This window comes from Algoriphagus sp., from assembly GCF_046296635.1.
Taxonomy (GTDB): domain Bacteria; phylum Bacteroidota; class Bacteroidia; order Cytophagales; family Cyclobacteriaceae; genus Algoriphagus.
The window spans coordinates 1-57,671 of the sequence record NZ_JBKBKZ010000001.1 but is presented as its reverse complement, the minus strand read 5'-3'; the positions used below and the strand labels follow the sequence as shown (position 1 = coordinate 57,671).

The 57,671-nt window shown below is 40.8% G+C and carries 48 protein-coding genes and 1 riboswitch (1 of these 49 running past the window's edge); of the genes, 12 read left to right on the top strand and 36 right to left on the bottom strand.

Translation table 11 applies throughout. The features are described 5' to 3' along the window. The 3 genes in view from ACK4HU_RS00240 to ACK4HU_RS00230 are tightly spaced (at most 38 nt apart) and all read left to right on the top strand, a layout consistent with a single transcriptional unit that may run on beyond the window. Nucleotides 1-78 carry the end of an aspartate aminotransferase family protein gene (locus tag ACK4HU_RS00240; RefSeq protein WP_409802726.1) on the top strand. 1,104 nt of this gene lie to the left of the window's left edge, so 78 of the gene's 1,182 nt are visible here — the last part of the coding sequence; the start codon falls outside the window, past its left edge; it ends in the stop codon at nt 76-78. 38 nt (nt 79-116) lie between these two features. Continuing rightward, on the top strand, nt 117-401 hold the full coding sequence (locus ACK4HU_RS00235; RefSeq protein ID WP_409802725.1) for a hypothetical protein: 285 nt from the start codon (nt 117-119) through the stop codon (nt 399-401). Between the two features lie 4 nt (nt 402-405). Then, nucleotides 406-777 (top strand): magnesium citrate secondary transporter, encoded by a 372-nt coding sequence (locus ACK4HU_RS00230; RefSeq protein WP_409802724.1) that lies wholly within the window; start codon nt 406-408, stop codon nt 775-777. A 72-nt stretch (nt 778-849) separates the two neighbouring features. Here the strand turns inward: ACK4HU_RS00230 and ACK4HU_RS00225 are convergent, their stop codons facing one another. Continuing rightward, nucleotides 850-1,059: a type II toxin-antitoxin system HicB family antitoxin gene (locus ACK4HU_RS00225; protein WP_409802722.1), complete on the bottom strand. Its 210-nt coding sequence runs from the start codon at nt 1,057-1,059 to the stop codon at nt 850-852. A gap of 112 nt (nt 1,060-1,171) precedes the next feature. On the opposite strand from ACK4HU_RS00225, the gene ACK4HU_RS00220 reads away from it, so the two are divergent. From ACK4HU_RS00220 to ACK4HU_RS00210, 3 genes are all read left to right on the top strand, one after another. After that, complete coding sequence (locus ACK4HU_RS00220) at nt 1,172-3,568, top strand: penicillin acylase family protein (protein WP_409802720.1); 2,397 nt, start codon at nt 1,172-1,174, stop codon at nt 3,566-3,568. Nucleotides 3,569-3,995: 427 nt separating this feature from the next. Then, a complete protein-coding gene (rlmH, locus tag ACK4HU_RS00215; protein WP_409802719.1) occupies nt 3,996-4,469 on the top strand; it encodes a 23S rRNA (pseudouridine(1915)-N(3))-methyltransferase RlmH in 474 nt (157 codons plus the stop codon). 100 nt (nt 4,470-4,569) lie between these two features. Then, complete coding sequence (locus ACK4HU_RS00210; RefSeq protein WP_409802717.1) at nt 4,570-5,400, top strand: hypothetical protein; 831 nt, start codon at nt 4,570-4,572, stop codon at nt 5,398-5,400. A 122-nt stretch (nt 5,401-5,522) separates the two neighbouring features. On the opposite strand, the gene ACK4HU_RS00205 is transcribed toward ACK4HU_RS00210, so the two are convergent. The 4 genes from ACK4HU_RS00205 to ACK4HU_RS00190 all read right to left on the bottom strand — a co-directional run bounded on the left by ACK4HU_RS00205 (nt 5,523) and on the right by ACK4HU_RS00190 (nt 9,011). Then, a complete protein-coding gene (locus tag ACK4HU_RS00205) occupies nt 5,523-6,029 on the bottom strand; it encodes a DUF6252 family protein (RefSeq protein WP_409802716.1) in 507 nt (168 codons plus the stop codon). A 126-nt stretch (nt 6,030-6,155) separates the two neighbouring features. Next, nucleotides 6,156-6,671, bottom strand: coding sequence for a peptidylprolyl isomerase (locus ACK4HU_RS00200; RefSeq protein WP_409802715.1), 516 nt, complete (start codon nt 6,669-6,671; stop codon nt 6,156-6,158). A gap of 21 nt (nt 6,672-6,692) precedes the next feature. Then, complete coding sequence (locus ACK4HU_RS00195; RefSeq protein ID WP_409802713.1) at nt 6,693-8,396, bottom strand: capsule assembly Wzi family protein; 1,704 nt, start codon at nt 8,394-8,396, stop codon at nt 6,693-6,695. Between the two features lie 3 nt (nt 8,397-8,399). After that, a complete protein-coding gene (locus tag ACK4HU_RS00190) occupies nt 8,400-9,011 on the bottom strand; it encodes a hypothetical protein (protein ID WP_409802712.1) in 612 nt (203 codons plus the stop codon). A gap of 183 nt (nt 9,012-9,194) precedes the next feature. Here ACK4HU_RS00190 and wecB point away from each other — a divergent pair, with 183 nt between their 5' ends. Continuing rightward, nucleotides 9,195-10,289 carry a non-hydrolyzing UDP-N-acetylglucosamine 2-epimerase gene (wecB, locus tag ACK4HU_RS00185; protein ID WP_409802710.1) on the top strand — a complete coding sequence of 365 codons (1,095 nt, stop codon included), beginning with the start codon at nt 9,195-9,197 and terminating at the stop codon, nt 10,287-10,289. Then, nucleotides 10,286-10,774, top strand: coding sequence for a cupin domain-containing protein (locus ACK4HU_RS00180; RefSeq protein WP_409802709.1), 489 nt, complete (start codon nt 10,286-10,288; stop codon nt 10,772-10,774). Before wecB ends, ACK4HU_RS00180 begins: the two co-directional genes overlap by 4 nt. A gap of 39 nt (nt 10,775-10,813) precedes the next feature. Here the strand turns inward: ACK4HU_RS00180 and ACK4HU_RS00175 are convergent, their stop codons facing one another. From ACK4HU_RS00175 to ACK4HU_RS00080, 20 genes are all read right to left on the bottom strand, one after another. Continuing rightward, nucleotides 10,814-11,251 carry a DinB family protein gene (locus ACK4HU_RS00175; RefSeq protein WP_409802708.1) on the bottom strand — a complete coding sequence of 146 codons (438 nt, stop codon included), beginning with the start codon at nt 11,249-11,251 and terminating at the stop codon, nt 10,814-10,816. Nucleotides 11,252-11,569: 318 nt separating this feature from the next. Continuing rightward, nucleotides 11,570-12,466: a cation diffusion facilitator family transporter gene (locus ACK4HU_RS00170; protein ID WP_409802706.1), complete on the bottom strand. Its 897-nt coding sequence runs from the start codon at nt 12,464-12,466 to the stop codon at nt 11,570-11,572. Nucleotides 12,467-12,499: 33 nt separating this feature from the next. Beyond that, nucleotides 12,500-13,066 (bottom strand): hypothetical protein, encoded by a 567-nt coding sequence (locus ACK4HU_RS00165; RefSeq protein WP_409802705.1) that lies wholly within the window; start codon nt 13,064-13,066, stop codon nt 12,500-12,502. Nucleotides 13,067-13,110: 44 nt separating this feature from the next. Continuing rightward, complete coding sequence (locus tag ACK4HU_RS00160; RefSeq protein ID WP_409802703.1) at nt 13,111-14,421, bottom strand: FmdE family protein; 1,311 nt, start codon at nt 14,419-14,421, stop codon at nt 13,111-13,113. Nucleotides 14,422-14,552: 131 nt separating this feature from the next. Beyond that, entirely contained in the window at nt 14,553-15,119 is a 567-nt protein-coding gene (locus ACK4HU_RS00155) for a hypothetical protein (protein ID WP_409802702.1), read from the bottom strand. 84 nt (nt 15,120-15,203) lie between these two features. Then, a complete protein-coding gene (locus ACK4HU_RS00150) occupies nt 15,204-17,048 on the bottom strand; it encodes an Ig-like domain repeat protein (protein WP_409802700.1) in 1,845 nt (614 codons plus the stop codon). Nucleotides 17,049-17,068: 20 nt separating this feature from the next. Then, nucleotides 17,069-19,900, bottom strand: coding sequence for a TonB-dependent receptor domain-containing protein (locus ACK4HU_RS00145; protein ID WP_409802699.1), 2,832 nt, complete (start codon nt 19,898-19,900; stop codon nt 17,069-17,071). Nucleotides 19,901-20,089: 189 nt separating this feature from the next. Further along, nucleotides 20,090-21,061, bottom strand: coding sequence for an AAA family ATPase (locus tag ACK4HU_RS00140; RefSeq protein ID WP_409802698.1), 972 nt, complete (start codon nt 21,059-21,061; stop codon nt 20,090-20,092). 288 nt (nt 21,062-21,349) lie between these two features. Then, complete coding sequence (locus ACK4HU_RS00135) at nt 21,350-21,985, bottom strand: pseudouridine synthase (protein ID WP_409802696.1); 636 nt, start codon at nt 21,983-21,985, stop codon at nt 21,350-21,352. Between the two features lie 9 nt (nt 21,986-21,994). After that, complete coding sequence (locus ACK4HU_RS00130) at nt 21,995-22,171, bottom strand: hypothetical protein (protein ID WP_304901748.1); 177 nt, start codon at nt 22,169-22,171, stop codon at nt 21,995-21,997. Between the two features lie 607 nt (nt 22,172-22,778). Then, the gene (locus ACK4HU_RS00125; RefSeq protein WP_409803192.1) at nt 22,779-22,994 is read right to left on the bottom strand and encodes a GDCCVxC domain-containing (seleno)protein; all 216 of its coding nucleotides are present in this window, start codon (nt 22,992-22,994) and stop codon (nt 22,779-22,781) included. Between the two features lie 4 nt (nt 22,995-22,998). Then, nucleotides 22,999-23,598, bottom strand: a complete 600-nt coding sequence (gene merTP, locus ACK4HU_RS00120; protein ID WP_409802695.1) for a mercuric transport protein MerTP — start codon at nt 23,596-23,598, stop codon at nt 22,999-23,001. A 201-nt stretch (nt 23,599-23,799) separates the two neighbouring features. Next, the gene (locus ACK4HU_RS00115) at nt 23,800-24,165 is read right to left on the bottom strand and encodes an ArsR/SmtB family transcription factor (protein WP_409802693.1); all 366 of its coding nucleotides are present in this window, start codon (nt 24,163-24,165) and stop codon (nt 23,800-23,802) included. Nucleotides 24,166-24,467: 302 nt separating this feature from the next. Continuing rightward, nucleotides 24,468-25,331, bottom strand: coding sequence for a PepSY domain-containing protein (locus ACK4HU_RS00110; RefSeq protein ID WP_409802692.1), 864 nt, complete (start codon nt 25,329-25,331; stop codon nt 24,468-24,470). 1 nt (nt 25,332) lies between these two features. After that, entirely contained in the window at nt 25,333-27,705 is a 2,373-nt protein-coding gene (locus tag ACK4HU_RS00105; RefSeq protein WP_409802690.1) for a TonB-dependent receptor domain-containing protein, read from the bottom strand. 242 nt (nt 27,706-27,947) lie between these two features. Continuing rightward, the gene (locus ACK4HU_RS00100; protein WP_409802689.1) at nt 27,948-29,078 is read right to left on the bottom strand and encodes a DUF4221 family protein; all 1,131 of its coding nucleotides are present in this window, start codon (nt 29,076-29,078) and stop codon (nt 27,948-27,950) included. Between the two features lie 153 nt (nt 29,079-29,231). Then, nucleotides 29,232-29,642 (bottom strand): hypothetical protein, encoded by a 411-nt coding sequence (locus tag ACK4HU_RS00095; protein WP_409802687.1) that lies wholly within the window; start codon nt 29,640-29,642, stop codon nt 29,232-29,234. Between the two features lie 923 nt (nt 29,643-30,565). Further along, complete coding sequence (locus tag ACK4HU_RS00090; RefSeq protein ID WP_409802686.1) at nt 30,566-31,123, bottom strand: hypothetical protein; 558 nt, start codon at nt 31,121-31,123, stop codon at nt 30,566-30,568. Between the two features lie 126 nt (nt 31,124-31,249). Further along, nucleotides 31,250-32,113 (bottom strand): hypothetical protein, encoded by an 864-nt coding sequence (locus ACK4HU_RS00085; RefSeq protein ID WP_409802685.1) that lies wholly within the window; start codon nt 32,111-32,113, stop codon nt 31,250-31,252. 286 nt (nt 32,114-32,399) lie between these two features. Further along, a complete protein-coding gene (locus ACK4HU_RS00080; RefSeq protein ID WP_409802683.1) occupies nt 32,400-35,249 on the bottom strand; it encodes a class I SAM-dependent DNA methyltransferase in 2,850 nt (949 codons plus the stop codon). A gap of 198 nt (nt 35,250-35,447) precedes the next feature. Between ACK4HU_RS00080 and ACK4HU_RS00075 the strand changes: the two genes are divergently transcribed. Further along, entirely contained in the window at nt 35,448-37,589 is a 2,142-nt protein-coding gene (locus tag ACK4HU_RS00075) for a cation:proton antiporter (RefSeq protein WP_409803191.1), read from the top strand. Between the two features lie 100 nt (nt 37,590-37,689). Here ACK4HU_RS00075 and ACK4HU_RS00070 read toward each other — a convergent pair whose 3' ends face one another. From ACK4HU_RS00070 to ACK4HU_RS00040, 7 genes are all read right to left on the bottom strand, one after another. Continuing rightward, nucleotides 37,690-38,226, bottom strand: a complete 537-nt coding sequence (locus ACK4HU_RS00070) for a DUF6428 family protein (RefSeq protein ID WP_409802682.1) — start codon at nt 38,224-38,226, stop codon at nt 37,690-37,692. Nucleotides 38,227-38,281: 55 nt separating this feature from the next. Continuing rightward, entirely contained in the window at nt 38,282-39,160 is an 879-nt protein-coding gene (locus tag ACK4HU_RS00065; protein WP_409802680.1) for a universal stress protein, read from the bottom strand. 18 nt (nt 39,161-39,178) lie between these two features. Next, nucleotides 39,179-40,210: an ACR3 family arsenite efflux transporter gene (arsB, locus tag ACK4HU_RS00060; RefSeq protein ID WP_409802679.1), complete on the bottom strand. Its 1,032-nt coding sequence runs from the start codon at nt 40,208-40,210 to the stop codon at nt 39,179-39,181. Next, nucleotides 40,207-40,833: a protein-tyrosine-phosphatase gene (locus ACK4HU_RS00055; RefSeq protein WP_409802677.1), complete on the bottom strand. Its 627-nt coding sequence runs from the start codon at nt 40,831-40,833 to the stop codon at nt 40,207-40,209. The genes arsB and ACK4HU_RS00055 overlap by 4 nt, the downstream gene beginning before the upstream one ends. Nucleotides 40,834-40,842: 9 nt before the next feature. Further along, nucleotides 40,843-41,175, bottom strand: coding sequence for an ArsR/SmtB family transcription factor (locus ACK4HU_RS00050; RefSeq protein WP_409802676.1), 333 nt, complete (start codon nt 41,173-41,175; stop codon nt 40,843-40,845). 1 nt (nt 41,176) lies between these two features. Then, nucleotides 41,177-42,967, bottom strand: coding sequence for an arsenical pump-driving ATPase (gene arsA, locus ACK4HU_RS00045; protein WP_409802675.1), 1,791 nt, complete (start codon nt 42,965-42,967; stop codon nt 41,177-41,179). Between the two features lie 1,068 nt (nt 42,968-44,035). Then, nucleotides 44,036-45,478, bottom strand: coding sequence for a DASH family cryptochrome (locus tag ACK4HU_RS00040; protein WP_409802673.1), 1,443 nt, complete (start codon nt 45,476-45,478; stop codon nt 44,036-44,038). 191 nt (nt 45,479-45,669) lie between these two features. Here ACK4HU_RS00040 and ACK4HU_RS00035 point away from each other — a divergent pair, with 191 nt between their 5' ends. Then, nucleotides 45,670-48,075 (top strand): glycogen debranching protein, encoded by a 2,406-nt coding sequence (locus ACK4HU_RS00035; protein WP_409802672.1) that lies wholly within the window; start codon nt 45,670-45,672, stop codon nt 48,073-48,075. A 151-nt stretch (nt 48,076-48,226) separates the two neighbouring features. Here the strand turns inward: ACK4HU_RS00035 and ACK4HU_RS00030 are convergent, their stop codons facing one another. Both ACK4HU_RS00030 and ACK4HU_RS00025 read right to left on the bottom strand, forming a co-directional pair. Next, nucleotides 48,227-50,440, bottom strand: a complete 2,214-nt coding sequence (locus ACK4HU_RS00030; RefSeq protein WP_409802670.1) for a DUF5916 domain-containing protein — start codon at nt 50,438-50,440, stop codon at nt 48,227-48,229. An 86-nt stretch (nt 50,441-50,526) separates the two neighbouring features. Next, nucleotides 50,527-50,952 carry a secondary thiamine-phosphate synthase enzyme YjbQ gene (locus ACK4HU_RS00025; protein WP_409802669.1) on the bottom strand — a complete coding sequence of 142 codons (426 nt, stop codon included), beginning with the start codon at nt 50,950-50,952 and terminating at the stop codon, nt 50,527-50,529. A 187-nt stretch (nt 50,953-51,139) separates the two neighbouring features. On the opposite strand from ACK4HU_RS00025, the gene ACK4HU_RS00020 reads away from it, so the two are divergent. After that, nucleotides 51,140-53,323 carry a DUF5916 domain-containing protein gene (locus tag ACK4HU_RS00020; protein WP_409802667.1) on the top strand — a complete coding sequence of 728 codons (2,184 nt, stop codon included), beginning with the start codon at nt 51,140-51,142 and terminating at the stop codon, nt 53,321-53,323. A gap of 13 nt (nt 53,324-53,336) precedes the next feature. Here ACK4HU_RS00020 and ACK4HU_RS00015 read toward each other — a convergent pair whose 3' ends face one another. After that, entirely contained in the window at nt 53,337-54,182 is an 846-nt protein-coding gene (locus ACK4HU_RS00015) for a fumarylacetoacetate hydrolase family protein (protein ID WP_409802666.1), read from the bottom strand. An 88-nt stretch (nt 54,183-54,270) separates the two neighbouring features. Beyond that, a riboswitch (TPP riboswitch) is annotated at nt 54,271-54,368 on the top strand. Between the two features lie 140 nt (nt 54,369-54,508). Here ACK4HU_RS00015 and ACK4HU_RS00010 point away from each other — a divergent pair. Then, a complete protein-coding gene (locus ACK4HU_RS00010; protein WP_409802664.1) occupies nt 54,509-56,899 on the top strand; it encodes a TonB-dependent receptor in 2,391 nt (796 codons plus the stop codon). 187 nt (nt 56,900-57,086) lie between these two features. Here the strand turns inward: ACK4HU_RS00010 and ACK4HU_RS00005 are convergent. Next, nucleotides 57,087-57,671, bottom strand: a 585-nt coding sequence (locus tag ACK4HU_RS00005) for a group II intron maturase-specific domain-containing protein (RefSeq protein WP_409802663.1), incomplete at its 5' end; no start/stop codon positions are given.

The following is a 57,671-nucleotide window of genomic DNA, read 5'->3' as shown; positions in this document are numbered from 1 at the left end:
GCACCACCTTTGATTATTTATGAACAACAAATCAAAGAAGCCTGCAAGATCATACTCAAGGCAATTGATGAAGTGTAATCCTTCAACTTTTCACTAAAACTAAAAACAGCTAAGCTATGGATCAGAAAAAATGCCCTCACTGTGGAAACTGGTCTTCATGGAACTTAAACCTAACTGATGTTTGTGAGCATTGCGGGAAAACACTCGGAGGCAGAGACTTGGAAAATCAGGAAAAGCTCCAAGCTGATAAAAAGACTAATGAAGATAACTGGATGTTTAATATCAAAGACTCCGATTCAGACTTCAAAAAAGGCCTGAAAAAAGTTGGAAATTTTTTCTACACCATCTTCATGGCCATTATCAGTTTTATTCTTTGGCTGATAGCAGCTTTGCCTGGATAATGCTATGACCGTTTTCAAAAATCCATTTTTTTACATTCCTGTTCTGATTTTTGTGGTCAACCAAGTTCTAGAGCGATATTTTAAACTCTTTATCCCTCTTGCCCACTCCTATTTAGATGATCTTTTGGCAATCCCAGTGATCCTTGGAATCACGCTTCAGATTTACAGGAAAATTCACCCAAAAAAGGACACTTTTTCATTCACCAAGATTCAAATCCTGGTTGCTATAATCTATGTTTCTGTGGTTTTTGAGTGGTTTTTACCAAGATTTTCTACGACTTACACCTCGGATATCCTTGATGTCATCTGCTATTTTGTGGGAGGGTTTTACTTTTACTTTTTGATAAATATTCCTTTAAAAACCGGAGCGAAATAAGAAAATATGATTGGCTCCTATCTCGCCTTTAAAGCACTTTTTTTCAACTTTCCATGACTCTGGCATTCTAGATCAACCAAGAATTAATTTCCCCTTTGCTTCGGGAATTTGGATCCCTTCTTTTTGTACAACCTCAATCCAAAGTGCTATGGCTTGTTGAGCATTTTCATGTGCCTCATTTTGGGTGTCTCCATGGGCTTTAAGCAAAAGAAGCTCAGGAACTTCAGCCACAAAACAATCATCTTCTATGCTCCAATAAATAACTATTTCATACTTATTCATCTGAATTCAATTTATGTATAAAAAGTGAAAAGTTGAACTCACTAAAACCTAATTGCCAAGTCCTATTTTAAACAAGTTACCTTTCTCTTATCTTTTCTTCAAATTTCACCCTATGAACAAGTTAACCGCCATTTTTGGCTCCTTGCTATTACTGCTTTTTCTCGGACTATTGATTTTTATCTTTTGGCAAAGTCCAAAATACGATGGAGAAGTGAAAATCTCCGGAATGAATGAAGAAGTCGAAGTGCACTTTGACAAGTTTGGAATCCCACATATCTATGCTCAAAATGAGGCCGATGCTTATCGGGCTTTGGGTTATGTCCATGCACAGGATCGGCTTTTCCAACTGGAAATGATGCGCCGAGTGGGTTCGGGCACACTCGCTGAGTTTTTGGGAAAAGACCTGCTGGAAGTTGATCAATTTTTCCATACGCTTGGCATTCCGAAGCATGCAAAAGAAAGTTCTGAAGCTTTCCTTGCTCAAGGAGAAACACAATGGAAAAAGGCCGCTGAAGCTTATATCGCAGGAGTCAATGAATTTATTGAAAACGGCACTCTCCCTGTCGAATACCTACTATTGGGCGAAAAGCCCAGGCCCTACACGGTTGAAGACATGCATTCCATCATTGGATACATGTCATTTACATTTGCCATGGGCTTGAAAACCGATCCTTTGATTACTAAAATAGCTCGTGAACTTGGGCCGGAGTATCTAAACTCACTTTCGGTTCAAACGCTACCAGAGCATCATGTCATTCCTGTGAATTATCCCGATTCACTAAAAAACAACTCCAACCCCACTAGCTCAACATTTTCTGCTTTGTTGGAAAAGCTGCCGGTACCCTTGTTGGAAGGAAGCAATGGATGGGTGATTTCTGGCAGTCGGACCAAATCGGGAAAAGTACTTTTCAACAATGACACGCACATTGGCTTCGCTTCCCCATCAGTTTGGTACGAGGCACACCTAGAATATCCTGGTTTTAGCTTTTATGGCAATCATTTAGCGGGTATCCCATTCGGTTTGGTTGGACATACTCGCCATCACAGTATTGGCTTGACGATGTTTGAAAATGACGATCATGACTTTTTCGAAGAAAAGCTAAATCCATCCAATTCAAATGAGATTTTGGTTGGTGATTCCGTTTTTCCCATCAGCTCAAGAAAAGAAATCATCAAGGTAAAAGGTCAAGAATCAGTAGAATTTGAAATTCGGGAAACCGTCCACGGGCCGATCATGAATTCCATGGTCAAAGAGATTTCAGACCTGACAACTAATCCCGTTTCTTCTTGGTGGGTTTATGTTTTGGAGCCAACGAGAGCCATAGAAGCCATTTTCAAATTAAACCATGCAGGATCGATTCAGGAAGTGGCTGACGGAGCGAGTTTAATCCATGCGCCGGGTCTTAACATCATGTATGGTGACAGTATGGGAAATATCGCTTGGTGGGCCGCTGCCAAACTTCCCATACGAAGTGAAGAAGTCCATTCCAAAATCTTTGCAGATGGATCAGATCCCGAATCCATGCCAACAGGATGGTATCCCTTCACAGACAATCCCCAAAGCATCAATCCTGAAAGTGGCTTTGTCGCAACTTCCAACAATCAACCGGACACACTAAGAAACGGAGTTTTCTTCCCTGGATATTACCTACCCGGTGATCGATGGAATCGAATCGCAAAAACTATTAGCTCAAGAAACGATTGGGATTTGGAATCCATTAAGGCACTTCAAAACGAAACGATCAATGAAAGCCATGCCGAAAATGCTCAATTCATACTTTCTCAGCTAAACCAGACTGATTTCACTGAGGATTCCAACCTTCTTGATGCCCTTCAAACTTGGGATGGTAATCATGATATTGAATCAGAAATCCCTACGGTTTACTACAAATGGCTTTACCATACCTTAAGGCTTGCAATGGCTGATGAGCTTGGCGAGGATGGATTCATTGCCTATTTGGAAACTTTTGTGATCATCCGAAGCACGAGACATTTCTTAACTCACAACGAAAATCGATGGTGGGACAATAAATCAACTGATGTAATTGAAACTCGGGAACAGATTATTAATGAAGCACTTAAGATCACTTTTGATGAGCTTTCGACACAGTTTGGAAAAGATTCTGAGGGTTGGAAATGGAAAAATGCGGTTATAGCCGAGCATCCGCATCCTCTTGGAGCTCAAAAACCCTTGGATAAAATCTTCAATGTCAGAACCGAACCAGTCCCGGCCAACGAGGAAGCGATTAACAAATTAGCCTTCAAATTGAATCGTGAAGGAATCTATCGTGTGACTTCAGGTCCGGCAATGCGGATTATTCTGGACTTTGAGAATGTCGAGAAGTCCGTTTCAGTCTTACCGACTAGCAACTCTGGTAATCGATTCAGCAAACACTATGCTGACCAAAAAGACCTCTATGCAAAAGGTAGATATCGACCACAGTTGATGAATGAGTCCGAAATAAAAGAAAAGGCCAAAGGAAAGCTTCTGTTAGTTCCTTCCAATTAAATATGATACTAAGGCAGGGCATAAATGATGCTCCACATTGGGTTTCTGATTATCCGCTTCTTTGCCAGTAGATCAAAATGGCCTCGACTTTGCTCGGCCACCGGATTTCGGTTTATTAAAGGGAGGGGAGGTATATGCGGCTGCGCCGCATATACCTCCCCTCCCTTAAAAGCAAAACTAACGGACACCGAGCGAAGTCGAGGTGAAACTTAATAAAATTCGGCTACTGGCAGAATTCCGTATATTCATAAAATAGAAAATTCTTCGAAACACTTGATTTTGGGCTTCATCGGACATCGGACACCCGACCTGCCTTTGCCTGAAGGCAGGCATCCAAGCCAAATGAGTTATTAAATTTGCTTGCTGGCAGAATTGCGTAAATTCATTAAACCCGGATTTTATCTCCCTTTTTTTAGATCTTTAACCTATGCAAATCAAACTGATCGCTATCGGAAAGACCGATCATCCGGCTATTCAAAAGCTGATTGAAGAATACGCTACCCGCTTGGGTTTTTATATCCGGTTTGAATTGGAAATCATTCCTGATCTAAAAAACACCAAATCTATCTCTGAATTAATACAAAAAGAAAAAGAAGGAGAGTTGATTTTAAAGAAAATTCAGACCTCAGATGAGCTCATTCTTTTGGATGAGCGGGGTAAAACTTTTTCATCTATCGAATTCTCTGAGTACTTGCAGAAAAAAATGAACTCTGGACTTAAACAGCTTGTCCTAGTAATTGGTGGGCCCTATGGATTTTCAGATGCGGTATATTCGAAAGCAAACGGTAAAATTTCTCTTTCCAAAATGACTTTTTCCCATCAAATGATCCGACCTTTTTTGGTAGAACAGCTATATAGAGCATTTACCATTCTTCGCAACGAACCTTACCACCACGAATGAGTACCTGAAGTACTCATTGTTAAGTTTTTAGCAAATTCCTTTTCTAATGTTATCAAATTGTTAACTTTAACGTTAATGATTAACATTAGCTTCATCTGGGATGAAAAAGGTATTTCTCACACTCGTAATTCTGATAGGACTGGTCCCGGTGACCTTGTCCCAAGAATTCCTTTCTACAAGTGAAACCCTCAAATTTCAATCGGAAACAGAGAAAACTTTTTGGCAATCGGGAGGTAATGATGCATTTTTTCTGTTCCGTGCTGTTCATGCAGAACAGACACAACCGGAGGAAGTTTGGATCAATTTACTAGAGGATTTGGATAACAAGGCATCCAAAAAAAAGAGTGATATACTTTTTTTGAGACAAATATTTGAAAGAACACACCATAAGCTGCTGAAAAAGTACGAAATCCACTCCTCCTTCAATAGTATGCTTACAGAAGGAAAGTTTGATTGTGTGAGTGGAACTGCGGCATTGGGCTTACTGCTCGAGCGCTATGGCTATGATTTTGAAATCATCGAAACCGATCATCATGTCTTTATATTAGTCAGTCTAGGTGATCAGAAAGTGATTTTGGAAAGTACTTTTCCAATTGGAGGAATGATTTTTTCTCCGGCTGAGGTAAGAAAATACCTCGATTCCTATAAACCTGCTGAATTTGCACAGCTCAAGTCCTATAATCAAAGCTTAGCTGGAACCGAAATCGAATTCAATGACAACTCTATTTTTAAAAAAGTAACGCTAAGACAATTAGCTGGATTGCAATATTACAATGACGCTATAGTTCATTTCAATTCAGCGAGTTTCATCGAGGCCGTCAATCAACTTTCCAAAGCGTATTTGCTTTATCCATCGGATCGGATTTTAGGATTACGGGAACTAAGCATTGATATGGCCTACAAAACTTACGGTTACGAATTGAAAAAGTAAAAAAGGCCAACCAGTAAACTGGGAGGCCATTTACAATTTCAGCTTAATCACCCTATTCAAGTGAAATTGCGCTTATAAAAAAGTTGACAAGTAAAGCAATACAAGTCTCCTCTGAAATTGAATTACTGTAAGTTAACCTTGAATTTACCGTTGGTTACAGTCATGGCTGCAGAAGTGTTGTTGACTTTACCAACAAACTCAAAAGTTCCCTCCATTCGCTTTCCATCATCTACTGTTACGACAATCTTACCGGAGGTCCCTTGATAGCCAGTTGAGAATTGCTGCCCCGCTGCAACTCCATTGATAAAAGTCGCCGAGTTTGCAATGTTTGTAAAGCCAAGATCATAGGTTCCCGGACCGTTGTAGGCAGTGAATCTGAGCATAAATCCCTTACCGGAATTATCTGTACCCTGAAGGGAAATCACCGTAATGGTGCCGGTAGAAATCTTAGTTCCTGAAATGGTGTCAAAATCTTTGGAAGCACTGATGCTTCCAACTCCTGCGACATCACCGGAAAATTCTTCAGCAGCTCCTTTGGGATCCTGTCCATCATCACTCGAACAGGAAATGAAGGCAATGAAAAAAAACAGCAAAAAGGCCGATCTCAAAATTTCTAATAGATTTTTCATAGTAACATTGGTTTGATTTTTTAGAACTGAACAAATCAAAATTACCAGACCAAATTCCAACCTACTATACGACAAACGCCCTATTCTTGGGGAATAGGGCGTTATAAAGTAAACTCACATTTACAATTAATGATGATGATGTCCATCCGGTCCATGCACATGACCATGTTCAATTTCCACTTGTTCGGCATCCCGAATGGAAACTATTTTCCCTTCAAAATATAAATCATAACCGGCTAAGGGAGGATTGAAATCCATGTGAACTCCGAGGTAATCTACCTTGGTGATTTCTCCACGCATCTGATTTCCTTTATCATCTTTCATCGGAATCACGCTCCCTATCCGAAGCAGATCTTTGTTTTTTTTGCCTTCCTCTTTAAAATTCGCTTTGGGAATAATCACTTTTTTGGAGTCGTCATAGTCACCGTAGCCATTTTCAAAATCGATGAAGACCGAAAACCTATCCCCAGCCTCTTTGCCTAATAAAGCCTCTTCGAGTTTTGGAAAAATATTGGAGTGACCAACCAAGAAGTAAAAAGGCTCAGCTTCTGTCACAGTTTCAAAAAGTTCCTGACCACTTTCTCCATCGTCAACCTTCAGGGTATAAGCTACTGCTACGACTTTATCTTTTTCTGCTTTCATGGTTCAAATTTAGAACTCGAATTATCTAAAAAAATACGCTAAGCCGATTTGGCCCACAAAATTCTTACGATCATATCCCGGTACGAAATACTGATCAGGTTGATTTTCGAGAAACCATTTGTAATTCAGGGTATTGACATGTTGGAATTTGCCAGAAAGTAAAAAATCTCCAACCTTCCACTCCGGAGCTAGGGTAAATACTAAATCCACGTATTTATTTCTCAAGTCCTTTGATGCTTCATATCGGTAATAATAAAAGTCATTATTGTACTCGATTCGCTCAAATTGCAGCCCTATTTTTTTCAAACCTTCCACCCAGGCAAAACCAACAAAAAGCTGATTGGAGGCGGGACCATTTCCAATCCCAAGCACTTGCCCTTGATGCGTGTATCCATGGCGTACATGGTCATGGATATACCATGTTCGCAACTGACGAATTTCCTCTCGGATCGTCTGACCTGATAGTGTCATTTCAGAACTGATTTCAAGGAACCTTCCTGGTTTTTTCAAATTCATCAAATGAGCAAATCCAAAGGTAAATGCCCTTCCCTGCTCAGGGGTAATGATAAATTCTTCAAGTTTTCGGCTATTTCCTCGAGTTCCAAACTCACCGTAAAACTCAAACCTTCCCTCGGGACTCAGCCATCTGAAGAATCCCGAGCTGAACTGCTGCCGCTTATCCCGAATCGGATCAAATGCATTTGCTGGGCCTTTTCTTCCATTGAAAACAGGGAGAATATCAGCCAGTCCAGATACGTCACTCCGATACAAGTGGTTTACCGAACCATAGCCTAAAAACAGACCGGGTACCCATTTTGGCTGATAGGTTAAGACCAAACCAGACATGTAGCGATTTCCATTTTCTCGCTTTGCAAAAAATACAGGATTTTCCTGTATCGAATAATCCGGCCAAGGAGGTAAATAGTCAGTTGACTTCAAAAATCCCGAAATGACTTGACTCTCAAAAGATCCGATTGGAGTTCTAACAGGCTTGCGTGTATTGAGCGTGAAATGCAAAAATCCCGGAGCATTATTGCCCAAAAGAAGTGAATTTCTTCGGCCTGGACCCCACCATAGATTTTCTGTGGAAATCCCCAAAGAATATTCTTTCAAGTTGAATCGTAAGCTGGATTGTCCACCATATACACGATTGAAAGCACCATCGCCAAAGCGCTCCGGCATATCGATGCGGTTCATATATTCATAATAGAACAAAATAGTCGCTTGATGCTCGATTGGGAAACCGAGGTAATCTTTGTTTTGAGCAAAGAGGATTTCCGGTTGAAGTTGTAGACTGAGTTTTCCATACTCAGCATAAACCCCCGGACTAAAAATCTGCTGAATTCCCCGATTTGGAATAAATGCCCCATCATTGACACCAAAAGCATAGGTGGAATTGTATTGAGTTTTATACACTCCCGGAAGGGTCAGAAATTTGCCTTTTCCCTCCCTGCCGAATTTTCGGTGGAAAAATGAATTGTCCAGATCGACTATAGAACTATCGAGATCAAAGCCGTTTTTAATACCGAAAGCTTCAGTAGGAAAAAGCGGCCGGATCATCCATGAAGAGGCAGAATCCAACTCTCCCAGTAGCTGTAATCTTCTTAGATAATCATCCAAGGCAGGAGTTCCCACAGGGATAGTTTGAGAAAAACCAGTACTGCTTAATCCCAATAAAATGAGACAAAAAATTGAAAACCTCAGAAGTAATAAATGCTGTCTCATTTCTTAATTGGTCTGAATGGCTACTATTTCAATATTGGCAATTGACCAAGACTCATCGCATATAGGTATCGGAGCATTGACTGCAAGCAATTCAGCACCCATATAAATTCTCACGGTTGAGTTGGAATGCGGAATAAGTTTCGACACCCTGTATCGAGTCGTGTAATTTTCAAATGCACCAAAAAGGCATAGCCCGGGCAAGTTGGTTTGTATCGCACCTGATTTTGGAACATTATTCCTGAAGTAATCATTGGGGTAAGACTGATAGAGACAATATGTGGGTGCACAGGGTGAATTGGAAAAGGTAGTTCGGATGACTTCTTTATTATCATATCCCATGTACCAAAAATCCGGACCGGCAATGCTGTCATTAGGATTGCCATCCCAACTGTCATGAATGAGCACATCCACCGTCACCTTCAGGTAATTATGTGCAGGCAAATTCGGGACAGAAACAGCCACCTCTTCATTGTGGTAAAAACCTGCCACGGTATCATTTTGAAAAACAAAAAGTCTCCCATTTTCAAAACCAGCGAGATTCAAATCCGAAAAATCATTAGAATATACCACCTGTTCCATTTCTACGGTGGGAAGACAAGCAAATGAGGAAATCATCAATCCAAAAAATAACCAGCCCCTCAGATTTATCAGCCTATTAATTCGTATCATTTATCCTGTCAAATAAAAAAACATTTTAACAAAGAAACAAAAAACCTGACAAAAGCAGGAAGGAATCCCATTAAAGAGGCAACTCCTAAGAAATGATTATTTATTTTTGACCAATCATTGAATATAGATATGTCCATTTTTACGATAGTAGCCGGAGCGAGACCAAATTTTATGAAAATTGCTCCAATCATTCACGCTTTTCAAAAAGCCCAAAACTCTGGAGTCGATCTTAGCTTTAGACTGGTTCATACCGGACAGCACTATGACAGAAAAATGTCGGGAGACTTTTTTGAGCAATTAAACATTCCCGAGCCCAATGCCAATCTCGGAGGAGGAGGAGGCACACAGGCTGAGCAAACCGCTGCTATTATGGTGGCTTTTGAAAAGGAGTTGATGGATAACCGCCCGGATCTTGTCATTGTAGTAGGGGATGTAACGAGCACACTAGCTTGCTCAATAGCTGCCAAAAAACTTCAAATCGATGTGGCACACGTTGAAGGGGGAATTCGCTCGGGCGATCTATCCATGCCTGAGGAAATTAACCGGATGGTCACAGACTCTATTACCGATCAGTTCTTTACCACATCAGAAATCGCCAATTCCAACTTGAGAAAAGCAGGAGTGCCTGAAGAAAAAATCCATTTCGTGGGCAACACGATGATCGATACACTTAAGGCTCAGATGCCAAACTTCAAAAAGCCTCAAGGAGAAATTTTTGAGAATTTAATACCCGGCAATTACTTCGTGATGACCATGCATCGACCTGCCAATGTTGATCAGGAGCATTCACTCAAAGCCATGATCGATGCGATTCTGGAAGGAACGGCCGGTTTACCGATTATTTTCCCAGTCCATCCACGCACTGCAAAAAACCTGCAAGCCATCGGTATATCAGCACCAAACCTCCACATGTGTGAACCATTGGGATATTTGGAGTTCAACTTTTTGGTGAAAAATGCAAAAGGAGTCATCACTGATTCTGGCGGAATCACCGAAGAGACTTCCGTGATGAATGTGCCCTGCGTGACTCTTCGAGATAATACAGAGCGAGCAGAAACTATTCACATGGGCACCAATGAATTGGTAGGTACGGATCCACAAAAACTAAAACCCTATCTGGATAAAATCATAAAGGGCGAATGGAAGCAATACCAAGGCATACCGCTTTGGGACGGGAAAACAGCAGAGCGAATTGTGGACATTTTAATTCAAGCGTATTCATGAATTTGACTGAAGGACGAGTGGCGGAATTAGTCCGAATTTTGGATATGAAAGCCCATCCTGAGGGAGGATTTTATTCGGAAACCTATCGTGCTGAACCAGAAATCGAAACCGAAAACGGAAATAGGCAGCTCATGACTTCCATTTATTTTCTTCTCAGATCACAGGACGTATCTCATTTCCACCGTATCAAAAGCGATGAACTTTGGTTTTGGCACGAAGGAAGCCCACTTTCAGTTCACCTTTTGGGAGATAATGGTCATGAAATATTAAAGTTGGGACCTGTCAGTGAATCAGAAACTTTCCCTCAACACCTGGTCCGTGCCAATACAATTTTTGGTAGTTCTGTAGATCAACCCGATTCCTATTCGCTTGTTTCCTGCGTGGTAGGGCCGGGTTTTGATTTTAGGGATTTTGAGCTTTTCCAAGCCAAAGACTTGCTCCCTCTATTTCCGAAGGCAAAAGAAATCATCCGAAAACTTACCTAGCATTCATCCCTCTGTTTGACGTACTCGTCATGCTCGATTTCAACTCCCGTATTTAAGAATCAAGGCAAGCTGACCGGCATGGTAAGCGGTGTGAGTGGTGATCCTTCCAAAAGCTTCCGCTTTGGTCTTCCTCCCAAACTCCTTGGTTTCGATTTCTTCATTCCAGTTTTCTTTCCCTAAAATCGCCTTTTCGAGCATATCGGCAGCATAATTAGCTATTTCTTTCAGTTCCGCCAAATTAGTCCACTCTCCGGTATCTGTTCCTGCGATAAGGGTTTTTGCGACGATTTTTACCTCTGCCAAACCAAAGACATTTTTAGCAAAGAGTAACTCGACCTCTGAAATATGACGAATCATAAATCCGGCAGAATTGGGGCTTCCACCATTTTTTTTTGGTAAATCGGCTTCTTGGGCCACGTCCAACAGCTTAGTAAAACGAGTCCTGCCTTCTCTCCATAAATCAATAAATTCCTGCATATTCTTTTTATTTTAGCTACTTATTTGATTAAATGATTCTTTACCCAATATAAAAACGACTAAAAATAAAAAAACCAAAATCTAATTTCAGGCCCTCTTCGCCTGCGCGCCGTGGCGTGGTCTCCTGTCTTCGGTCACTCGTGCTGAGTCTGAATAATCTTAGATTAACAAAATGGAGATGACATATCGAATGATTATTTGGTTTTTGAACAATTTACCAAATAATACATACCCTGTCATTGGTAGCGAAGTCGAAGCATCCATCCGATATTAAAAGATTATTCATTAAGTGGCAGAAACCTTTTATCCCGCTAAAGACTAATGGTGCTCCCCACTATCCTCCTCAAGCCCACATCTCTCCGCGTCAATCTCAGTCTCAATGGTGTAATGCTCAAAAGGATATTTTTTCATTATTCCCTTCACCTGATTCTTGATCGATAGCATTTCATTCAAGTCCTGAATTGGTCCAAGTTTTAGGTGCGTAGTGAACACATGATGTTCCCCGTCAAGCGACCAAATATGGGTATGATGGATAGATTCGACATTTTTTATTTTCAATAACTCACCTTCTATGACCGCCCTATCCACATCCGTCGGCTCTCCTTGCAGAAAAATGACCAGTGTTTCTTTCAGTCGCGATACTACATTCCAAAGAATATAGACCGTAATCAATAGTGATAAGGCCGGATCCAAATACTGGATATCCTTGAAATGGAGAACGATGGAGACGATCAAAATGGCAACCCAACCCAGGACATCTTCCAAAAGGTGCCAAGAAATTACGCGCTCATTCAGGGTCTTGCCCTTGCTCAGTTTCCATGCTGCATATCCGTTGACTACCACTCCAATGATTGCAAAAATCAGCATTCCCGTCGCATCGGATGATTCAGGATTAAGAATTCTGCCTATGGCTTCTTTTATAACATAGATAGATCCCGCAATCAAGACGATGCTATTAATCAGAGCTCCCAAGAGGGAAAATCTCCGATAGCCGAAGGAAAAAACTTTGGTCGGAGATTGCTTGGATTTTACATCCAAATACCAAGAAGTACCCAATGATAGGCTGTCTCCAAGGTCATGAATCGCATCCGAGATGATTGCCACACTATTTACATAATAGCCACCGATCAGCTCAAAAATGGTAAACCCAAGATTCAGAAAGAATGCCGTTTTTAGGTTTTTGCTGGAATGATCATGACTATGATTATGTGCCATATCAGCTAGATTAAGCGATTCTTAAAATCAAAATCAATCCTTCCAACCCCAAGGTGCGGCAGGAACTTCAATCGGCTGTGTCAGATCAAATTTCACCGTGAACAAGGTAGGAGAACCTAATCTTCTTAGATTATAAGTAAAGGATGTGTCATCCACAGTAATCCACCAAACGTTCCCTACAGCAGCAGGAAGCAAGCTCGCTGTAAACTGATCCGCTGGGAAAAACTGTGTTGTCGTTGAACCTGTATTGCTTGCTCTTCCTCCGTATTGAGTCACTTGATCTTCCGAACCATCATCGTGTCTGTGATCGTGCTTGAGTTGGATCAAGTCATTTTCGTCCATTGTTAGGACCCAGGTTCTGGATCGGTCGTCTCCAACAAAAAAAGGAACTCTCAGTCTACCGTCTTCACAACTTCTGACATGCATTACAAGCTTTCCGGCAAACCTAGGATCAGATTCTGGTGAAACCAATTTGCCTTCATAAGCTTTGCCGCAATGCGCGCTTAAATTATCCCAGAACTTTTGAGAAGGACTTGATTCTTGAGCAAATACAGAAGAAAAAAGACTGAAGAATAGAATTGTAAGAAAAGGGTTTTTCATTATTTAAGTTTTTCTCAAGTTAGAGCTTTATCAATAGAAGTTATTTATTGTCCCCCATCTGGAAGGCATGGCGCTAGATTTTTGTTCAGAATATCTGTCTTCTTGAAAGTTTGAAAAGGTTCCTGAACCCACTCAAATTGGTTTAAAGCATGTAGAGTGTATAATTCGACAGGTGATGAAGCCAATACCTCGATGGAAAATTGGTCTTCTAATTTCTTAAGGTGATCCATTTCACAGGGAGAAAGGGCTCCTTGCTCGGCCAAAGCTGTAAGAAAAATTATTTCCTGAGGTTTTACTTCGGGTTTGAGATTGACTTGAACTGCTTTTCCATCCGAAATTCGCTCAATTAAAAATAGGCCGGAGGGCTTTGGACTTACTAGCTGCGTGCCAAACTGAAGCCTTGCCCCGGTCAGATAGCTCGCTGCATCTGCCAGGCAGGGAGAGGCTCCGGAAATAATGCGATAATCTGTTCGGTCAATTTTTTCCACACTAAAAAACTCTGCAAAAGCATAATTCAATGCCTTGGTTCCCACGACCAACCCATCACATAGGTGTCCGTGAAATTTGACCAAATCATTCAACTCAATTTCTTGCTGGAATCCTAGTCTTCCTTTACTGAAATCGGTGTCGATAACTCGAAAACTCAGCTTAGGATGAGCTTTGGGTACCCAAATTTTAAATCCTTCTAAGCTGGACTCAAACTTATCCAAATGTCCCGCAAATGATTTGGCTTCATTAAGAAAGTGAATGTGGAAATAGCTGTTTTGATGGGTGTAGATCCCTTTTCCCTCTCGGGAATAAAACCCGATCAATTCGCCTTCCTCTCCCAAATGAGTGTAATTGACTTGATTTCTACCATCCTTATAGCCAGCAATCTCAGGAGATCTTGGTGTGACGATATGTGTGATCATCTGATCAAATATCCCAATAACACGGAAAGGAAAAGGTTTGGATAAATCCATACCAGCAGATACAAAAGCAGCTTCAAGGCTTGCTTCGAGCTCCTGTTGGGAATTTGCTTTTCCACTGAATTTAAATTCTTGCCACTCTTTCACATCGGCATAAACCAGAAACGGAGCTTCCATTTTCCAGTTTTTCTGTACTACGCTTGACGCGTCGGGATTAGCTATACCAGCATATGGAATTCCATCCACGACGGTGATCTCTCCTTCCATTTTTCCAAGAGGACCAAGAGCTACTAAGCCTTTGTAAGGTTTAAGTGTATCCAGTGCAATGGCAGAGGCAAAGCCAGTTTTTCCCATTTCGCTCATTGATCCGGCATGTTTTACCTGAGCTTGGGCAAAAGAAAGGGAAAGAAGGAATAGGCTTGTATTTAGAAATTTGATAATTTTCATTTTGCCAATCTTTTTAAAATTATTCTGTCTCTGTAAAGTAATGATTAAACAAAAAAACAAAGAGTGACAAGAATCACTTTAGGGAAATAAAAAAGCCATCTCGTTTTTTATGAGATGGCTTCTTAAAGAAATCAATTCAAAGAATCGGGTTCATTATACCTCCATTCTTTTTTCTCAAAGTCATAGATAGACATTAGTCCAGGAAACTCGATAAAGTCTTTCCGCAAGGGATTCATTTCGATTTTACCTTTTCCACCAATAAAATCATCGAACACCACATTCCCAAAATTGATGACATCTTCTTCAGGAATCATTTTAGTCACGAATGTTTCCTCAAAATAATCAATTTCTCCAGCCTCATCTAGGGTAAAAACCCCGGCTACTCCTCTTTTGTAGTTATTGACATTTCTAGCCGGACGAACCATGTAGAAATAGAATCTATTATTGGAATCCTTAAAAAATCGAACCATTTGAAAATTTGGGACTTCTTTAAGGTAGAAAGGTCTGTTTTCCGGCAAAAATCGATCAGCCTTGTTAACGCCCTTAGGAGTAACATAAACATAGGATATAATTTTTGCCATTAATTCTTCCTGATCTTTTTCTTGGAAGTAATACCCAAAATCCATTGGAGTTTTTTTGGGTCCACAACCCGTGAATAAAATCACAAACAAAACTAGACTAAGCAAACTGAAACGCATCTTAAATTGATTTTGGTACGAAGTAAAAAAGATAGAGGGATGATTGCTCATCCCTCTATCAAAAAAACAAATTATTAGGCTTTATTAAAGACCTTTTGAATAGTTTTTCAATTCAGGAACCCACTCAACCCAACCAGCAGTCCAGTCAGTAGTACCGAAAGCACCACGGAAGGTAACAGTTGTAAAGAAGGAAGGTAATCCTGTAAAGTTAGCACCTGCCAACAACATTGAACCTGCATTTGGAGTCACCTTTGGAGAGGCAGTAGCAAATAATGTAGGATCAATACCAGCATCTTGCCACTTATCTAGGATCTGATTGTTTTCCAAGAACCATGCTTCAGCTGTCTTATCCGCAATTGGAAGTTGAGTCAAAGTAAAGACACCGTTCGAGAATGACGCAGTACCTGCACCAACTCTGAAGCCACGTGGAGCGTTAGGGTGGTTGGCACCGTTAGCTGGAGCACCTGTGAAAACTGTACCAGCTGATCCAAATCCATTTCCTCCCCAGTTTTCTACACCGGCTAGGACGTTGTTTCTAAGAACCAATTCACCGGAAGTTGCATGATTAACAGTATTTGTTCCATCAATGAAGATCCCGTTTGGATAGCCTGTGAAGAATGAATTGTGAATTTTCAATCTGTTAGATCTTCTCAAGTGAGCAGCAGATTGGAACTGAAGCGATACCGGAGTTTCTCTTGTAGCTTTTGGACCAATGATCGTGATATTGGAGAATGTGGCGGAAGTAAACGGAGTGGCCAAAGAACCTTGACCGTCGTTATCTACTTCGAAACCATTTGATCCAGACTGATCTGCTAGTGTAGCTCCTCTTACACCAAGACCATATTGTACAAATCCAGAGTATCCAAAATCAACATCGAAATCATCATCCAATCCTTTGAAAGCGATTAAGTATTTAGCGTTTACTGTTCCACCAAACCATTCGAATGCATCATCCAAACCATAAGTAGCCTGTACATATTCAATGGTAGTTCCTCTACCAACAGCTCCCATGGTCAAGGTATTTACTTCTTGGTTCGGATTGATTGGAACTCCAGCGTACTCTATTCTCACGTATTTCAATGAACCTGAATTATCATCGTCATCAGGTGCAGACCCACCACCAGACCATGCAGAATATCCTCCTTCAAGTTCAAAGTAACCGTTTGCTTGGTTGTTGGATGCTCTTCCGCACATTACCAAACCTCCCCAGTCGCCAGGCTCTTTTGAGCCAACAGGAGCCTCGGAAGTAAACACGATAGGCAAAGCTGCCGTGCCATTTGCAATAATTTTCGCACCTCTTTGAATGATCAAAGTACCTTTTGTTTCTTTGTCTCCGTAGATTATAGTACCAGGCTCAATAGTCAACGTTGGCCCTGAATTCTTAGCTGGAATTACACTGATAGTGGGGTCATTTCCTACTCTTACAAATCCATTAAGACGGTAAATATTACCGGAAGTCCAAGTAGTGTTGGCTGTTATAATACCTGTTACTTCAACAATCGGCTTGTTTGGAATAGCGTTAGCTGTCACAGTGATAACAGCATCTGTCGATGTTAAGCCTCCTTTATCTACCGAATTAAATAAGAATACGACTTGATCACCTTCGGTGAAACTTGCCGGTATTGTATATTTAAAATCATAGCTTCCAGTGGTAACTGTTCCATTAAAAGTAGCATCCGGAAAAGCAGCATCAGGAACTCCGTTTCTTCTGATTTTAATAGCCGATAATCCACCTTTAGCTTCCGCATTAATAGTGGCAGTAACCTCAGAACCGGGGATTCCGGATAGCGCATTCGTAGAAGCCGAAACTACAGGTGGAACTGCTGGTACCGGATCATCTTGACAAGAGACGATTGCAGTGGAAATCAGCAACGCTGCTACCAAATTAACCCATCTGGATTTAGAGAAAAACTGAATTGGTTTGTTCATAATTAATTAATTAACTGGTTTTATTTTTTATACAAATCGTAAGAGAAACCTAAACTGAAGACTGAACCTGGAGAGAAACCCTGAATAATGTTGTCGAATTTGGGATCAAAAATCCCATCATCATTTGCATCTTGAAGCAAAAGATTTCTCTCATTTAGGATATCAGAAATTCCTACTTTGATTTTAAATTTGTCCGAAACACGCTTTACAATAGTGACATCAAGCACATTTCTTGGCATAAGGTAGATATCAGGGTAGGAATCGAATCCTACAAAAATGATATTTCGACCTACTACATTGTAGAGCGTGTTGACTTGCCAGCCTCTCAGCTCATCGGTGTAAGAAAGTGTGGCGTTTACAATATAGGGTGCTTGACCTTGAAGCGGACGATTAGAAGATTGACCCACAGCCAATGCTCCCAAATCAACTTCTGACTTGATCAAAGCTGCATTGAACACGAGATTAAGTCTGTCAACAAAACTCGACTGAGTCATTCCGGAGAAGGACTTTTTCATCTCTAGTTCTATTCCATAACTCACTGCCGATTCAGCATTCCCGAAGGTGAATGCTTTTGCACCTTGAGAACCCGCACCAGGAATAAATACAGTCTCGATAGGGCGATCAAAATATTTGTAGAAAAACGCTACACTGATAGTTTCGAATGCACTTGGATAAGACTCAAATCTAAAATCCATGTTATGGATCCTTGGAGTCTGCAAATCAGGATTTCCCCGATTAGTGAAGTTGGTGTTGAAGTCATAGAAACCGAAAGGTGCCAATTCTCTGAACTCAGGTCTGTTCAAGGTCTCCCCGTAGGCTAGTCTGAATAAAGACTTACTGGTGATATTATAGCTAAGATTTGCCGAAGGAAGGAGTCTGTTAATTGGATAATTAACGTTTATAGGCTGATTAGTAAAAGTAGCCGAGTTCAAAATTTGGGTGTTTCCCTCGTATCGTGCACCAACCAATGCATTTAGTTTTGCTGTTATTGGAAGGTTAACCATTCCGTAAAACGCCATCAACTCATTGCTCGCAGTATAGCTATCAGAAGGGTTGGATTGCTCATCAATTCTCACTCCACCTTGGTAGTTAATATTTTGTGCCTCGAGTAATTGCCAAACTTCCAAAAATGCCAGATCCTGATTAAAACCGATTACTGGCCTTACGTAGCCAATGTTTCTGGCATTAAATGTTCGCTCCTTTTTTTCGTAGAAAACACCACCTTTAACTTCAGGAGCAAAATCTTTCAGGCCTCTGATTTTCAATATCTTGGATAAGCCAAAAGATCCAGTTACAGCATTCTCATTCATTTCTGAATAAAATCGTCCTAAAAAGTCAGATACTGCTTGTCCTGGTGGAATATATAATTGACCAACTCCCGTATCTATGTCAATATCCTTTCTGTATCGCTTATAATCAGGCTGATCTCGGTTGGATGAACTGTATCCTACCATCCAATCTAATTTCAAAGTCTCATTCATGAACTTGTGATTCCCTAATAATTGACCGGAATAAATTCCTCTATAAACTTGGTCATAGGAACCAAAAGCCAAATCTGCAAATTGCTGAGCTTCCAAGTTGTTACCATATCTGTCAACATATTGAGAAACCGAATTTTGATTGTAAAGATTTTTGAATTCGATCAAACTTTTCTCTCCAATTCGAAATGCCCAATTGTGGATCAGGCCTGATCTGATTGACTGGGTATATTGTTGATCCAGATAAGAAAAAATAATAGATCGGTTGCCACTTTCTTGATCAAATTGGTTGTAATCACCTCTTTCAATTCCAAAATTTGAATAGGAATTACTGTAATTGAGGGAAGTAATGTTTCCTGCTTTGATCCGCTTTCCAATATTAAATTTGAAAGCTCCCGTAAGACTTATTCGCTGATCCAAACCCGCAGTTCTTGTCTCCGGTTCCCATACGTTTGGAAGCGATCTGCCGGCAGCAACCAGTTCATCTCTTGTCAAGCGGCTGTCTCTTAGACTTGAAGGAAAATTATCCGGAAGGTCGAGGTAACCATTATTGAATCCTGTCCAGTGGATATCAGATCGCTGTTGGTTTCTGAATGTATCAAATGTAGTTCCAGATCTAAACTGCGTAGAGTAATCCAGCGTAACGAGATTTTCCTCGGGAATACTTTTAGTAAAGATTTTTACCAAACCACCAGAAAAATCACCTGATATGTCAGGAGATGGTGATTTGTAAACCAACATTCTGTCCAATTGAGAGCTAGGGAGAATATTGAAATTAAAAGACTTGATATCAGCCTCCACTGAGGGTGCAAAGGCATTATGAAGCTGAACAGGGTTATACCTTGCTCCTAATCCTCTGATCTGAACAAAATTGTTTTCTGTAATAGTGATTCCCGGCACTCTTCGAATTACTTGTGCTGCGTCTCTGTCCAAAGACAAAGAAATCTGTTCTGCAGACATCCCACTCACTACTTGAAAAGATTTTCTGATTTCAGAAATAATCGCAATGTCGGTATTGGTTTCTCTCGCAGCCATTACGACTACTTCTCCCAATTCTCCGAGATCCTCCTCCAGATCAAGGTTTGCTACAGTAACCTTGTCCGCCAGCACTTCAATTCCAGTGATTTGAAGTGTTTTGTAGGATACATAACTGATCGTGAGATCATAAATCCCTGGACTAACTCCTGAAATTTCGAACTGACCATTGATGTCGGTGATAGCACCGATGGTGCTTCCCTCGATTCTTAAGTTTGCGCCGATGATGGTCTCCTTGGTACCTTTATCGGAAATTGTCCCTTTTATCGACCCCGTTTGAGCCAGCAGTCCGCTAACCATCAGGCACATAAAAAGGACAAGAGTAAAGATTTTTTTCATAAAACGATTAAACATGTGTACAAGCGCCACAAAGGTGCGTTGCCAATGTTAATTGAGTGGGTACGAAAGATTATCTTTGTTTTAAGAGGAGGAGTCTAAAAAAAGTGAAAGCCATCACAATTTTTTCATATTGTGATGGCTTCGAATTGTAAAGAGGCTTTTACGATTTGAAAGCGAGACTTTTGAATATTATTTCAATGTTACCGTTTTATTAATCGGTACTTTTTCCAGTAGAGTTTTTACAAGAGTTCGCGTGTTGACATTGTCAGCTTCGGCCTCATAGTTGAGCAAAATCCGGTGATTGAGTACGTCCTCGGCGATTTCTTTGATATCTTCCGGCAAGACATAATCTCTGCCATCCATAAATGCAACCGCTTTTGCAGCAAGGTTCAAATTGATACTTGCCCGGGGAGAAACTCCAAACATGATGTACTTCGCTTCATCCTTCAGTCCGTATTGAAGCGGGAAACGTGTGGCAAATACCAACTCGATAATATAATGCTCTAAAGGCTCAGCAATTTTTACTGAATTGATCCCATTTTTGATGTCGAAAATATCTTGTTTGGAAAGAATCGGTCTGACTTCAGTCGTGTATTGCATGTTGGACATGCGTCGCATGACTTCCATTTCGTCTGCCTTATTTGGATAGTCGATGTGCACCTTCATCATGAATCTATCCACCTGCGCTTCCGGAAGCGGATAAGTCCCTTCCTGATCTACCGGGTTTTGAGTTGCCAAAACCAAGAAGGGTCGATCAAGTGTAAAAGTCGTCTCACCAATCGTCACTTGCTTTTCCTGCATCGCTTCAAGCAAAGCTGACTGCACCTTGGCAGGAGATCGGTTGACTTCATCCGCCAGAATCACATTGGCGAAGATTGGACCCTTTTTTACCTCAAAGCTCGCATTCTGCTGATTGTAAATCATGGTTCCGATCAAATCAGATGGGAGCAAATCCGGTGTAAACTGGATCCGGTTGAAATCCAAATGTAGAACTTTGGCAAGTGTGTTTACGGTCAGCGTTTTAGCCAATCCCGGCACGCCCTCCAGCAAAATATGTCCATTCGTAAATAATCCGATCAAGAGTCGATTGACCATCTTGTCCTGTCCGACCACTACTTTTTTTACTTCCTGAATAACCTCAGCGATTTTTTCCTGATGCATGAAATACAAGTTTTATATACCTAAACGGCACGGCTAAAATAGGGGAATTTGAACCAACCCACAATCTTAAATCTTAGCAGCGGTAATGCCCAAAAACCAGATGGTTTTTAGGATTTTTTAACCCGGATTATGCATTAGGATTCGTAGCGAGGGTTCAAACTGCAAGAAAATCAGTCACTTTGGAGAGCGAGGCGTAGCACCGCTACGGTGAGATCGAAAAGTGAAGCATAGCGACTGATTTTGAGGTGGTTTGAATCCGCAGTAGATTTTCTAATGCATATTTCGGGTTTAAGATCGACGTGGATTTCGGTTCGTTTTGGATTGGTCACTCGTCTTGGCAAAACCGGTAAGTCCCAGTTGATGATAGACCGTTTTTTCATCCAGTTCAATGATTTCACCCACTTTCATGCCTTTGATGTTGATTTTTTCCATGGAATATCGAACCAGTCGAAGTGTAGGAAAGCCCACAGCGGCGGTCATTTTACGGACTTGTCTGTTTTTCCCTTCGATCAAAGTTAATTCAATCCAAGTATCCGGAATTGATGCCCTATACCGAATCGGCGGATTTCGTTCAGGCAATTCAGGAGCAGGATCAAGAATTTTTGCAAGAGATGGTTTGGTTTTATAGTCTCGGCCATCGACAGTAATCATGACGCCTGATCTAAGTTGAGCCAAAGCCTCAGAAGTAGGAACTCCCTCCACTTGGGCATAGTAGGTTCGTTGATGACCAAATCGAGGATTAAGCAGGTGATGATTGAGCACCTTATCGTCCGTGATGAGCAAGAGGCCTTCGCTGTCCTTGTCAAGTCGGCCAACAGGATAGACATCCGGGGGAAAAGCACCGAGAGAAGCCAGCGTGGGCTCCTCTCCGGTGAATTGTGTCAAAACCCCAAAGGGTTTGTAAATGATAAAATATCTGGCCAAAACTATAAATTAACTGCCGCAGCCAATGCAATCGAAATGTGAATCCATCGGTTTGACGCCTTTGAGCTGCATTTCCAGGTTGTGAATTTCATCCCGAGTTTCCATATCGGCAAACATGTCACCGGTCAATTTTCCTTTCAAAGCCGCGATGGCGTCTTCGAGTGCTCGTTTTTGTTGTTCGGTCATAAAAGTGATTTTTTTGTTTGGGTTGATAACGTGGTTTGAAAATAGCATTTCACGGGAAATAGGTTCCCTAAAAACGCCAAATTTTTGCCGACAAAAATGAGACCAATTGGGGGTCAGAAGTTTTTGAATTTGAGCATCGTAATAAATTAGAGCAACCTGATACCCTCCGTTTCTTATACCTTTTAAAATTTAGGATTGAAGCCAAAATATCAATTTTTAATGAATTTGGATCCAACACCATTTCCGAAAAAGTTTACTTTTTTTTATAAATAAACCATCGGAGGAGCTCTACAAGTAGAAAAGTAGCCAAAATTACCACGAGAATGAGCATCAAAAAACCGGATTGAGATAACATGGGCGTAAAAATGGGGTAACATTAAGGACATCTCCAAAAAATCTGTGTTAAGCTTTTCAGAAATGGACAAAATTTAATATTGGGTCGGAGCTAAAATACTGTAGGACTGCCTGTCCAACAGGCAGGATTAAATGATATGAATAATAGATGCAATCTACACTGAGTCTAAAACCTTAAAATTAAGGAATTAATATACTCCCAAATTGAGGCATAAATCTTAGAAGCAGAAAAAGATCCAGAAAATAAAAGTATTTAGCAGCAAGAGGTTTTTTCACCAGTCTGCATCGGTGGACATACGACTGATCCATAAGAGCAAAACACACAACAATCTCCTGCTTTTGGTTTCAGTAAATTCTTACATTGCTCGCATTCATAGAAAAACTGACAAGCATCTGTTGGCATTGTTTCCAATTTTTGATGCCCACAAGCAGGGCATGTAAGCAGAGAAAGAAGGATAATTTCAGGCATAATTTTATTTTTTTCCAAGAACTTGATATCCTGTTTTGGAAATGGCTTCTACTATTGATTTAGAATTAGTCTTTGTTTGATCAAACTTGACATTTACAGCCGATTCTGCATAGATAGCATCTACAGCCAATATCCCAGGGAGTTTATTTACTTCATTCTCAACAGCGATTTCACATCCATCACAAGTCATTCCTTTGATACTCCAAGTAAGAGATTGTATATCGTCTGCCGACACTAGGATAATTTCTTTAGCAGCAGGAGAAGGAGCTATAATCTGAGCATAGTTAGGAAAAACCAATAACAGCACGGAAAATATTGTCACTATCCCTAAAAATTTCTTGCTTTGAATAAAGCTTGGGTTCTCGTCACAGGCACATTCAATTTCAGCTTTTGTCCGGGGTCTTAGAGCACGATACCATGCCCAAGCTAAAATCATACAGGTCAGAATTATCAAAAATGGGCGAAAAGAATCAAGCCAAGCAAAAGATGCTGCTAATCCTGTAGCACCGGAAATGACAGCCAAAATAGGTGTTATACAACAGAGCGAAGCGACAAAAGCAGATAAAATGCTTGCTCCTGCCAGGGATTTTGAGGGAGATTTCATGTGGTTATAATTTGATTTTTAAAGGCCACATGGAATCTTCGCATGAATTATAACCATACCTCTGTGCGTCGCTTTGGGTCATGCTCGATTTCATATGATTATAATTGTTTTTTAGAGGCCATACCTGCCTGCCGGCAGGCAGGTGGAATCTCGCATTACGGATAATCATTCCAGTGTGTGTCGGATACGACATGCTCGATTTCATACCGATATGTTGGGTTGAATGTGGCTGAAGAGAGGCTTCAATAGCTTCAAAGGATCTAGACACAAGGAATAGAATATTGTCTGACCCACTCGGTTGCCTATTATTACTCGTCCATCTTTAAGCTTACGAAGATGCTGTGAAACTGCTGGGATGGTCATACCCAGGATATCGGAAAGGTCACATGGGCACAGTTGTTTTTCAACTGAGAGAAGATAAAGAATCTTGAATCGAACCTCATTTCCTGCTAATGAAAGTACTTCACTCAGGCGATGAAAAGATTCCTGATTTTCAGAAAGTATTGATTTGCATTGGTTGATTTGAATAGGATCCGCTAAGAGTCGAATACAAGTGTCATTTGCCATAAGGGGGAACAATTGAGACCAAACTTAGAAAATTCTTCTTATTTAAGCAATTGCTTAAGTATTTAAATTAAATATTCCTGATACAAAAGCCATTTCATAAATGCAATACAAGCGAAAAAATGGAATTATCCCCGACAAGCTGTACGGGATTCAAAAAATATAAAAGCAGGACAATGCTAAAATGATTCGCTGCGGCTAATCATTTTAGCATTGGGCCAGATTGCAGGGTAGGCAATCTACACTTAGTGTCCACTGAACTTCAAATTAGAAAGGTAATTGACTACTCAAAGTAAGGGATTATCCTAAATTTCTGCCGATTCAGAATTTAATACCGGCTTCATAACAGGACGCATAATTGGTTTTGGACTACTTACTCTTCCTTGATGTCTTGCAGTTGTTTTGGATGTTTTCCCATATTTCCGCTTGTACCACATCCAGATACCAGTGATGGTCATCAGGAGGAGAGAAAGTCCAATAAGATCAATCCAAACCCACATCGCACCTTCACCAAAGAAAGCTTTGCCAGTGTGGATATCAAGAATTAATTTCTCCAGTGCAACAGCTTCCATCTGTCCGGATTGAACAAGTTGTGAGGAAATGCCAGCCAATGACTCTGAGGGGATATTTTCAGAAAACTTACCGGCCTCAGACCAAGTTTTTCCTTGATCGACAGAAGTCATAATTCCATATTTGCCTAATGAGGCAACCCACCTATTCTCATCAGCCTGAATGCCATGAAAGTCCCCTTTCACCAATTCTTTGCTTTGATTATCATTTATCTCATACAAGCCATATTTAGTTGCCACAAGCATCTTTGCTTCTACAAAAGCCAAATCTCGGACTTCTTTTCCTTCCGTTCCGGCAATAACAGTTAGCCCCTGATTACTTTCTTCAATCACCCCAACTTTTGTCCCATAATATCTGATTTCTCCGTTTTGAGCGAACGCTTTAATATCATCCAGGTAATGGGCCAAATCCTTTTCATTGGTCTGATATCCAGGCATCCATCCTGCATTCACCAGCACTTTTTTTGTACCAAGCCCTTTCTCGTGGGCAATTAATATTGCGGTGAGTGACACAAGTATCACAGGAATGGCAAAGGCTACCCCAGCCCACATGTGCCAATTGAAAAGTTGTTTTCGAAGGTTGAATTTTTTGTCGCTCATCTTAGAAATTCCATTTAAATCCTAGTGAAAATATTTGTCCTGGGGTATCCTCAGTTTTTTCTTCAAGGGTAGTTCCGGCAGTTTTGGTCCTTACTTTTTGGATACTGTCAAACACATCTGAAATTCTGAGGATTGCAAGCCCATTACTTTTGATGACTTTTGAGAAGCCCATATCCATAAACCAGAGCATTTGCTCAGTTTCCTGTGTGGAAGCCTTCGGACCTACAAAGTTTGAAGTAGCTTGAAAATTTATCTTCCAAGGCAAAGAAAAGTCGTTGATTGCTTTGGCAGTCCATTCAAATTGATCTTTGATCGCATCTCCTTCAAAAGAACCTACGCTACGGATTGCAGACTCAAAATTTGAATAATTCATGTTTAAATTCCACCATTTTGTCGGCCTAGCTCCGATTAGCAATTCATAACCATAAGTATAGGCTGAAGAAAGATTTTCCGGTCGTTCCAAAATTATCCCTTCTGTGGTGGTTGAAATATTTTTCTGAATCAAGTTGGAAATATCTCTGTAGAATAGATTTGCACCGACATTAAACCATTTGACCTGCTTGAAATAGCCTACTTCATAAGTCCATGCAAGTTCTGGGTTCAAACCAGAATTCCCTTGTCTAATTTCTGTCAAGTCTTTGATCTCGGTGAATGGATTCAAATCCTGATAGCCAGGTCTCCTTACTCTCCGTCCAAATGAGGCGGTTAGGTATTCATTTTCAGAAAGCGTGTAGATTGTTTTAAAATTAGGCAATGGGATAAAGTAGGTGGACTTTCCTGTGAAAATCGTATCAGCAAACGATTCGCTTTGCAAATCGGTAATCTCTTGTCTAAAACCCAAGGTAAACTTCCAAGCACCGGTGATCAAATCTGAGGTTACAAACAAGGCATGGGTATTTTCGGCAATATTGAATTGATTTCTGTTTGATCCATTAACCACCCATTGATTCTCAGTGGTCTTGAAATCTTCAATTAAGCGATTTGACTTTCTTGATATAATAAAGCCTTGGTAACCCCCTTTTATAGAAGCATTTTTTGAGAATCTTTTGGAAAATGAAAGGTAGGGGTTGAGGTTGTTGTTATCAATTATCTCATTTTCCCGTTGAAGCTTAGGGGTTTTTGAGGCATCCACACTTCCATTTGACAAAAGAGTGAAATCCTCTCTGAGTCTATATTTTGACTCATTTCCAAGATTGGCATTCAGGCCAAGGTCCATTTGTAAACCATTCGTCCAAACTTTTTTTGCCCTGAAAAATGTGTTGTGAAAAGTCACAGCTTTATCCTCTGATTCCTCTCTTAGGACTCCTTTTTTGAATACTCTATTTGGATCTAAAGTGAGGTTGTTTTCAGTCTTATCTTTATCTTCTTCTTGACGGCCGTATAAATATTCGCCTTCCAGATACCATTGCTTACCAGCTTCGTAGGCTAAATTTAATCTTGCAGTGGTATTGTCAAATCGCCTTTGCTCGAATTTATTAATTGGAATAATTTCCTTTACAGAGCCATTGTCATTTAGCTTGGTCTGAAAACCCAAATCTGTTTTATCAGCTTGTCTTTTCAATTTTTCAATACTAGCCATCACCTGAATAGGTCCCGACTTTTGATTAAACGTGATATTCGCATCATACCCTCCCAAGTTATCCGCGGCCAAAAAGGCTGAACCCGATGTCCCCAATTGAGCATTTTTCTTTAGAATTATATTCACCACCCCATTCATCCCATCCGATTGAATGTCCGCACCGGGTTGGGATAATATTTCGATAGATTCTATCTGTGAAGCTGGAATCATATCAAGAACAGTTTCCCTATTATTTCCGCTTATTCCTACATTTCTGCCATTGATAAGAACTAGCGTATAGCCCTTTCCCAGACCTCTAAATCTTATGTCTCTATTTTGGTTGGGACTTCCCCCCATGGCCACAGAAGGCATATTTTTAAGGATATCACCTGCTGTGCCACCTGTTTGTGACAGTAAATCTTCAGTAGAGTAAGTGATTTTTTGAGGTTCTATTTGGGTAACTCCGATGTCTCCACGAATTTCCACTTGAGCAAGATTGGTAATTGCCAAGTCCAAACTGAGGTCTCCTAAAGTGAGGTTTTTATTAGTTGAGGTGTTGATAGGGCCATAATTAATTTTTCCTGTTTCTAAGGATTGTATTATCAATTCTCCAATGATTATACCCGGAGCCCTTAAAGTGAAAAATCCTTCTTCGTTAGTCACAGTTCCCAGCAACTCATCATCAGTCTGAACAAATACTTGTGCAAAGGCTATTGGTTCCTGGGCCTTTTTGCTAATTAACCTGCCAGAGACCTGATCCGCCATTGTGGAAATACTTATTTGCAGGATCAAAAAAAGAGGTAGAATTCGTTTCATTTATTTAGAATCAATCTTAACAAAGGCAAAAGTATTCCTTGTTTAGATTCAATCCAAATAAAATTTATCGAAAGTAATATTAATTTTTTGCCTGATAAAAATAGACTCTGTAAAGGTTTTTGAAGTAAGAATATAAGTCCTGTCGACACCAGGATAAGAATCCTCAAAATCGAAATGTAAACATGCTCCCGATTGCTATCACCAATTGCTTCCAGCACCAGTGGAACTTCAAATCGAAGCCCTTACTTCCTCACCTCTATCAATTGAAATCGAAGGAAATCTTCGGAAAAATCGGGGTTGTTCTGATGATCAGCGGAAACCCAAATTCCCTCTTTGTCACCGAAAATATACTTGCCGTAATATCTGTCAGTTTCTAATTCCAATTCACCCACTTTATTGAAATCTGAATCCAAGAATACTAATCCCCATCTCGAGGCCATAAAAGAGTCGCTGTCCATGTAATTCTCAGGTACATCTTCAAACTTAGCCACTCGAACCATTAAATCCTGATTTTTGAGATAAAACAAATCCGTGTAGATGTCCACGTGATTAATCAATTTCATAATCTCGTCCATATCCTCAAATAGCTTGGGAGAATTAGAGGTCGGCGGATTATTTGGGAAACCCGAGTGCCCCGCAAATGATGAGATTACCGCTCCATCTACTATTCTGTAAATATTCCTGAAGTTCATATTGATTACAGGCCTGTCGTCAGGGCCTAAGGACAATAAAGGAAAAATGGATTTGTTGAGGTTATCACCCACAAATTCCTCCGGAAAATAACTGATCATGTCAAAAGTTTTGCTGAGCGTATCATAACGCATCAGATTTGGGATTTCGGTCAATTCCTTTGGTGTCAAAGTCGTCCAATCAAAAACTAAGGGAAAAGCGGGAAAGTAAAATCCATCCTTTGCCAGAGTGAAAATATTCGAGAAAAGACTGATTCCCTTTTCCTCCAAACCCTCCACATTGATCTCTAATTTTTGAAGTAAGTTGCCATCACCGTCAAATTTGTAGAGCTGATTACCCCTTGTGGTTAGGTAAATCTCCTCTGGATTTTTGACAAAAACAGCCAAAATAGCTCCTACGCCCTTTGGGCCTTCTTTTTCAAATTTGATGGTATTGATTAGGCGTTCTTCAGAGATGGAATAGGTCAAAAGTTGCATTCTACCATAGTCGAAAAGAAAAAAGTATTGATCGGCTATTGATTGAAAATACAAATCTGAGTGACCAAAATCCTCTGGTAGTGGAAAGGTTTTGAATTTGTCAGTGACCACAAATTCAACTTCGCTTTTGGAATCATTTTCCTTTGGTGCTGCGCAGCCAAAAAGCAAGATCAAAAATGCTGATAGGACTGAAAATTGATTTTTCATAGGAAACATTTGAACTAACAAGATCGCAATTTAAAGTTTAAAATAAAGCTTCCAAATCCCATCTAGGGCTAAGGTCCTATACTGAGGAAATAGGCTCCTGCTTATGAATTTGGATTCAGAAAGGCAATTAAATTTAACAAGTCCTTAAATGCATTAGGCTTGCAAGTTCTGCAATCCGGAATTCGATCTATTAATTTTCCAGATTAAAACGGCATTGATTAGTGTCACAATTGAAAATGATTTTTCAAAGGTTGTTTCTGCAAATAGGTTTCCAAAGGTATTGAGCACAAAAATGCCAAAGAAAACCCACAAGATTACGGTTAAGGTTTTGGGTCCAAAAACCCGTTTTACAAAATTTCCCTTTTGAAGTAAAACATACAATAGAAATGAATTTACTGTAATTGAAAAGAACTCAAAAACATACATCTCGCTGTCATTTTTCAGCTTTCCCCCCCAGGTAAGTTCATAGGGTATGATTTTCAATAAAATCAGAAGATGAAGGGCCAAGGCTAAAAAACTAATTCCAATTAAAATTTTAAGATAGATTCTGTCCTTAGGGTTCATTTTTATTGTTTAAATAATCCAATCTGATCCGGATTCTCAAGTGATTTGTTCGCCAAATCTATTGATTTACTTTCAATCTTATTTTTTTGATTTACGAGGGTGAACCCGTCGAATGTTGAACTATTGAGAAATCAAGAGATATATTCGACAACCTTCGGGGGAATAGAGCGACAATCCCGAACTGGGATGAACTATTGGGAAATCAAGAAAATGTTCGACACCCTGCGGGGTCGTGGGGAATCTATCGTATCTATCGTTTTCCACGGGTTTCACCCGCGGCTATTGATATGTTTAACCCCTTATCAGGGGTCGGGGATTGGAAACAACGAATGCGAAAGATTAACGAATGCGAAAGATTAAGATACTGCAACGAAAGTTCCGATGAGCACGGAGATTTCGGGAAGAGAATTAATGATCCTGAAAGGATCGAACTTCTCAATAGCCCTAGGTGCAACCTAGGGGAATGAAGGTCAAGATGGTGGATGACAACCCCGAAGGGTGTTGAACTTATGGGAAATGGAATTACTTCCGACAGCTGTACGGGATCCAAAAAACAGTAGGATGTAGATGCTCCCGATAGCTATCGTGGACTACACCTAGCGTCCATTGAACTTCAAAGGTGAAAGTCAATAGACTACGCCGAAGTAGGGGAATACACCTAGCGTCGGAAAAATGTAGACGATAATGAGGAAGACAACCCCGAAGCCTCAGTCCCGTTGAGCGAAGCGATTTCGGGAGGTGTTGAACATTTTTGAAAAGGAATTACAAATTCCGAAAAATATAAAAGCGTAGATGCAATCTACGCTTAGCCTCAACGGAACCTCAAAGCTGAAAGGCAATAAACTACGCCCAGAGGGGGACTACACCTAGCGTCAACGGAACCTCAAAGGTGAAAGGAAATGGACTACGCAGAGATGGGGAAATTATTTTCGGTTGGCATAATTGTAATCAGCTATAAAACTATCAACTAAAGACAATAAATTATTTCTTATGCTTGAGTATTTGGATTTTCCTGCTTCTCCAATGATGTGCTTATCATAAAGAGTTAAAGAGTTAAACTGAAAAATAGGCCCATTTTTGTCCCTATAATCCGCACCCTCAATTATTGTAGTCTCTAATGTTAAAGCTCCACTATAAAAAATAGTATTATATTCACCAACTATGGCAAGAACAGTGATATATAAAACCGGTCTTGCTACTAAGTCATACTCCCGAGTATAGTTTATACCATGTAGATCCAATTTCAACTCTATATCAGTTACGAGGCTCTCTTTACTAAATGGTAGATTAGCCCCCAAGTCATCTAAACCTTCAAAGACAACCGAAACTCTTAAACCTTTGTCAGAAACAAACCTTAGATTATTTCCTCGCCTTATCTGATCTTGCATTATTTTGTCAAAATTTTCAGTTTGAGAATAAGCTTCCTGAAAATTTAGCAGAACTACCAATATGATTGAAATAGAATATAATACTTTTCTCATAAATAGAAATTTAATAAGATATCTCAATATTTTTTGTTTTGAAATTTATTTCGATTTTAAGTAAATAAATACAGGTACCGAAGACTGCAATTAGAAATAAATCCAATCCGAGTTTTAGAATTCAAGTTACTTTACCACTATGTCATATGCGTATCTTGATTTCACTTTAGGATCACCCTTTTTGTCTAATACAATTTTAATTTCTAATTCGCATAAAATTTTTGTTCCAGTTGTAAAACTAACCTGCCTATCTAAAACCTTCTTTTTAAATTCTAAATCACCTATTTTAAATTCTATCGGTTCACCATTCAAGATTCCTTTCCAATTGTCATTTCCTTTTTTAAAAACTGGAGAAATAATTTCAACTTCTGAATTAGAAATTACCTTTGGTTCCAATTCAATTTCTTTTTCGACAAATCGTTTGAATTTTGATTTTTCAACTATTTTTTCTTCGGAAATAGGCTCATTATTATTGTCCAATTCTAATGTAGAAATTTGTGTTATTTTTTGTTCATTATCTAGGAACTCATAAAAATTGGATTTTAAAACTTTAACTTTACCATCCATTAACAAAAACAAGATTACTTTTTTCAAAGAATCCTCATCTTTATAATCAGCTTCTTTCAATTTTTTTATTTCATAGTCAAGTTTGATGCTTTCCTTTTCTAAAACCTCAATCTGGAGATTTTCCAATTTCTTGTTTTTAGATATATAGTCAGAAATAACGTTAGTCAATATAGTTGTAAAAATACTGCCAAAAATTGATAAAGCTAATACATAAGTCTTACCTTTTTTCTTATTTATAATTCTGATTCTTTCTAATATCCCACCTTCTTCTAATGCCTCAATTTCAAATTCTAAATCATATTTTAAAGTTTTTGAAACATGATTTAGAAGTCTCAATAATTCTAATTCGGCCTTATTCTTTATAAAGGCATTCATTGCATGAGAATTATTTTCCAAATAATAATGAAGCTGTAATTTTTCCATGGTATAAATATTTAAGTGTTTTCTAATAGCCTAATTAAATCCTCTAATAATTCATACACCAAAACCTTTATTTAGGGGTTAGAAATATGTATAAACCAACCCGTCATTTTTTGCCCTAATTCTATTTTTAATAAAACCGTTCTCATCAAGAAGCTCGCTTATTTCAAATTCTCGGAAATGCATTGCGCCATATCCAAATTTTATTTCCCAAGAAGTAGGTTTTCGATGGAAGGTAATGGTCTTAACTTCTCTCCGGACTTGTGAAATATGTATTTTATTCATTTCATTAACTTTTAAAGATTTTTCCAAGATAGTCTTCAAGTAGGTCAAATAAGTATTCTAATCTTTTTGATTCAGATGGAAATGAAGATGCTCTGTACGCCTTATCTACAGCCTTATCCAATTCTTTGTGGGCTTTGATTAAATCAAGCGGCATTGTTTTGATATTATAAAGATCCGCTAAAGAACTGCTCACATATCCTGACCTAACTTCCAATATTCTCTTTGCACTATTTTCAATTTCTGCAATCTTTTCTTGACTAGGATTGACAGGCCAAGGAAAATTATTATAGACAATATCTTTCGAATACCTATAATCACCTTTTAGTCTACCACATACATTCCTTGTCCAAACCATATGCATCATCGAACTCAATACTCCAAAATGATATAAGGAGCAATCTGGAATGATAAAAAGAAGGTCTGTTGCAATGTATTCATCGGTAAAAAATCCCAACGGAATGTACTTTCTCTTTTCCGAACTCACTTTAGGCACGACCACATATGTTTTAGGGAGCCTTCTATCACGAAATAATCCTGGTGTTGATGCAAACTTCTGAGTGGAAGGAGCGATACTGGCTAATCTAAACTTTCTCACTGCTTCGATTCTTTCCAAAATCTCTGGAATCTGTCTTAACTCATTGGGTTGTGCATTTTCGAGCCACAAGCAATATCTGGTCTTGTTGTGAAGAAATTCTTCTGACCCAAATACACGTTTGATGTATTTGGTAGCTTGTGGATATTTAGCAATTAATGTCTCTTTCTCACTTTCATTCAAGAATAGGTTGCCACCATCCAATGGCATATTTCCAAAACTCAACTTCGGGACATCACAGATTGGAGTACTTCTTTTGGTAACAAAAACATCCTTAGCATCAAGTAAATAAGGATTGATGTGTTTTACTATGATTTCATTTGGATCACCTTTTACATCATCATAGTCATAGATGAATTTCTTGGAAACATCAAATGAAGCAAATCCCACAATCACGCAATAAACAGCTGCTTTTCCCCTTGCTTCATTACTCCATTTAAAAGTACGATGGGCAAAATGAATTTTGATTTTGTACTTATTCAGCATTTGGCCCCAGAGAAGACTGACTTGTTCCCCTTGGACAATAGAGTTGGTTGAAACAAACGCAGCCTTGATCTTGGTATCTTGAATGTACTTAGCTGATTTTATGTACCATGCTGTAACATAATCCACAGTTCCCGAACCTTGAGACCCATCAAATTCCCTGACCACCGCTTCTCTTTGAAGCGACGACATTACTTTAGCACCAATAAATGGGGGATTCCCTAGTATGTAATCAAATTTGATTTCTGGGTTTTCTTCGGGTTTGCCTCCATAATGAAACTGTACTGTTTCTGACTGGACATTTACCGTTTTGTATTCAGCAGCAGGTTCATTAACCAAATAGATATTTGCATGCTTTGCAATGACATCTATGCTATTTATTGGATTTAAGAGACTTTGCCAATCAATAGCTAAAGCATCTCCATGAAATATCTTCGCTGATTTTTTCAAAGGAAGTCGAGCGTAATACATGCCGAATTCTTCTGAAATTCTCAAATTCATCTGATGGTCGATCAGCCACATGGCGACTTCTGCAATTCGCGCAGGGAATTCTTCAAATTCAATTCCATAAAACTGATCTACATCCACGCAAAGAATCTCTTGGATACCGATAGCTTGCTGCCCTTTGTAGATTTCTTTCATCACCTCCAATTCCAAGAGGCGAATCTCCCGATAAGTGATAATCAGGAAGTTTCCACAGCCACAGGCGGGATCGAGAAATTTGAGCTTTCCCAGTTTTACCTGAAACTCCTTCAGCTGCTTTTTATTTCCCTTGATCTTGTGGAATTCCTCCCAGAGTTCGTCCAGAAATAAGGGTTTGATTAGCTTTTGGATGTTTTTCTCTGAGGTGTAATGTGCGCCAAGATTTCGGCGCTCTTTGGGATCCATCACTGATTGGAACATAGATCCGAATATTGCTGGAGAGATTTTACCCCAGTTCAGCGAACTGCAAAGCAATAAAATCTCCCGCATCCGAGAATTGAAAGCCGGAATCATCAGGAATTCCTCAAAAAGTTTTCCATTGACATAGGGAAAGGCTGCAAGATGTTCGTCCAAGCTACTCATGCGCTTTTCCCGAGGGGTATTCAGCACTTGGAAAAACTGAGCCAGCATCGCGCCGAGATTAGATCCGTCTTCGTTAGTCTTGAGTTCGATGAATTCCTTGAAAGTGTCTTTTTCAAATATCCCAGTATCATCCGCAAAAAGGCAAAACAGCAAGCGAACCAAGTAAGCTTCAAGATCATGACCCGTATAACCGCTGTCCTCCAGCTGATCATGGAGTTTACCCATGAGTTCGGCAGCGGCAATGTTTACCTCATCCTCATCTTTGAAAGTTCGCTTTTGATATCCAGCGATGAATCCAAAGAGCTTGATGTTTTTGTGAAATTCAGCGAGGTTGAAGTTATGCTCTGTCTTTTCTTCCAGATCATAAAGTCGGAAGTTTTCAAAGTCTGAAACCAGGACATATTTTGGGAGTTCGTGATCCTTGATTCCATGGAAGTAGTCAGAAGCCTGCTCAAACGCTCCATCCAGACTTTTTCCTTTGGACTTATGCTCCACGAGCAGTGTCCCTTTCCAAAAGAGGTCAATAAATCCCTGATGTTTATTTAGCTTTTTGACCGGCTCTTCAAAGGTGGCCAGTCTTCGTCTAGATATTCCAAAGACAGTAAAGAAGTCATTCCAAAAACTATCCTTCTCCGCTCTTTCCCGGGATTCTCCTTCCCATTCTTTGGTAAATCGCAAAGCGCGATCTTTGATTTCGTTCCAGCTAAGAGCCATTTATTGGTTGGTAAAAAGTGAATCCTTAAAGATATCAGTTTGCCTGAAAACGAAAAGCAATTTGTCGGGGATTGTCGAGGGTTGTCGGAGATTTTCGAAGAAATGAGCTACTGCTAAATCAAATAAGTTTCCATGACCAATTCTTTCTATTTTTGAACAGTCTGGAAAATTATGCCTATCTCAAATCTCTTTACTTCTATGATTTTATTAGCGGATTTGAACTTCAAACTTCCTTGGACAAACCCAGTGTTGATTTTTTCTTCTATCCTATTTATAATCCTTTTTGCTCCCTTAATTTTAAATAAACTCAAAATCCCTCAGATCATCGGCTTGATCATTGCGGGGGCGATCATCGGCCCTTATGGAATCAATCTTCTTAAGCGGGATAGCAGCGTAATCCTGTTCGGAACAGTAGGTTTGCTATACATCATGTTTTTGGCAGGACTGGAAATCGACCTCGCTGATTTCAAGAAAAACAGCAAGAAAAGCCTCATTTTCGGAATGCTTACTTTCTCCATTCCTATGACATTGGGAATTTTGGCAGGACTGTATGTGCTTGGATTTCCGCTCAACACTTCGGTGTTGTTGGCTTCAATGTTTGCCTCACACACCTTGATCGCCTACCCAATAATCAGTAAAATGGGAGTGGCCAAGAATAAAGCTGTAAATATCACAGTAGGAGGCACCATGATCACGGATACCCTCGCCCTCCTAGTCCTTGCGGTGATTGTGGGCATGAGTAAGGGAGAAATCAACTCTGAATTTTGGCTTCGGCTGATTATATCCTTTATCATTTTTGCTTCCATCGTTTGGTTTGTTTTCCCAATTCTTGGTCGCTGGTTTTTCACCAAATTTGACGACAATATTTCCCAATACATTTTTGTGTTGGCGATGGTGTTTCTGGCGGCTTTTCTCGCAGAAGCAGCAGGAATTGAGGCCATTATTGGTGCGTTTTTGGCAGGATTGGCGCTTAATCGTCTGATTCCACATACCTCTGCACTGATGAATCGGATTGAGTTTGTGGGCAATGCCTTATTTATTCCTTTTTTCCTGATTGGGGTGGGTATGCTGATCAATTTCAGAGTGTTTTTCGAAGGCTGGGAAACGATCATTGTTGCTACTGTGATGACTGTCGTAGCAACAGTATCCAAGTTTTTAGCAGCATGGATTACTCAGAAAGCATTCAAATTTTCCAAGGCTCAGCGGGATATCATTTTTGGGCTAAGCAATGCTCAGGCAGCGGCAACCTTGGCGGCTGTATTGATCGGCTATAACATTATTTTGGGTGCAGATCCAAGCGGGGAACCCATTCGATTGCTTAGTGAAAGCGTACTCAACGGTACAATTCTGATGATTTTGGTCACCTGTACTATGGCTTCTTTTGTCGCACAAAAAGGAGCAGCTGTTTTGGCTTTAGAAGCAGAGGAGGACGACGCTGATACCACTGATTCCAAATCAGAGAAGATTCTGATTCCCGTGAATTACCCGGAAAATATTGAGGAACTGATCAATCTAGGAATCACAATCAAAGCCAAAAAGTCAAGGAATTCACTGCTAGCCTTGAATATTGTCCCATCAGATTCCCAAGATACGACCAAGGAAAAGGCTGCTAGGAAATTGCTCGAAAAAGCTGCAAAAATCGCTTCAGGTTCGGACAATCATCTCACAGAGCTTATTCGCTATGACTCAGATATTGTCAATGGAATTACCAGCGTAGTCAAAGAAAACAAAGCATCTGACTTGGTTTTAGGTCTCCACCAACAGCATGGGATTTCTGATACTTTTTTGGGAAAGCTCACGGAGGGAATTCTAAAGAACTGTAACATCACTACGTTTATCTATAAAAATGTCCAGCCGATCAGCACGATTGACCAATATATGGTTGTCATTCCAAAAGGTGCTGAGAAAGAAATGGGGTTTGCTTTTTGGCTCCTTAGAATGTGGAATATCGGAGTAAATACTGGTGCTAAACTCATTTTTTACGGTACTGAGGAGACCTTATCCTATATCAAGCAAGTTCAGAAAATGCAGGAAATATCTGTTCAATATGTTCAATTTGAAGATTGGGAAGACTTTCTAATCATTTCCAGAGACCTGAAAAGCAATGATGCTCTTGTGGTGATTTTGAGTAGAAAAAACGGTTTATCCTTTGATCCCATTATGAAAAAACTTCCCAAGTACCTCAACAACTATTTTCAAACCCATAATTACTTATTGGTTTATCCTATGCAGGAGGGGTTTGATAAGGATGAAGACCTAAATTCAGGTTCTTTGATTAATCCGATTGATCAGATTAATTCATTTAAAAATACGGTGACTCGATTATTCGGAAGAAAATGAATGTGAGTGGGTTTTGAAAATAAAAAAGCCTTCCCGAATTAATGCGAGAAGGCTTTTTAAGGAAGTCTTAGGAATAATCTTGATTAAACCCTCCATACACCTAACAACATCCTCCTCCAGGTGCACAGCTACCGGCTGCTTGAACTGATGCCATTGCAAGTTTCGGAGCTGTTTCAGCTGACCCACAGCAAGCCGCAGCTTTTTCTTCTGGAGTAGTCGCTCTATCCTTGGCTTTGCAAGTCGTTTGATCAGCAACTAGCTGTACAATCAATGTATTTCCGGTGTCTTTGATCTGATGTACCGGAAGTACAGCCGTTGGGAAAGTAGCATTACCATATTCAAATTTGATTTCTGCATTCGGATAGGTTTCTCTGACTCGATTTACGACATCAAAGATTTTCATGGCTTTGCCGGAATCCACGGAGTGACTAGGTTCAGGAATTTCATTTTCCCACAATTGGATATGGACTTCTGACCATTGGTTGCGGATACCACCGCAGTCGACCGTATCGAAATTGACATTCTTAATCTCCGTGATGTGGTAATCTGTACGCACATACTGGCCGATCTGATATTCGAAGAAAAGCGCCTTATTGGGGTTTTCTTGAAGGATTTTGGTGAATTGAGCTGTTTGCATATTTATTAATATTGAATCGTTTTACGTTTAAATGAAGTTTATATCTCTGAAGTTTTTATACCTGTGGATTTGGGACAATCAAAGTATTTATCCCGCTTTCTTCGAGTACTTTTCGGGTTACGCTGCCCAAGATAAATTCCTCAATAAAGCCCCTACCCTGTTTTCCGATCACCACAAGTGAGCAATTAAGTTCCTTGATTCGATTCAAAATTTCTTTGGTTGGATTTCCTAAAACAACCTCGGTTCGTACCGAAGCTTTGGAAACTGCCATCACTTTTTTCTTCATTTCTGCCAACCTAGCAATGTCGATTGTATTGAATTTTCCAATTTCTGATTCACTTCGGTACTTCATCACATGTTGATCCTGCACATGAAGGAGATCTATAGTTTTGGCATTTGGAGCCACATTCTCCAGCAAAAACTGGAAAGCATGCTGTGAATTTTCAGAAAAATCGGTTGGGAAAAGGATACATTGATTGGAAGTGGAGCAGGTCAACTCCGGAGAAATGGAATTGGAATCGCCCTTGACTTCACTGCACCGCACGACCAAAAGGGGTTGTCTGGTGTACTTAATCAGGTGATTTACTGTACTGCCCAAAGCCATACCTTTCAAAAAACCCTTTCCACTCGAACCGGAAATAATGATGGCATCATCCATTTCCTTGGTAAAGGCTTCCAATTCAAGATATGGAAGCCCCTCTCTCAATTCGATGGAGGTTTTAAATCCTTTTTCTTCCAAAATAGCCTTGAGTTCTGAGAGTCTTTTTTGGGTTTTATCCAAATTCACATACCCATAAAAGTTCATGTATTCCACGCCTAAGGCATGAAAAAGTATCACTTCTTCAATCTCCAATTCCTTATAAAAAGCACTGCATTGAATCAGCAAATCCGCTGCTTGTGAGAGGTCTGTTGCGAGAATGGCTTTCTTTTTCATTGTGTCAGATTTTAAGGTTTAATACTTCCATTTATTGGCAAGTGCAACTAAGCTTAACATGACGGGGACTTCCACCAAAACTCCCACAACGGTCACCAAGGCTGCCGGACTTTGAAGACCAAAGAGCGCTATAGCTACCGCCACGGCCAATTCAAAGAAATTGCTTGTGCCTATCATAGCTGCTGGCGCACAAATGGCGTGTGATAACTTGAGCTTTTGCCCGGCAAACCATGTCAGAAAGAAGATGAAGTACGATTGAATAATCAGTGGCACCGCAACCAATAAAATGATCAGCGGATTTTCCAGAATAGTAAAACCCTGAAAAGCGAATAGCAAAACCAAGGTTAGCAATAATGCGATGATACTGACAGGTTTCAGGCGGGGTAGAAAAACAGTTTTGAACCAGTCTTCTCCATATTTTTTCACCAAGATCTTGTTGGTAATGACACCTCCCACCAAAGGCACTACTACAAAGATCAGGACAGAAGCAATCAACGTGTTGTAAGGAATCACTATGTCCGTGATCCCTAGGAGAAATCCAACCAATGGCACAAAGGCTACTAAAATAATCAAGTCATTGACAGAGACTTGCACCAAGGTGTAATTAGGGTCTCCATCTGTCAGATAAGACCAAACGAAAACCATGGCCGTACAAGGCGCCACCCCAAGCAAGATTGCACCGGCGATGTATTCTCCGGCCAACTCAGGTTCTATCCATGCAGAATACAGATGCTCAAAAAAGATCCAGGCAAAGAATGCCATAGTAAATGGTTTGATCAGCCAGTTGATCACAACAGTTAGTATTAAACCTTTCGGAGCTCTGCCTACATTTTTGATGCTGCTGAAATCGATCTGCAACATCATGGGGTAAATCATCAGCCAGATCAGAATCGCAATCGGAATATTGACTTTATAAATCTCCGCATCGGCTAGAAACTGCATGCTATCACCAGCCAATTGACCGATTGCTATGCCTGCGGCAATACAAAGTCCTACCCATAAACTGAGGTAGCGTTCGAAAACAGGAAGTTGTTTTTTACTGCTTGTCATTTCTCACTCACTTTAGAAAATACATAATATAGTTCTGTGGCAATTTGTACACTGCGCTCCATGTATTTCTCGGTCTGTTGGGGAGTACCGTCAAAAGCCTTTGGATCATCGTAAGTGATGGGAATGCGCTTTTCGGTTCCAGCGATGAACGGACACCCTTCATCTGCCTGAGAGCAGGTCATGATGGCTACGAACTTCGACACGGGATTGAAGGGATGATCGTAGGTTTTGGAAAAAGCGATGATCGGGTGTGCATTTTCTGCATATTTGATCGCATTGACCGGATTTTTTCCTTCGGAAAGCGGGATAATTTCTAAGCCTTGCTCCTTGAGTGTTTCACCTACTTTAGGAAACATAGCAGTAGCCTCCGTTCCTCCTGAATAAGTGAAAACCTGAGGAATGCCAAAATGAGCAGCCATTACCTGCGCCCATACTTGGGAAAGGTGACTTCTGCGAGAATTGTGGGTGCAGATGAAATTCAAAAGCACAGCCTCTTTTTTATCCACTTTTACCTGGATAAAGTCGGTCAGGGATTGTAAAGCAGACTTTCTCTCTGCGGAAATAGATTCCACATCCAGAGTTTTGATGGTGTCTTTGACTTTTGTTAAAAGGGAAACTTGCATAGTGTTTTTTTAGCAGATTGAACAATTGCTGGAATTATAGCTATCGAAAAGCTCAAACAGCATTTCCTTGATATAATGCCACTTTTCGGGATTGATACAGTAGTTGACCGATACGCCTTCTACCGTTCCCTGAATGATTCCCACACTTTTGAGCTCTTTCAGGTGCTGAGAAATGGTAGCTTGAGCTAAACCCAAATCACCAACAAGATTAGAGTTGCAACAGGTATTGGTTCTCAATAGGTATTGGATGATGGCAATCCGGGCAGGATGAGCCAGCACTCGGGCATAGTTTGCCAGTTCATTCTGCGTTTCTGTGAATAAATCTGTTTTAGTAACTCCCATTTCAGGCAAGATTTTTAGTGGGTGAATTTTGATAGAATTCCAAAAGTGCGGGAAGCACATTTTCCTCCGGAAGGAAAGGAATGCCGAAGGTTTTATCGGCATGTTTATTTTCAATTTCTTTGATAACCTTCAGTTCTGCGATGGCTCGTTTCTTCAATAAAGCATCTGTGATTCCTTCATGCATGGAGAGACTTTGATTAATCACCCATGCATAAGGCGAAATGCCAGCACGCTTCAGATCGTCCTGCAATGCTGCCGCCTCCCGCATCGGAGTTGTCTCAGGCAAGGAAATCAGGATGACTTTGGAAAGCGAGGAGTCCTCCAAGTTCATGTAGGGCGTTTTGATTTTGGAAACGTCCATGCCCGTACCTCGCATGATTTCTCTGTGATAGCTGCCTGCGGTGTCCAAAAGCAACAAGGTATGTCCCGTCGGAGCAGTATCGATTACCACAAATTTGCGTTTCGCTTGATGAATGGCTTTGGAGAATGCATGAAAAACAGCTACTTCCTCTGTGCAGGGAGATTTGAGATCTTCGAGCAAAAGCTTTCGGCCTCCTTCATCCAAGTTTTTACCCTTCTGCTGAAGCACTTTGTCAGTGTAGCGTTGAGTTTCTACTTTCGGGTCAATGCGGTCAATAGTCAAATGATCGGGTAGGTCACCCAACTGATTGATAAAATCCTGCACATGCGCAGCCGGATCGGTGGTAGTCAGGAGTACTTCATGGCCTTTTTGGGCAATCATCACAGCGATAGCAGATGCTGCAAGAGTTTTCCCAACACCCCCTTTGCCCATAGTCATGATCAGTCCAAATTCTTTCTCACCGATTATTTCCTCCACCAGCGCATCCAAACCAATTAGGGTTGATGTCCAAGTTGAGTCTGAACCAGTTGATTGGGATACAATTTCTTTTCGAATAGAAATATCCAATAGCGAGCGAAGCTTTTCTGCTCCGAGAACATTATAGGGTAAAAGGGGGAACGTTTGTCTTGTAAGTTCGAGGAGGTTTTCAGGAATTAGCTCGAGCTGCTTGTTGGCCATGGCCTCCATTTTTTGAGCAAGGGAATCATCAGAGTCAGTTGCTTTGAATACCCCATTGATAAATAGTTGTTGCTGTTTTAAACCCAGTTCGACCAACTCAGCACTTGTTCTGGATGCTTCTTTTAAAGAAGATTTATCCGCTCGTGCTACCAGATAAAAAGTTGTTTTGTTTCCATCTCTTAGCGTGTTCACTACTGTATTGTAGCGTTCCTGACTGCTTTTCAATGCGGAAGTTGGGCCAAGGCAAGAAGCACCATCCGGGTTTTCTTCCGAGAAAGATGCCCAAGCTGCCGGCAATTCCAATAAGCGCAAAGTATGTCCTGTAGGAGCAGTATCAAACACAATAACATCAAATTTTCCCCCTTCATGTTCGCCGGAAATGAAGCGTGAAAACTCGTCAAATGAAGCAATCTCGGTGGTACAAGCGCCCGAAAGTTCCTCATTCATCTTTTTGATTTCAGCTTCGGAAACCAGGCCTTTCATCGGATCGGTTACCCGCTTGCGGTATTCATCAGCAGATACTTCCGGATTGATATTGATAGCAAAAAGGTTTTTCACACCCTTTACCGGCTCAATCGTCTCATGCACCGGGCTATCCAATACATCGGAAAGATTGGAGGCAGGATCGGTGCTGACAATCAGGACTTTTTTGCCTTCATCGGCCATTTTCACCGCATGTGCACAGGATAGCGATGTTTTGCCAACGCCACCTTTTCCGGTAAAAAACATGTATGGAGTTATCGTTTGGGTCATATTTCTTACTCCTAAGAGCATTTATATTTTCTTTCTAAATCATCAAAGTGGGATCGGAACTCCATCGATTTAATAGACTATATCCTCTGTCTCTGAATTACATTGCAATATTACGATGAATAATTGCCAACAAAAAACATTTGAGCCTTTTTATGAGGTTTTTGGAATAAATGTTTGAGGATATACGCTTTTCTGCCAGTAGGCAATTTTCCACTGATAAGGGGCTGGATGCTTCGGCTACGCTCAGCACAAGTGACCGAAGACCACGCCACGGCGCGCAGGCGAAGAGGGCCTGAATATTAGTATTTGAGCCAATTTCTAGTAATGGTTTTGATAAACTGGCAAAGTAGCGTACATACAAATAAATGTTAAACCTGAAATAAACATCCTTTCACATACTATCCCTTGAGCGTTTCTTTTACGCTGTCTATATTCCTTTTCTTTGGAAAAATTGACTGACAAGAAGCTTTTTCTAAAATCCTTTTGGTGGTTTATTCTGCTAACGAGTATTGGTCAAGTATTTCTAGATGGATACATCGGCTTGAAAGAAGGTTTCGATTGGAATTTTATTTACCAACCAAAATCCTATTCAAAGCTGATTTTTTATACTGTCTGCTGGACTGTCGGTTATTACTTGTTGTTCTGGAGATCGAATCTCAGGGATCATAAATCAAAAATTCAAGAGCAGCAATCCAAAGACCAATCGGAAAGGGATTCGTAAACGAATTTGATTAATTGAAGATTACTGGAAAATTAGTTTTGTTTTTATCGCTGTTCTTTTAATTTTGAGCAATGAAAGATTTTCTAAACTATTTAAAAGCAAGATCTACTTGGGTAAGTGTACTTGTAAGCTCTGCCATTTATTTCTTGTTAGTTCAAGCTTATGTTTACCCCACTATGACTTTTGATTTTTCTGTAATTTATAAATGGTCAACTTGGGGGCAAAATGCTTTTTTCCAGCTTTGGATGACCATAGTTTTTTATTTTGTGCTTTGGAGGCCTACCCAGAAAAATCTCAAAAAAGAAAAACCCCAGAATTCTGAGGTTTTGTAATAGGTTTTGGTTTGATTAATAAGCTTTTTCCAGTGTCGGAATTTTCCGCAAAGGCTGTGGATAAGTATGGCCAAATTGGATTTTCAAACTTCTAAGTTGAGATGTGGATAACTCCCAAGGTTGATGAATGTCAAAACCTTTAATAGCCTGTAATTCAGGGATCATGATTCTGACATACTCTCCATTTCGATCGTAATTTTTTGCCTGCCGAAGGATATTAAAGTAGCGATTTTCCCTTGGATCATTCCCTACCCCACCCACGTACATCCAATTTCCCCAGTTGGAGCAAACATCATAATCGATGAGTTGGCTTTCGAAGTAACTCGCACCCCAAGTCCAGTCAATTCCCAGATCATTCACCAAGAAGCTCGCAACGATTTGCCGTCCTCTGTTGGACATGAATCCGGTTGCGTTCAATTCACGCATGTTAGCATCTACAAAAGGAACTCCTGTCATCCCCTCAGCCCAAGCCTCAAATTGAGACTTATCTCTACTCCAGGAGTCCTCTTGGTTTTTGATACCTTGAATATTGAATATCTTATCACCGTGCTTTTTGGCGATGAATCGAAAATAGTCCCGCCAAATCAGCTCGAAGATCAGCCAATAAGTACTTTCGTTTTTTTTCCGCTCTTTTTCATAGCTCGTAATTTCCTCTACTATCGATCGAGGGGAGATACAGCCCAATGCCAGCCATGGCGAAAATTTTGAGCTGTAATCCATCCCGATCAACCCATTGCGAGTTTCCTTGTAAACTTTCAACAGGTCTTTTTCCCAAAAGTAGGACCGAAGTCGCCCGAATCCGGATTGCTCTCCACCTTCAACCTCCATCCACGATTTGGCATCCCGGTCGGGTTTCTCCAGTCCATAAGTAAGTAGTGACGGTAAATTCCCCAGTAAAGAGAAATCTAAATCACTCGGATAATTTATTGTTTTTGGCGTCTTCCAAGAAGGTCGGACTTTCGCCATTTTTTCTACTGCTTTTCTGAAATGTGTAAATACTTCAGGCGTTTGACTTACTGGAAAAGGCAAATCTTCAATATGATATAAAGTGCTCTGCCAGAAACTTTCTGTGGTTATTCCTTTGGCAAAAGCTGCGCTTTCCAAGGACTTATCCACATCTTTTTCCTCTGAGGTCACCTCTTGGGAAAAGAAGATGGCCTTAGCCTGAATTTTTTCGGCCAATTCGACAACTTTATCTTCAGGCTTTCCCTGAAGTATGATCAAATCTCCTCCAAGGTTTCTAATGGATTTCCGAAGGTCATCAACTGATTCAATTAAAAACTGTGTACGAAAAGCTCCAGTCTTAGCTATTCCCAATTCCGTTTTAGCCCACATTCTCGGATCGAAGCAGTAAACTGGAATAATCTCAATTCCGGATTGAATTGCTCTTGTAAGCGTCTCATTATCCGAGATTCGAAGATCATTTCGAAACCAAACTATTACCCGATTATGCTTCATATTCCTAAAACAGACACTTTATGAGAAGTGTTTAGATTTTCTAATGAATTTTAATTGATGAATTTTTGATTTTGGAATAGCTTCTTTTTGTCCCTGATTTTGTGAATTTGATCCTTGATTTTTTAATGATTTCAATTTTTAAAAGTTATTCAGTACAAAAACCATAATTTTCAGAATCAAACTTCCCAGACATGCGAGTTATCAATAGCCTATTCATTCCTGTTGCTCTAATTTTCATTGCTTGCGGTAGTCCTACTTCCGAACAGTTTATTTTCTCAGACTTAGAGACTCAAACAGGTCTTACAGGAAATTCAGACTATCTCACATCCCCTTTTGCCGCAGCCGGGGATCGGGTGTATCTAGTAGGACACCAAGACGGAACCTTTCCAGACTTGGGATGGCATGTGGAAGGAGAAATGGGCGGAATTTGGCTTCATCCAATCAAGCTTTTGGATGGTTTCACAGCTTCTGTTTCAGTGAGTGAAAATACATTTTGTCTTGACCAGGCTAGTTCTTTTACAAATTATCCTTTTGCTAATGTCCTTAATTTTTCAAATCCAGAGAATGGGATTGAAGTCGAAAGACTTCAATTTGTGCCGGATGGACGGGAAGGAATGGTCATTCTATTTAAAATTAAAAATGTGGATAAGTCTGATAAATCGGTTCGCTTTGACTTCAATGCTTATGTTGATCTGATGCCGGTTTGGCTTGGAGAACGAACAGGAATGGTCGACAATCCAGACGAAATCACTTTTGATGAGCAGACTAATACGTTCACGGGAAAAGATCAGGGTAATGATTGGTTTGTAGTTTGGGGAAGTGCAAAGGGAATGGAATTGAGCCCGACAGCATCATCAACATGTCAGATGACTCCCAAAGGAAATGGAACCAATGCTGGTTTGGGTTTGGAAATCAACTTGCCTGCAGGGACTGAGCAAATCATTCCAATTTACATTTCGGGTTCAACAGGAAGTCAATTGAAAGCTTTGGAGACCTTGGCGGATTTGAGGTCAAATCTGCAAGGTGATTGGTTGGCAAAAAAGAAACGATATCAAAATATCCAAGAGCTTTCTCAGATCACCATACCAGACAAAGAACTTCAGCAAGCATTTGAATGGACGAAATACAATACGGATTGGCTGGTTCGTGAAGTTCCAGGAATGGGAAGAGGGTTTGGTGCAGGTTTGCCGGATTATCCCTGGTTTTTTGGTGTGGACAGTGAATACACCATTCAAGGACTTATCACCACGGGTAGAAAAGACTTGGTTTATTCCACGATCGAACTTATCCACAATCTCTCTGAAAAGGCAAACGGCAATGGGCGCATCGTGCATGAAGTCAGCACCAATGGCGCGGTTTTCAATCCCGGAAACATCAATGAAACTCCGCAATGGGCATCGACGATTTGGGATGTTTATCGCTGGACTGGGGATCGGGAGTTTTTGGAGAAATATTTTCCATCGATTGAAGAAGGATTGACTTGGCTTTTGGAGGCAAATGACAAAGACGGGAATCTTTTGGCAGACGGGTACGGAATGATGGAGATCCATGGCTTGGAATCAGAGATGATCGATGTGGCAGTTTACAGCCAAAAAGCATTTGCCGATGCTGCTAAAATGGCCGAAATTCTTGAAAAAACTGCACTTTCTAAAAGTTATCAACAGACAGCGGATGCCTTGGCTGTCAAGATAAACTCGGACTTTTGGGTGGAGGAATTCGGTAGTTATGCGGATTTTATCGGGACAGCAGAGGATGCGCTTCACTTGATTGATGGGGCTATAATTCGGGCTGACACGCTGAATAAGCCTTGGGCGGTAGCGGAATTGGAAGCTACAAAAGCTAAGTTATCCACATTGCCAATAAATCAGAAACAAGGTTTTGTCTTGTATCACAATTGGGTGGTGAATACGCCGATGGAAACTGGAATCGCTGATCCGAAGAAAGCAAAAATCGCGTTGGAAACTGGAAGAAAGTATACCAATCCTTTTGGCGTTTTCGTAACCGGAATCGATCGGGATGAAAGTGCAGAGAGTGAAGATGGGTCTTTTACAGGAAGCAAAAGTTTTTCCTATACGGGTGCAGTGATGACCTTGCCGACAGGTGTTTCTGCCATTGGAGAAAATAACTACGGCAATCCGGATCAGGCTTTAGATTACCTCAAGCGGATGACAAGAAGTTTTGGGTTTGCATTACCGGGATCGATTTATGAAGTGTCTCCCGATTATGGGATGTTTACTCAAGCTTGGAATTTGTACAGTTATGCGGTTCCGATGATCACCCAGTTTTTTGGAATTAAACCTGATGCTGGAAATAAGGTAATCTACATTCGTCCACAAATGCCGACTGCATGGGAAGATGCATCCATTCAAAAGGTCAAGATTGGTGACAATGAAATCAGCCTTAGCTATGTGGATAAGTCAGGTGTCCGAGCAATCGAAGTCGAGCAGATACAATCCAAGTGGGGTATTTCGATTGAAATTCCAGCCGAATATTCAAAAGTGAAAGTTTTAGGCAAAGAAATCAGTTCGGATACAAAGGATGGATATCGAAGAATCTTGATGACGGGGAAAAAGGTAAGAGTGGAGGCGAGTAAGTGAAACCATTTTGATGTTTTACAGATCAAACCATTAAGAAAATTGAGGACATTAAGATTGGAGCGGTGAATTTAGACTCTTCATTTTCTTAATTCCTTAATGGTAAAATCAAAACTAGACCTGCCAGGTTTTCAAAACCTAGCAGGTCTTTTCATTAAATATTCAACCAATAATTCAGCTTAAACACCAAGGAACGCTGTTTTGGCATAAAATCTCCGGGGAAATAGTTGTCCGTATAGACTAGGAAGAAGTCTGAAACCGGTGCATAGCGCCACTGCAATCGGGTATTGATATTCAGGTTGTCGATCTGATTGTTGTATTGGATAAAGGTAGTCCAGAACACTTTTTTGCTAAAGGTCAAATCTATCCTCGGGCCGACTAAAAGTAAATCTGCATCATTCTGCGGTTGTGGTAGTCTAATTCTGGCATAATTGAAGTTCATCGAAATATTTGCCAGATATCCCATTCTAAAGCCCGTTTGACTGGTGACCCGCTGAAAGCTACCGGTAAAGTATTGCCCTGCTTCGGCATCTAGCAATACGTTGAATACATTCCTTGGATTACTTTTATATTCGACCTGTATGGTTTTGTTGCGATAGTCCGTACCGGCCAAAAGAGCTTCACCTCCCGAACGGGTTGGATCGAAGTTTTGAAAGAGGTAGAGGTAGCGATTCCGCTGCTTAATTTCCAATTCAGAAAGGGAATTAAATCGAATGATATATCCAAGATTGATATCCCGATCCGTCGTGCCCAGTGTTTCATTCCAGTAGCCTTCATATTCGACTTTTGGTCCATGCCGGTTGATCAGTTTGGATTTCGGATAGAAAAGGTAACTCAGGTCTGGATTGATCCGCTTGAAATCTACCCGAGGTACAAACCCGACTGCGGGATTGAAGGATTTTCCGACGTCTTGAAAACTGAATGTCCAATTCCAATGAATATCGGTAAAAAGCATATAGGCATTGAAAGAATAGGGCTTGACTTGATCGATAGATTCAAAAGTCCGATGATAAAACACCTTTCCGGTCCATTTTCCATTGGAAGAGTTAAGATTATAATCCATTCCAATCAGCCGATTGTAGGCGGTCGGGTCAAACAATTGCTGGAATTCATCTAAGGCCAAGGATTCCTTATTGACATAAATTAAGCCCACATTGGACCGGGCAAATACTTTTTTCTGAATTGCAAGCACCGAGAAATTTTTCCCCGAGATCCCGGCATTTTCATCAGTAGCCGTCTGCATGTTCATGAGACCAATACGCCAGTTTTCATTGAGTTTTCCACTCAATCTAGCACCATAAAGGATCTTACTTTGAACATTCTGACCTGTGGCAGAATCGATGTCCACGCCTATTCTTCTGGAGAAAAAAGGTCTGGATCTGGGCTGACCAAAGCTGTCAAAGAGGTCTGCATTTTCCAAAAAGAACTGTCGCCTTTCCGGGAAAAAGATCTCAAATCTGTCCAAATTGGTCACTTGTTCATCCACTTCCACCTGGGAAAAATCTGGATTGAAAGTCAAATCCAAATTTAAGGCTGGCCCAATTCCGATTTTGGCATCTCCCCCGATTGCCGGAGTCAGGCTTTCCTGAGTTCCTTCCAGAAAATTTCGGGATGTTCGCCCTGCCACATAGGGAATCAGGGAAATATTTGCAGAACTCTTTCTAATGGGTTCTTCGAAAATGAGTTTTCTCGAAAATGCTGTACTTATGATCGGGATATTTCTTGGAACAGGTGACCAAGTGCTTCGCTCCCCTTCATGGCTGTCTATTCTGTAAAAGTTGACATTCCAGTTTTGAGCTCCTTCATTGAATCGAATGCTGGATAAGGGAATAATCGCCTCCATTTGCCAGTGATCTTCAAAAATTTTAGCGTTGGAATACCATTTATTGTCCCAAGCCAAGCTTAAGTCTTGAGATCTCGTGCCTCCGTTGGATACTAATCCCTCCCGTTGAACACCATAGGGATTTATCCCAAACTGGAACGCATTTGTTTTGTCATTGAAAGTATCAAAGACAAATACAATCGCATCATTCTGCTCCCCTCGAAAGTCCCGACGAAGGGAGGTCGAGACATAGTTGCGAGGGCCGTTATTCTCCATGACGGCAGCGATATAGAGGTTGTTATCATCAAAAGCGATCTTAACCCTAGTATTTATTCGTGAAGCTGACGTGTCTGAGGGAAAATATTGTGTAAAACCTCCGTTCCATGCTTCACTATTGGTCCATATTTCTTCATCCAGATTTCCGTCCAGGGTAATGGGTTCTTTCAGCTTCTGTGCAAAAGCATTTGGAACTGAAAATACCTGAGCAAGAGATGGGAATGAAAGAAGGCAGAAAAGTAAGCCGGCAATTCCGAGTAGTGATTTCATGTGAGGTTCAAGGCATGCAAAAGTAACTTCGCAAACTGATTCCAACCAAGGATTTTTATCAATGGTAGAGCGAATTTTTTAACCGATTATTTGGTGCCGAATCCGGTAAGGATCAGGTTTCTATTGCCGCCTTGGTTGCGAAATTCACAGAGGTAAATTCCCTGCCAAATTCCAAGAGCAAGTTTTCCACCGGAAATGGGAATTTGAAGACTTACTCCAAAAAATGCGCTTTTGATATGTGCTGGCATATCATCTGTCCCCTCATAGTCGTGGACAAAGCGTGGATAAGTTTCCGGAATTAATTCATTTACAAAGGTTTGGAAATCTTTCCGCACTGTTGGGTCTGCGTTTTCATTAATACACAGTCCTGCTGAGGTATGCTGTAGAAAAACCTGTAAAAAGCCAATTCGAATTTCCCGAAATTCAGGAATATTCTTCTCGATTTGATCGGTAATCAAATGATAGCCTTGTGGATAAGCAGGAAGCCTGAGATGTTTTTGGAAGAATTGCATATTTCAACTTAAGGTATTTTATGATTGAGAGCTCCTGAATCTGACAAAATTTCGAAAATGAAAGCTCGAGCTAGTGGACCATTAATCAAAAAAAAGAAAGAAAGGCCAATATGCTCACTTAGCTTTGATTTTGTAATGAAATCAGGCCTGCCGACAGGCTTGAAAATAACGTACCAAATAGAAACACTTGAAATCAAACCTATTATTCCTTGTCTGTTCACTTTTTTCGATCCAACTCTTGGCTCAGGAAAAGCCAAGGATTGAGGCGTACTTTTTGGATGGTCAGGATCAAGTCAAACTTGACGGTAGCCCAGATGAAGCATTTTGGCAAAATGCAAAGCCGATATCTCAGTTTCTGCAACAAGAACCCATAGAAGGACAGCCTGCAAGTGAAAGAACCGAAATTCGAATCGCTTACGACAGGAAAAACCTATATATCAGTGCCATATTTTACGACTCTGAACCTGATCAAATTAAGGCATTTCAGCGAAGAAGAGATGCCAATCTTAGTACGGACGATAGTTTTACGATATTGATTGACAGCTATAATGATCAGCGGTCCGGATTTTATTTTGAAATCAATCCCCTGGGAATGATGGGTGATGCCATCCTGAAAACTGGACAAGGATCTACCCTGAATACCGCTTGGAATGGGATATGGCGAGCTTGGGTCAAGCGAAGATCCGATGGATGGTCGGCTGAAATCCAGATCCCTTTTATGACACTGAATTTTGATCCAAGTTTGGAAGAATGGGGAATTAACTTCCAGCGAATCATCCGAAGAAAAAATGAAATCGTTCTCTGGTCGGGTCATCAGCGGAATCAAGGCATCCGACGACCACAAGATGCCGGTGTACTCAGTGGATTAAAAAATATCTCCCAAGGAATTGGCGTTGAAGCAATTCCTTATGTCATTGCAAATCAAAATAAGAGCAGAAATGAGGAAGATGGATCCTATTCCAATTCTTATTCTGCGAATGCCGGAGGCGAAATCAATTACAACATCACCCCAAATCTGAAGGCTGGCATAACTGTCAATACGGATTTTGCCGAAACTGAAGTAGACAATCGGCAGATCAACTTAACGCGATTTCCACTGTTTTTCCCTGAGCGAAGAGACTTTTTCCTTCAGGGCGCCAATATTTTTCTCTTTGCGCCTTCGAGCAATCCAAATCCCTATTTCAGCCGAAGAGTGGGTCTTCAACGAGGTAGGCCCATTCCAATCAAATATGGTGGTCGACTCATTGGAAGAATAAAAAATACGGATGTTGGAGTCCTTCACGTCAATACGGCTGCAGTGGATGAAGTTCCAGAGGAGAATTTCACGGTTGCCAGAGTGATTCAAAATCTTGGCGCCGAAAGCACCATAGGAGGAATCTACACCAGACGCAATACGCAGGGAGATTCCATTGGCCACCGGGAATCTTATGGCATAGATATGAGTCTGAGTACTTCAAAGTTTTTGAGGAATAAAAACTTGCAGTTAGAGGCGTTTGTGGTTGGTCATTCTCCAAATTCCCTTAGGGAACAAAGCAGTCAATGGGATCGAAGTTCTCGTGGTTTCAGACTGAATTTCCCCAATCAACCTTGGGATGGACATGTGTCCTACAGAGAATTTGGCGCTGATTACAATCCGGCTGTAGGCTTTGCCCCTAGAATAGGTTTTCGAAGACTTCAACCATCGATCACCTACAGCCCATTGATCGAAAAAAGCAGCCTGATCAGGGAGTTAAGCTGGCAATACTATTTTGAATATTTGATGGGAATGGATTGGAAACCTGCTACAGTAAACAACAGAGTGAGATTTCTGGGAGTAAGGCTCGAGAGTGGAGATAGTTTTCGGTTGACTGGATTGATTAATTATGAGTTTTTGGATCGCCCTTTTGATATACTCCGAGACGGGCAATTTGTAATTCAAACAGGAGAATATACTAATCAAGGCTATTCGATAGAGGCAGCTACTGCTTCCTTTCGTAGGGTTGGGGGTTCTGTAGAGTATACAAATATTGGATTTTGGACGGGCCGTCAGGAAAATCTGGTTGTTGAAGCTTTCTTGAGACCTTTTGTTGGGTTGAATGTTTCAGCAGGATGGGATTATAGTAATGTAAATCTTCTGGAAGGCTCATTTCAAACCCATCTGTTTCGATTGATTACGGCCTATGATTTTTCCCCTTGGGTTTCTCTGAATTTCAACATCCAATATGATAATATCACTGAATTTGTGGGAACAAACACCCGATTTGTCTGGGTGATCAGTCCGGGCAACACCTTCTATGTGGTGTACAATCACAATTGGGTCAATTCGATGGAACGATTGGTCACAACTGAATCAGGAACAGCAGTGAAATTGACGTACACGTTCCGTTTTTAGGAAATTCAAATCATCAAATCTTCCCGACCTTATTTTCCAAGGTTCCGATTCCGTCAATTGTAATTTTCACCACGTCCCCAGCCTGAAGTGTAAAATTGTCCGGAACGATCCCTGTTCCAGTCATCATCAGACAGCCAATTGGAAAAGAGCTTGATCTAAAAAGCCAATCAGCCAATTCCTGAGGTTTACGCTTCATTTGTGCCAAAGTAGTTTCGCCAGAAGCTTCGGTTTTGCCATTTCTTAATATTTCTAGGCTGATTTTAGTCGAGTCTGGAAGCATTTCCTCCTGAATCAAAATGCAAGGCCCGATGGCTGCGCAACCTTGATAGACTTTCGCCTGCGGCAAATACAAAGGATTTTCTCCCTCTATGCTTCGGCTGCTCATGTCATTACCGATGGTAAAGCCCTGAACTTTTCCCGAAGGGGAAATCAACAAAGTCAATTCCGGCTCGGGGACATCCCAAGTGGAATCTTTGCGGATATTGACGGTTTCTCCCGGATTGGAAACGCGGCTGGAAGTTGCTTTGAAGAAAAGTTCCGGTCGGTCCGCCGCATAAACTTTATCGTAAAAATCCGCTCCGCCGGCATCTTGAGATTCTTCCATTCTGGCAGTTCGGCTGCGGTAGTAAGTTACTCCAGCTGCCCATACTTCCTGATTTCCCATGGGTGCCAAAAGACCCTCCTCTTTCAGTTCTTCGGCTTTTTCAAAACTTATTTTCTCCCAATGCGCTGATTCTGATTTCAAAAGTTTGGGCAAATGCTCCCTTCCCAAGAGTTGATCCCAATCCAGTTCGGGGCCTAAGAAGATGCTATTTTCAGATTCCAAGAGTGTACCAGCTGTCAGTTTGTAGAGCTTCATTGATTTGATTGGGATATGTTTCGGGAATTTATAAAAAAGGATTTGAAGGAAGGGACTTGTAAAGAAACTTTTCGCTCTTACCTTTGCAAGAGATCATAAGGGGTGCCTTAAATATAACGGGCTGAGATCATACCCATACGACCTGATCCGGGTAATGCTGGCGAAGGGAAATGAGAAAGTAAAACGAATTTGTTAATGAAAATGCCGAAGCGGTACCCTTCTGGCTATTGAATTGTATTCGTTTTGCAAACCGGGTAAACTATCACGGAAGACCTCCCTTGGGTTTTCTAATGTTTCACTCAACCACCCGAAAGGGTAGAATAAAAATGAAAAAATTAGTATTTAGCCTTGTTTTATTCTTGGCTGCAATTTCTGTTTGGGGGCAAAATATCCTCAGCGGAAGGGTCGTGGAGGCTCAAAATGGCAAACCACTAATCGGCGCCACGGTTTGGACCGAGAATCTTGGAAAAGGTGCTGTCTCAAATGAAGATGGAAAGTTTACGATTTCGAATTTGCCAACGGGAGAAGTAGAAATTCGGGTTTCTTTTCTTGGTTTTGAGACCTTTAGAAAAATGGTTTCAGTACCTTTTTCAGGGGATTTACAGATAGAGCTAGTAAGTCGAGAAATCCTCACCGAGGAATTTATCGTCTCAGCTACACGTGCTTCAGCAAGTACTCCGACGACATTTACGAATGTGGATAAGTCCGAAATTGCCAAACGAAATTTGGGTCAGGACATTCCAATTCTACTGAATTTCACCCCTTCTGTGGTGAGTTTTTCGGATGCAGGAGCTGGAGTTGGATACACAGGACTTCGGATTCGGGGTACAGATCAAACTAGAATAAATGCCACTATAAACGGCATCCCACTTAATGATGCAGAGTCACATGGGGTTTTTTGGGTGAATATGCCGGACTTTGCATCCTCTGTGGAAAACATCCAAATTCAACGTGGTGTCGGCACTTCGACCAATGGTGCTGCTACTTTTGGTGCCAGCCTAAATTTCCAAACGGATACCCGTCGAGATGAAGCCTATGCCGAGTTGGACAACGGTTTTGGCTCTTTCAACACCTGGAGGAACACGGTGAAAGCAGGCACTGGATTGCTTAATAATCGATTTGCCGTGGATGCTCGACTTTCTAAAATCACATCGGATGGCTATGTCGATCGGGCATTTTCAGATCTGAGCAGCTGGTTTGTTTCAGGTGGGTATTATGGAGAGAAAAGTGTGATCAAATTGATTGCTTTCTCCGGTAAAGAACAGACTTATCAAAGTTGGTACGGCCTGCCTGAGTCTAAATTGAAAGACGACAGAACCCACAACTTCTACACTTACGATAACGAAACGGATAACTACCAACAAGACCATTATCAATTGATTTACACCGGAAAAGTGGGCTCGAATTGGAAGACTAATCTTGCGCTTCACTACACCTATGGACGGGGTTACTACGAGCAATTCAGACCGAATGACCGCTTTTCAAGATATGGACTTCCAAATGTAGAGATCGGCGGGCAGGTCATTTCGCGCACAGACATCATTCGAAGACGCTGGCTGGATAATGATTTCTATGGATTTGTGGGTTCGGCAAATTACGTATCCTCTGATGGCAAATTGGATTTCATCATTGGTGGTGGTGCCAACCGCTATGATGGAGCCCATTTCGGAGAAATCATCTGGGCCCGTGTTGCCGGGAATATCAATATTCGTGATCGGTACTATGACAACAATGCGATAAAAGATGATAAAAACATCTATGCAAAAGCGACCTATGAATTCAGTCCCGGATTGAACCTGTTCGGTGACCTCCAAGTAAGAGGAATTAATTATTCCTTTGATGGTGTCAACAACGATCAGCGCATTGTGACTGGTCAACAGAATTATACATTCTTCAATCCTAAGTTTGGATTTTCTTACGAAAAGGGAAATCAGACTTGGTACGCCAGCTATGCGGTGGCCAATCGGGAACCAACTCGAAGGGATTTCACAGACAATCCGATCACCGAAGTTCCAAGACCTGAAAAACTCAACAACATCGAAGCAGGTGTCCGCGCCAAATCAGGAAACTTCAGCTACAATGCCAACTTCTACTACATGAATTATCGGGATCAGTTGATCCTAACCGGGCAAATCAACGATGTGGGAGCCTATATCCGAGAAAACGTGGAATCCTCTTACCGTGCCGGAATTGAGTTGGATGGTGTGTATCGGCTTTCCTCGGCTTGGACGTTGGGAGGAAATATTGCCTTCAGCCAAAACAAGATCAAGGAATTCACCGAGTACTTGGATGACTACAGTGTGGAGGAATTTCAGCAGGAAGTAATCTCTTACACCAATACAGATATTGCCTTCTCTCCGAATGTAGTTGGGTCGGCAATAATAGAGTTTCAGCCTACAAAAAACCTGTCGATTAACTGGCTGAGCAAATATGTTGGGCAGCAGTTTTTGGACAATACCGGAAATGAAGGAAGGGCGTTGGATGCCTTTTTCACCAATGACTTACGAATCAGCTATACTGCCACGCCTAGGTTTTTCAAAGGGTTGGAAGTGAATCTTTTGATCAACAATATCTTCAATGAGATGTATGAGCCAAATGGATACACGTTCAGCTATTTCGTGCCTGGAGAAACGAGCGGTAGGGAGTTGGTGACCGAGAACTTCTACTATCCACAGGCGGGGACTAATTTCTTGCTTGGTTTGAGGATGAAGTTTTAAGGCTCGGAGAAGGCAACAGATGCACAGATTTGAGTTGTCCTGCTTTTCCGAAAGCAGGACATTTTTCCTTTAAACTTTCCCAGTAGAGTAGAGTCGTCAGGGAAGAGAATCCCTGACGTACCCCCTCTTCAATCCGTACGTGCGGTTTTCCCGCATACGGCTTTCCTAAGGTTTTCGCCTCAAGCATTCACTTCCTATTCAAGCTAAGAGAGTATTTTGTCGGGTCTATCAATCCATATCTGGTTGTCAGTACCTCAAAGGCTTTCTGTCTGTAAAGCCTGCTCTTTCTTTGGCTCTTTCGGTTGTAGTATCGATGTATCGTGCTCATCAGGTATTTTCGGAGACGTCTTCGGGGCATCTTCATGTAGCTTATCCCTCCTGCATCGAAGTAGTTTAACCACCCCCTGATGATTGAGTTAAGCCCTCCTGAGACCTTTTCGGGTGCATAGTGTCCCCCTGATTTCAGAAACTCCCTTATCCGTTCCCTGATTTTGGTTTCAGACTTCCTGCTCGAAAATATTTCCCAATACCTCCTGCCCTTGACAAACAGATCCCTGCTATATCGGACCGTGAAGCCCAAAAAGTCAAAAGTCTGGTTTCTGGCATTAATAAGTTTGGTCTTGTTTTCGTTGAGCGTAAGTCCCATCCTGTCCAATAGTTCTTTTAGCTTGGACAGTACTTTTGGAGGAATATTCCTCCCCATCATTACAAAATCATCTGCATACCGTACAATCGATACCCCGTACCTGTGAAACAGGCTTTTTGCACTACT

What these genes read in the sequence shown, in the direction of transcription:
- ACK4HU_RS00235 (WP_409802725.1), top strand. Translation starts at nt 117, where the DNA reads ATGGATCAGAAAAAATGCCCTCACTGTGGAAACTGGTCTTCATGGAAC.
- ACK4HU_RS00230 (WP_409802724.1), top strand. Translation starts at nt 406, where the DNA reads ATGACCGTTTTCAAAAATCCATTTTTTTACATTCCTGTTCTGATTTTT.
- ACK4HU_RS00225 (WP_409802722.1), bottom strand. Translation starts at nt 1,059, where the DNA reads ATGAATAAGTATGAAATAGTTATTTATTGGAGCATAGAAGATGATTGT.
- ACK4HU_RS00220 (WP_409802720.1), top strand. Translation starts at nt 1,172, where the DNA reads ATGAACAAGTTAACCGCCATTTTTGGCTCCTTGCTATTACTGCTTTTT.
- rlmH (WP_409802719.1), top strand. Translation starts at nt 3,996, where the DNA reads ATGCAAATCAAACTGATCGCTATCGGAAAGACCGATCATCCGGCTATT.
- ACK4HU_RS00210 (WP_409802717.1), top strand. Translation starts at nt 4,570, where the DNA reads ATGAAAAAGGTATTTCTCACACTCGTAATTCTGATAGGACTGGTCCCG.
- ACK4HU_RS00205 (WP_409802716.1), bottom strand. Translation starts at nt 6,029, where the DNA reads ATGAAAAATCTATTAGAAATTTTGAGATCGGCCTTTTTGCTGTTTTTT.
- ACK4HU_RS00200 (WP_409802715.1), bottom strand. Translation starts at nt 6,671, where the DNA reads ATGAAAGCAGAAAAAGATAAAGTCGTAGCAGTAGCTTATACCCTGAAG.
- ACK4HU_RS00195 (WP_409802713.1), bottom strand. Translation starts at nt 8,396, where the DNA reads ATGAGACAGCATTTATTACTTCTGAGGTTTTCAATTTTTTGTCTCATT.
- ACK4HU_RS00190 (WP_409802712.1), bottom strand. Translation starts at nt 9,011, where the DNA reads ATGATTTCCTCATTTGCTTGTCTTCCCACCGTAGAAATGGAACAGGTG.
- wecB (WP_409802710.1), top strand. Translation starts at nt 9,195, where the DNA reads ATGTCCATTTTTACGATAGTAGCCGGAGCGAGACCAAATTTTATGAAA.
- ACK4HU_RS00180 (WP_409802709.1), top strand. Translation starts at nt 10,286, where the DNA reads ATGAATTTGACTGAAGGACGAGTGGCGGAATTAGTCCGAATTTTGGAT.
- ACK4HU_RS00175 (WP_409802708.1), bottom strand. Translation starts at nt 11,251, where the DNA reads ATGCAGGAATTTATTGATTTATGGAGAGAAGGCAGGACTCGTTTTACT.
- ACK4HU_RS00170 (WP_409802706.1), bottom strand. Translation starts at nt 12,466, where the DNA reads ATGGCACATAATCATAGTCATGATCATTCCAGCAAAAACCTAAAAACG.
- ACK4HU_RS00165 (WP_409802705.1), bottom strand. Translation starts at nt 13,066, where the DNA reads ATGAAAAACCCTTTTCTTACAATTCTATTCTTCAGTCTTTTTTCTTCT.
- ACK4HU_RS00160 (WP_409802703.1), bottom strand. Translation starts at nt 14,421, where the DNA reads ATGAAAATTATCAAATTTCTAAATACAAGCCTATTCCTTCTTTCCCTT.
- ACK4HU_RS00155 (WP_409802702.1), bottom strand. Translation starts at nt 15,119, where the DNA reads ATGCGTTTCAGTTTGCTTAGTCTAGTTTTGTTTGTGATTTTATTCACG.
- ACK4HU_RS00150 (WP_409802700.1), bottom strand. Translation starts at nt 17,048, where the DNA reads ATGAACAAACCAATTCAGTTTTTCTCTAAATCCAGATGGGTTAATTTG.
- ACK4HU_RS00145 (WP_409802699.1), bottom strand. Translation starts at nt 19,900, where the DNA reads ATGAAAAAAATCTTTACTCTTGTCCTTTTTATGTGCCTGATGGTTAGC.
- ACK4HU_RS00140 (WP_409802698.1), bottom strand. Translation starts at nt 21,061, where the DNA reads ATGCATCAGGAAAAAATCGCTGAGGTTATTCAGGAAGTAAAAAAAGTA.
- ACK4HU_RS00130 (WP_304901748.1), bottom strand. Translation starts at nt 22,171, where the DNA reads ATGACCGAACAACAAAAACGAGCACTCGAAGACGCCATCGCGGCTTTG.
- ACK4HU_RS00125 (WP_409803192.1), bottom strand. Translation starts at nt 22,994, where the DNA reads ATGCCTGAAATTATCCTTCTTTCTCTGCTTACATGCCCTGCTTGTGGG.
- merTP (WP_409802695.1), bottom strand. Translation starts at nt 23,598, where the DNA reads ATGAAATCTCCCTCAAAATCCCTGGCAGGAGCAAGCATTTTATCTGCT.
- ACK4HU_RS00115 (WP_409802693.1), bottom strand. Translation starts at nt 24,165, where the DNA reads ATGGCAAATGACACTTGTATTCGACTCTTAGCGGATCCTATTCAAATC.
- ACK4HU_RS00110 (WP_409802692.1), bottom strand. Translation starts at nt 25,331, where the DNA reads ATGAGCGACAAAAAATTCAACCTTCGAAAACAACTTTTCAATTGGCAC.
- ACK4HU_RS00105 (WP_409802690.1), bottom strand. Translation starts at nt 27,705, where the DNA reads ATGAAACGAATTCTACCTCTTTTTTTGATCCTGCAAATAAGTATTTCC.
- ACK4HU_RS00100 (WP_409802689.1), bottom strand. Translation starts at nt 29,078, where the DNA reads ATGAAAAATCAATTTTCAGTCCTATCAGCATTTTTGATCTTGCTTTTT.
- ACK4HU_RS00095 (WP_409802687.1), bottom strand. Translation starts at nt 29,642, where the DNA reads ATGAACCCTAAGGACAGAATCTATCTTAAAATTTTAATTGGAATTAGT.
- ACK4HU_RS00090 (WP_409802686.1), bottom strand. Translation starts at nt 31,123, where the DNA reads ATGAGAAAAGTATTATATTCTATTTCAATCATATTGGTAGTTCTGCTA.
- ACK4HU_RS00085 (WP_409802685.1), bottom strand. Translation starts at nt 32,113, where the DNA reads ATGGAAAAATTACAGCTTCATTATTATTTGGAAAATAATTCTCATGCA.
- ACK4HU_RS00080 (WP_409802683.1), bottom strand. Translation starts at nt 35,249, where the DNA reads ATGGCTCTTAGCTGGAACGAAATCAAAGATCGCGCTTTGCGATTTACC.
- ACK4HU_RS00075 (WP_409803191.1), top strand. Translation starts at nt 35,448, where the DNA reads ATGATTTTATTAGCGGATTTGAACTTCAAACTTCCTTGGACAAACCCA.
- ACK4HU_RS00070 (WP_409802682.1), bottom strand. Translation starts at nt 38,226, where the DNA reads ATGCAAACAGCTCAATTCACCAAAATCCTTCAAGAAAACCCCAATAAG.
- ACK4HU_RS00065 (WP_409802680.1), bottom strand. Translation starts at nt 39,160, where the DNA reads ATGAAAAAGAAAGCCATTCTCGCAACAGACCTCTCACAAGCAGCGGAT.
- arsB (WP_409802679.1), bottom strand. Translation starts at nt 40,210, where the DNA reads ATGACAAGCAGTAAAAAACAACTTCCTGTTTTCGAACGCTACCTCAGT.
- ACK4HU_RS00055 (WP_409802677.1), bottom strand. Translation starts at nt 40,833, where the DNA reads ATGCAAGTTTCCCTTTTAACAAAAGTCAAAGACACCATCAAAACTCTG.
- ACK4HU_RS00050 (WP_409802676.1), bottom strand. Translation starts at nt 41,175, where the DNA reads ATGGGAGTTACTAAAACAGATTTATTCACAGAAACGCAGAATGAACTG.
- arsA (WP_409802675.1), bottom strand. Translation starts at nt 42,967, where the DNA reads ATGACCCAAACGATAACTCCATACATGTTTTTTACCGGAAAAGGTGGC.
- ACK4HU_RS00040 (WP_409802673.1), bottom strand. Translation starts at nt 45,478, where the DNA reads ATGAAGCATAATCGGGTAATAGTTTGGTTTCGAAATGATCTTCGAATC.
- ACK4HU_RS00035 (WP_409802672.1), top strand. Translation starts at nt 45,670, where the DNA reads ATGCGAGTTATCAATAGCCTATTCATTCCTGTTGCTCTAATTTTCATT.
- ACK4HU_RS00030 (WP_409802670.1), bottom strand. Translation starts at nt 50,440, where the DNA reads ATGAAATCACTACTCGGAATTGCCGGCTTACTTTTCTGCCTTCTTTCA.
- ACK4HU_RS00025 (WP_409802669.1), bottom strand. Translation starts at nt 50,952, where the DNA reads ATGCAATTCTTCCAAAAACATCTCAGGCTTCCTGCTTATCCACAAGGC.
- ACK4HU_RS00015 (WP_409802666.1), bottom strand. Translation starts at nt 54,182, where the DNA reads ATGAAGCTCTACAAACTGACAGCTGGTACACTCTTGGAATCTGAAAAT.
- ACK4HU_RS00010 (WP_409802664.1), top strand. Translation starts at nt 54,509, where the DNA reads ATGAAAAAATTAGTATTTAGCCTTGTTTTATTCTTGGCTGCAATTTCT.